The organism is Pseudomonas sp. SA233 (assembly GCF_054792385.1).
The window spans coordinates 4400446-4457500 of the sequence record NZ_CP096449.1 but is presented as its reverse complement, the minus strand read 5'-3'; the positions used below and the strand labels follow the sequence as shown (position 1 = coordinate 4457500).

Sequence of the window (57055 nt, the reverse complement as noted above, 5' to 3'; positions counted from 1 at the left end):
TCTTAATAGGGCGTTTAGTCGCTGGGTATAGACCCGAAACCGGGCGATCTATCCATGGGCAGGTTGAAGGTTAGGTAACACTGACTGGAGGACCGAACCGACTACCGTTGAAAAGTTAGCGGATGACCTGTGGATCGGAGTGAAAGGCTAATCAAGCTCGGAGATAGCTGGTTCTCCTCGAAAGCTATTTAGGTAGCGCCTCATGTATCACTCCAGGGGGTAGAGCACTGTTTCGGCTAGGGGGTCATCCCGACTTACCAAACCGATGCAAACTCCGAATACCTGGAAGTGCCGAGCATGGGAGACACACGGCGGGTGCTAACGTCCGTCGTGAAAAGGGAAACAACCCAGACCGTCAGCTAAGGTCCCAAAGTCATGGTTAAGTGGGAAACGATGTGGGAAGGCTTAGACAGCTAGGAGGTTGGCTTAGAAGCAGCCACCCTTTAAAGAAAGCGTAATAGCTCACTAGTCGAGTCGGCCTGCGCGGAAGATGTAACGGGGCTCAAACCATGCACCGAAGCTACGGGTGTCATCTTTGATGACGCGGTAGAGGAGCGTTCTGTAAGCCTGTGAAGGTGAGTTGAGAAGCTTGCTGGAGGTATCAGAAGTGCGAATGCTGACATGAGTAACGACAATGCGAGTGAAAAACTCGCACGCCGAAAGACCAAGGTTTCCTGCGCAACGTTAATCGACGCAGGGTTAGTCGGTCCCTAAGGCGAGGCTGAAAAGCGTAGTCGATGGAAAACAGGTTAATATTCCTGTACTTCCAGTTATTGCGATGGAGGGACGGAGAAGGTTAGGCCAGCCTGGCGTTGGTTGTCCAGGTTTAAGGTGGTAGGCTGAAATCTTAGGCAAATCCGGGATTTCAAGGCCGAGAGCTGATGACGAGTTGCCTCTAGGCGACGAAGTGGTTGATACCATGCTTCCAAGAAAAGCTCCTAAGCTTCAGATAACTGGGAACCGTACCCCAAACCGACACAGGTGGTTAGGTAGAGAATACCAAGGCGCTTGAGAGAACTCGGGTGAAGGAACTAGGCAAAATGGCACCGTAACTTCGGGAGAAGGTGCGCCGGCGAGGGTGAAGGACTTGCTCCGTAAGCCCATGCCGGTCGAAGATACCAGGCCGCTGCGACTGTTTATTAAAAACACAGCACTCTGCAAACACGAAAGTGGACGTATAGGGTGTGACGCCTGCCCGGTGCCGGAAGGTTAATTGATGGGGTTAGCGCAAGCGAAGCTCTTGATCGAAGCCCCGGTAAACGGCGGCCGTAACTATAACGGTCCTAAGGTAGCGAAATTCCTTGTCGGGTAAGTTCCGACCTGCACGAATGGCGTAACGATGGCGGCGCTGTCTCCACCCGAGACTCAGTGAAATTGAAATCGCTGTGAAGATGCAGTGTATCCGCGGCTAGACGGAAAGACCCCGTGAACCTTTACTATAGCTTTGCACTGGACTTTGAATTTGCTTGTGTAGGATAGGTGGGAGGCTTTGAAGTGGGGACGCCAGTTCTCATGGAGCCATCCTTGAAATACCACCCTGGCAACTTTGAGGTTCTAACTCAGGTCCGTTATCCGGATCGAGGACAGTGTATGGTGGGTAGTTTGACTGGGGCGGTCTCCTCCCAAAGAGTAACGGAGGAGTACGAAGGTGCGCTCAGACCGGTCGGAAATCGGTCGTAGAGTATAAAGGCAAAAGCGCGCTTGACTGCGAGACAAACACGTCGAGCAGGTACGAAAGTAGGTCTTAGTGATCCGGTGGTTCTGTATGGAAGGGCCATCGCTCAACGGATAAAAGGTACTCCGGGGATAACAGGCTGATACCGCCCAAGAGTTCATATCGACGGCGGTGTTTGGCACCTCGATGTCGGCTCATCACATCCTGGGGCTGAAGCCGGTCCCAAGGGTATGGCTGTTCGCCATTTAAAGTGGTACGCGAGCTGGGTTTAGAACGTCGTGAGACAGTTCGGTCCCTATCTGCCGTGGACGTTTGAGATTTGAGAGGGGCTGCTCCTAGTACGAGAGGACCGGAGTGGACGAACCTCTGGTGTTCCGGTTGTCACGCCAGTGGCATTGCCGGGTAGCTATGTTCGGAAGAGATAACCGCTGAAAGCATCTAAGCGGGAAACTTGCCTCAAGATGAGATCTCACTGGGATCTTGAATCCCCTGAAGGGCCGTCGAAGACTACGACGTTGATAGGTTGGGTGTGTAAGCGCTGTGAGGCGTTGAGCTAACCAATACTAATTGCCCGTGAGGCTTGACCATATAACACCCAAGCAATTTGCTAGCGCAGATTGCGGTGGTGAAGACGAAACAACCGAAAGTTCGCAACATCACAAATATCGCATATCCGAATTCGCTGGGCTGTCCATCTGGACATTCTGGCAACAGAATTTCTTGACGACCATAGAGCATTGGAACCACCTGATCCCATCCCGAACTCAGCAGTGAAACGATGCATCGCCGATGGTAGTGTGGGGTTTCCCCATGTGAGAGTAGGTCATCGTCAAGATTCATTTCGCAAAACCCCTATCTGCACATGCAGGTAGGGGTTTTGTCTTTGTGGCGCAAAAATTCCCGGGCATACGCAGTCCCTGTGGGAGCGGGTTCACCCGCGAACACCGGCATAGCCGGTGCCATCCACCACGTCGCCCGCTTCGCAGCGGTTCGACGCCTCGACACGCCTGCTCCCACCCCGACCGCAAAATACCCAGGCTGCGAAAATATTCCCGTCACATTCACGTGACTTTCCCGCGTCCACCCTACGTCAAGACTTTGGTTCGGGGCACTCCTGGCCCCGGGCTGAGCGATGCCAGCGTACCGTGCTGCGCATTTCCGGACTTCCACCGTCCCATCACTTGAGGTAGCAAGCAAGATGGCCAAGGCCGCCGATGTCGTTGTGCAATGCCTGGAAAACGAAGGTGTCGAGTATGTATTCGGTATTCCCGGTGAAGAAAACCTCGATCTGCTGGAATCCCTGCGCAAGTCGAAGATCAAGCTGGTACTGACTCGCCACGAGCAGTCCGCAGGCTTCATGGCTGCCACCTATGGTCGCCTGACCGGCAAGACCGGCGTCAGCCTGTCGACCCTCGGCCCTGGCGCTACCAACCTGGTAACCGCCAGTGCCTACGCCTACCTGGGCGGCATGCCGATGATGATGATCACCGGCCAGAAGCCGATCAAGAAGTCCAAGCAGGGCCGCTTCCAGATCATCGACGTGTGCGGCATGATGGACCCCATCACCAAGTACACCCACCAGTTCGCCTCCGCCGACAACATCCCGGCCCGTATGCGCGAAGCCTTCCGCCTGGCCGAAGAAGAGAAGCCGGGTGCCGTGCACCTGGAGCTTCCGGAAGACATCGCCGCCGAGCAGACCGAAAGCCTGCCGATTCCGCCTAGCCTGAGCCGCCGCCCGCTGGCCGAGCACAAGGCCATCGAAGCCGCCGTGGAAAAACTGCAGAAAGCCCGCAACCCGATCCTGGTGATCGGCGCCGGCGCCAACCGCAAGATGACCGCCAAGGTCCTCAAGCAACTGATCGACAAGACCGGTATCCCGTTCATCACCACCCAGATGGGCAAAGGTGTGGTCGACGAGCGTCACCCGCGCTTCCTGGGCAACGCCGCACTGTCGTCGGGTGACTTCGTGCACCGCGCCGTCGAAGCCGCCGACCTGATCGTCAACATCGGCCACGACGTGATCGAGAAGCCACCGTTCTTCATGGTTCGTGGCGGCACCGAAGTCATTCACATCAACTTCCGCTCCGCCGAAGTCGATGCCGTGTACTTCCCGCAGGTTGAAGTGATCGGCGATATCGCCAATGCCGTATGGCAGATCAGCGAAGCGCTGACCGACACCACACATTGGGACTTCACCCGCCTGATGGCGATCCGTGAAGCCAACGAAGCGCAGATCGCCGAAGGTGCCGACGACAACCGCTTCCCGGTCTACCCGCAGCGCATGGTCGCCGACATCCGTCGCGTGCTGCCGTCCGAAGGCATCGTTGCCCTGGACAACGGCATCTACAAGATCTGGTTCGCCCGCAACTACAAGGCGCACAAGCCGAACACCGTGCTGCTGGACAACGCCCTGGCGACCATGGGTGCCGGCCTGCCATCGGCCATGGCCGCGCACCTGGTGCACCCGGACCGCCCGGTGATCTCGGTTTGCGGCGACGGCGGCTTCATGATGAACAGCCAGGAGCTGGAGACTGCGGTACGCCTGGGCATGCACATCACCGTGGTGATCCTGCGTGACGACGGCTACGGCATGATCCGCTGGAAGCAGGCGAACATGGGCTTCACCGATTTCGGCCTGGACTACGGCAACCCGGACTTCGTCAAGTACGCCGAAGCCTACGGTGCCAACGGCCACCGCGTGGAAAGCGCCGAAGGCCTGCTGCCGCTGCTGGAGCACTGCATCAAGACCCCGGGCGTGCACGTGATCGACTGCCCGGTCGATTACAGCGAGAACGACCGCATCCTCAATAGCGAGCTGCGTGAGCGCGCGCTGGCGGTGTAAGGTGTAACGGCTTTATTGACATCAACCCGGCCACCACAGATATCTCCCGATCCTGTGGTGGCCAGTTGGTGATAATTAACAACCTCCTCACGCATCTCTTGATTGATCATTCTCATGTTCCCAACTCATTGAGAACACGAGACCATGACCATCGGCTCAACACACAACCACCCTGCTGATCTGGCTATCGAGCCATCCCTGTCCGTAATGCCATGGGCTGCGCGTTACCCTAACCCTCCTGATCTTTGCTTTGATTATCGCCGTCTACTCGAACAAGAGGGCGGAGTTGCATACGCCACTCAGCCGGATCACCGGATCTGTATTGTCGGTGCTGGTGTTACCGGGCTGACTGCAGCCCGGGAATTGCTTCGTTGCGGCTATACCCGTATCACCTTGATCGAGCAGTCCCGACGTGTGGGTGGGCGTCACCTCACGCTGGTGAATAACGCAGGAAATCACAAACAGCCTGTAACCCCTTTTGAAATGGGGGCCATGCGCATGCCGTTCTTCAACAGGACTGGTGAGCCCCCAAAAGATGGGCGTTCGCTTATGGCTTATTACGCCAAGCTGTTCGAGCTACGAATTTCCAATTTTCCAAATCCAGGGACACCTTGGGTGAATGCCACTGGAATATATCTTCGTGACGGGCAATTAGAGGGTGAGAGAGACCCTGAGCTGTTGGTCTGGCGCAATCCCGAAGGAACGACACCACCCCCTTCTGCAATGCTTCAGCAGGTCTACGATAAATGGCGCCATTTTGCGGAGCAGTTCGCCGAGCGTATTGCTGCGGTTTATGGCACTTATGGTTGGGAGTCGATGTGGTCGGCGATCGTCAAGCGCTATCATCGAATATCGTTTAGAGATCTGGTGCGTTTACCCGCTCTTACTGCTTGGGACCCCGCAACCCCTGGTGATTTTGGCGGGCTAGGCATGAGTGGCGACGAGTCGGCCATCTTCTATGCAATCGGTATTGGAGATGGTAGCTGGGGAGCGTTTTATGACGTCTGCTGCCTTTACCCGCTGCGTACAGCAATATTTGGCTTCAGCAGTCACTTGCAGTTGGTGCATGGGCGTGTTGACCAGGACGGTGTGCCTTACGCTGCGCCCCATCTTGAAGCCAGCAGCGTCCCTGACAGTAAAGGATTGATGTTTCAGGGGCCAGCCTATATCGGGCTTGCGGCGATGGACGAAAGCCTCATGTTTCTGGACGTCGGGATGGGCGGTTCCTCGCTGTATGACCACCTGCTGCAACGAGATGATGGGTTACTGACTGACACTTCGGTCTGTTCCCTGAAAAAGCTGGAGGATGGTCGCGTACGGGTCGGATACCGTTGGCATTGCAGTGATCCGGTGCAGGGGAACGTCCAATACGAAGACTTCGACAGCGTGATCTTGACCATTCCTTCCTGGCTGATCGAAACCAACATCCGCCTCGACGGTTTCAGCCGTCAGATATTGCCGCAGACGATCATGGATGCCTGGAAGCATGCTCATTGGGAGACGAGTTGCAAGGTCTATGCCCCGCTGAATAAGAGCTTCCTGGATCGCAACCCAGCTTTTCCGCAAATCCTGGTCACTGACAGTTTCGTTCACGATGTCTATGCCTACCGCTACAACGACCATTACGCTGATGACTGCATCCTGCTCAGTTACACCTGGGAAGACGATGCAACGAAACTGGCCGCGTTCTCAGATGAAGAACTGGGCGACAAGTGCGTGAAGGAACTCGATCGGATCCTCCTTAGCTGCAGCAACGTGGCTGAACCCATATCGCCTTATATCGATACCCGAAACATTCGCATACAGCGTTGGATGACCGATCGAAACGCGCTTGGCTGCGCAAAGTTGTATCGGGCTGGGACCTATTACGATGCAGTGAGCCTGATGAAGTACAACCGTGATCTGAGTGCCAGTTCAGGGTTGTATCTGGCTGGAGAGTCCTTCTCTGTTGACGCCGGCTGGACCGAGCCGTGTTTACGCACGGCGCTTGATGTGGTCATCAACCTGTGCAACAGAACATCGGCATCGTTCAATGGTGGCTTTACCCTGAACCACTACCCACATTATCAAGTTGGGAAATAGCTGCATCCGGGCGTTTTTGTAGGGAGTTTCCTACTGGAACACCTCTCTTGTCCTTCGATCCCATAGGAACTCCCCGACTGTCACTCCCCCGCCCAACCCCGCTTTACTGGCGCCCTTCCAAAACAACCATAAAAGGAAGCCGCCATGTCTGAACACTGCACGCCCGTCAGCCCCGTACGTATCGCTGTCATCCAGTACGACCCTCAGGTCGGGCTGGAGCATTGTGATGGCAACCTGAGCAAGGGCCTGGCATTGGCCCGGTGCGCGGCGCGTGAAGGCGCCAACCTGATCGTGCTACCCGAGCTGGCCAACACCGGCTACACCTTCCACACGCGTGCAGAGGCCTATGCCCACGCCGAAACGCTGGAGGAGGGGCGCAGCCTGAAAGCCTGGGCGGATTTCGCCAAGGAGTACCAGGTATATCTGGCTGCGGGTTTTGCCGAACGCGAGGGACTGAAACTTTTCGACAGTGCCGTTCTGTTCGGTCCGCAAGGCTTGCTCGGGCATTACCGCAAGGCCCATCTGTGGAACCAGGAAAAGCTCTGGTTCACCCCTGGCGACCTGGGCTTCCCAGTGTTCGAGACACCGATCGGCCGTATCGGCCTGCTGATCTGCTGGGATATCTGGTTCCCGGAAGTGCCGCGGCTGATGGCTGCGCAAGGCGCCGACATCATCTGCAGCCTGAACAACTGGGTATGGACGCCGCCACCGCTGTTCGATGAATCAGGGCGCTGCATGGCGTCCTACCTGACCATGACGGCGGCACACGCCAACAACGTTTACATCGCTGCCGCCAATCGCATAGGTAGCGAGCGGGGCGGTCGCTTCCTGGGCTGTTCACTGATTGCCGGTACCAATGGCTGGCCCATCGGCGAGGTGGCCAGTGCAGAGGAGGAGGGCATTCTCTACGCCGATGTCGACCTCAGCAGCGCCCGCTCGGCGCCGATCTGGAACAGCCTCAACGACTTGCCGCGGGACAGGCGCACCGATCTTTACGATGCGACGCTTGGCTATCGCCTTCATGCACCTATGCCCCGCTGAGGAGTTGCACATGAAAACGCTACTCTTCCCCAACCGGCAGCGTTCGTCGGTGTTGATCCTTGCCTGCCTGCTGGTGCTGCTGGCAGCCAGCCTTGTACAGGGCCAATGGCCGGACTACATGCAACTGGCCGCGACGCTCGATCAGCCGCTAAGCCGCCTGCGCTGGATAGTTGGTGATATCAGCGAAGTGGCCTTCTATAAGCACGAGTTGCCCGCCCTGGGCTTGCTACTGGGAGCTTGCCTGGCGCATTGGGCCCATGTGCATGGGTATCGCTGGCACGGCTTTGCCATCTGCTACGGCAGCGGACTATGGCCGTGGGTGTTCACCAGTTCGCTGCTGGGCTTGTTGCTCAGTCACGCGTTGTGGGGATGGACCTTGGCCAGTGGCACCTGGCAACCAACCTTCGTTGCTTTCGTATCCTTGCCAGCAGCCATGGTGCTGTTGTTTGGTGCGGGTTGGCAGGTGACCATCACCGGCGCACTGCTGGGAGCGCTGTTGGTAACACCAGCCAGCCTGTTGATGGTCAACTACCTGTGCTATCCCCTGCAGTTGCCGGTGGTAGTCGGTAACGTAGGTGGCATGGCGCTGGCAAGCGTGATTGCGTTCATGCTGTGCTGGCGCTTTCCATCATGGGTACGGCCCAGCCACCCGACCGCCGCACCTGAATCCGATGCGGCCCAGCCCGACTACGGTGTGGCCTGGACCTTGCGGCGTGTACTGGCCGATTTCAGCGAAGCGCCATTCTTTGGTAATGAACTGGCCAGCCTCGGGCTGCTGTTGGGGGTGTTCCTGGCATACATGCTGGCCCCCGCTGCGCCAGTCTACGGTTCGCTGCTGCTGATACCGCTGGTTGCCGGGCAGGCGCTGGCATCACTGGTGGGAGTCGTGTTCTGGCGTCGCCAATGGCAGGCCCGAGGCTGGTACCCCACTTACATTCCCATCGTCTCTATCGTACCTGCCGCTGTGCTCACCCACGGTGGAGACTGGCAAGTGGTCGTAGCCAGTGCAGTGCTGGGCGCGCTGGTAGCGCCACCGTTGGCAGTGGCCATCAGTCAGCGCTTGCCGGCCTACATGCATGGTTACATCGGCAATGTAGTGTCGATGGCCATCAGCACACTGGCGATCGTTCCGCTGGTCGGGCTGCTTGCTGGAGGTGGCGTATGAAAGCGCATGCAAACCTGCCCAAGTTGTCGATTGCCAGCCTTGGAGGGACGGTGAGCATGCGGGCAAGTGCGAGCGAATGCGGGGTGATGCCCAAGCTTGACTGCGATGAACAACTGGCCGAGTTGCCGCAACTGCGTGAGATGGCCCAGCTTGAAGCTGCCACTTTGGGTCTGCTCCCCAGTGCCTCGCTGGGCTTTGCGGCGATGCTCGAGGTGCTGGCCTGGGCCCGGGGCGAGGTGGCTCGCGGAGCACAGGCGGTGATACTGACCCAAGGTACCGACAGCCTCGAGGAAACGGCGTATTTCCTCGATCTGCTCTGGCCGTTCGATGCGCCATTGGTAATGACCGGTGCCATGCGCGCGGCCAGCCAGCCGGGCAACGACGGCCCGGCCAACCTGCTGGCTGCGGCGCAGGTTGCACTGGCGCCGGGCAGCCGTGGGCGCGGCGTTCTGGTACTGATGAATGATCAGGTCCACTGTGCTGCAAGGGTTCGCAAGACGGCAAGCCTCGCGATGGCTGCATTCGAATCGCCTGGGTGCGGAGCGCTGGGCGATGTTGTGGAAGGTGCTGTGGTATATCGTCAGCCATCTGGCCCGCGAGAGGTGCTGCCGTTACCGCATCGCACCGGGCACCGGGTTGCAATGCTGGAAGCGTGCCTGGACGCAGATACGGCGTTGTTGAAGGCTACAGCGGCACTGGGCTACGAGGGGCTGGTCATCGCCGGTTTTGGTGCCGGCCACGTTTCCGGTAGCTGGTCCGAAGTGCTTGGCCATCTCGCGCCGACCTTGCCAGTGATTGTTGCTACCCGCACAGGCAGTGGCCCAACAGCCACGGCCTCTTACGGTTTTGCCGGTGCCGAGATCGATCTGCAGAGCAAGGGGGTACATATGGCGGGGCAGTTGTGTCCGCGCAAGTGTCGCATTCTGCTATGGCTGTTGATCGGAACTGGCAGGCAGCAGCTGCTGCATGGCTGGTTGCCACGTTAAGCAATCTGCCCGCAAAGCTGTAAGCGCGGGCAGCCCTTCTGGCGTTGCTGTGCTAGGGTGCACACACTTTTGCTTCCCAGGATGTTCACCCATGCTCCCCGCACTCAGCGAAAAAGAACTCGACCGCCTCGAAGACCTGTTGATCACCTACGGCAATGACTACTCGGTACTCAACCTGGCCGAGCTCAATGGCTTTTTCACTGCACTGGCCAGCTCACCGACCACTGTCACCCCGGAACAGTGGCTGCCCGCGGTGGCTGGCGGCAAGGTGCCGAAATTCAAGAAGCCGGCGCATGAAGAGGCGTATACGGCATTGATGCTGCGCTATGCCAGCCAGGTGGCGGAGGAGTTGGGGGACGACGTCGATCACTTCGAGCCGCTGTTCGAGGAAAGTGAAGGCGAGGCAGGCACGGTGGTCGTGATGGAGGAATGGTGCTTCGGCTATATGCGCGGCACCCAGGTCGCTGGCTGGGCCGAGCTGCCGCCGGAGCAGGACCAACTGCTCAAGGCCATTTCGCTGCATGGGCTGGAGGACAACTTCGAGCTGCTGGACCAGATGAGCGAAGAGGACATCCAGGCCTGTGTGCCGCAGGTGATCGAGGCTGCGCGTGGGTTGTTCCGGTATTTCAACAAGCTGCACTGATCTTGCACCTGCCTTGATAATACCGGCCAATATCGGTTTGTAGGAGCGGCCTTGTGTCGCGATAGGACCGCTCCTACACAGGGCATACGCGGATCTGGATACTTCCATTATTCCGCTCCGCGAAATTATGGTTTCCCCGCCACACGGATTCTGCTGCCAGCCGAACCGGTGCAGCATGTGCTCCACCAGCCCACCCCGGTGCTGATCAGGAGCCAAGCCCATGTCGAACCCGATCAAGCTATACAACTTCCCCAAGTCCGGCCACGCCCATCGCATCGAGCTGATGCTTTCGCTGCTGAACCTGCCCACCGAGCTGGTGTTCGTCGACCTGGCCAAAGGCGCGCACAAGCAGCCGGACTTCCTGGCCCTCAACCCGTTCGGCCAGGTCCCGGTCATCGACGACAACGGCACGGTGATCGCTGACTCCAATGCCATCCTGGTGTACCTGGCCAAGAAGTACGACAACGGCACCTGGCTCCCTGAGGAACCCGCTGCCGCCGCCCGCGTCCAGCGCTGGCTGTCGGTCGCTGCCGGTCCGTTGGCCTTCGGCCCTGCTGCCGCGCGTCTGGTCACGGTGTTCGGAGCCTCGTTCAACACCGACGAAGTGATTACCCGCGCCCATACCCTGCTGAAGGTGATCGACGCCGAGCTGGCCAAAACGCCCTTCCTGGCCGGTAGCACACCCACCATCGCCGATATCGCCAACTACTCCTACATCGCCCACGCACCGGAGGGCAATGTGTCGCTGGAGCCCTATGCCAACGTACGCAGCTGGCTGGCGCGGATCGAGGCGCTGCCGCGCTTCGTGCCCATGCCACGCACCGTGATCGGCCTGCAGACCAGCGCCTGATATCCCGCCACTGCGAGGAACGCCGCCATGCAACAGAACCCGGACCACCACTCCTCGCCCTGGCATGCGGGGGAGAAGACCCTGCAGGAAAAAGCCGGTGTCGCGGAGCGCATGGAGGCGTTCGGGCAGAAGGTCATTCGTGACTACATGCCCGACCAGCATCGTATTTTCTATCACCAGTTGCCGTTCATGGTCGCCGCCAGCGTGGACACACTGGGGCGGCCCTGGGCAACGCTGCTGGAAGGGCCGGAAGGTTTCGTCAGCTCGCCGGACCCGCGCCAGCTGACGATCGACACTCAACTGCCAGCAGACGATCCCGCCACCCCGGGGCTTGCTGCCGGGCAGGCGGTCGGCCTGCTGGGGATCGAATTGCACACCCGCCGGCGCAACCGCATCAACGGCCAGATCCACCAGGCCGGCGACGGGCAACTGCAGGTGACTGTGGAGCAGTCGTTCGGCAACTGCCCGCAGTATATCCAGCTGCGTGACTACACCCGTGTCGCGGAACCCGCCCAGGGGCGTGTCGATGCGACGACACTCGATGCCTCGGCTGTCAGCATGATCCAGGCAGCCGACACCTTCTTTGTCGCCAGCTATGTCGAGCATGTCGACGGCCAGCGTTCGGTGGATGTCTCCCACCGTGGCGGGCGGCCCGGGTTCATCAAGGTCGAAGGCAACCGCCTGACCATCCCCGACTATGCTGGCAACCTGCACTTCAACACCTTGGGCAACCTGCTGGTGAACCCGCAAGCAGGGTTGCTATTCATCGATTTCAGCAACGGCAACGTGTTGCAGCTATACGGGCATGCCGAGTTGCTGCTGGACAGCCCCGCCATCCAGGCGTTCGAAGGCGCCGAGCGCTTGTGGACGCTGGAGGTCGTGCAGGTGGTGCGGCGCCCGGCTGCCGTTTCCCTGCGTTGGGCCTTCAAGGAGTACGCCCCGACCAGCCTGATGACCGGCACCTGGGCCGAGGCCGACATACGCCTGCAGCAACGCCAGCGGCAGCGCCAATGGCAGGCCTGGCGTGTGCTGCGGGTGGAGCAGGAAAGCCGTGATATCCGCTCGTTCTACCTTGAGCCTCCTGCTGGCAGTGCGATGGCCTTTGCGCCCGGGCAGCATGTTCCGGTGCAAGTCCAGCTCGACGGTGAGGCGGCGCTGATCCGCACCTACAGCCTGTCCAGCGCGCCTTCCGACGGTTACCTGCGCATCAGCGTCAAAGCCCAGGGTCGGGCCTCGCGGCACCTGCATGAGCACGTCGTGGCAGGCGATGTGCTGAACGTGCGCTCGCCGATGGGCAGCTTCACGCTGGACCAGCAGAGTACGCGGCCGCTGGTGCTGATCGGCGCGGGTGTGGGTATCACGCCGTTACTGGCCATGCTGCGCGAGCAGTTGAGCAAGGGGCAGGCACGGCGCATTCATCTGTTCCATGGTGCGCGCAGCCTGGCCGACCTGCCGTTCCGTGAGGAGCTGGCAAGTTTGCGGCAACAGGCCGGCGGCCTGCTGCACGTGTACCGCGCCCTGAGCCAGCCGGAAGAGCATGCGCTGGCGGGGCGTGATTACGAGTTTGCCGGTCGGCTGGGTATCGAGCAGGTCAAGGCGATGCTGGCGCTGGACGACTACGATTTCTACCTGTGCGGCCCAGGCAGTTTTACCCAGGACCTGTATGAAGGGCTGCGCGGGCTGCATGTGCCGGATGCGCGGATTCATGCCGAAGCCTTTGGCCCGTCGACGCTCCGGCGGCACACCGACGATGACCAGCCCACCCTGCAACAGCCGCCCGCGGCCAGTGAGCCGGTGCCGGTGTACTTTGCGGCTTCGGCGACAGAGGCGCGCTGGGCGCCCGGTAGCGGGACGCTGCTGGAGCTGGCCGAGGCTCGCGGATTGTCGCCGGAGTTCAGTTGCCGAGGTGGGTCGTGTGGTACCTGCAAGACCCGGTTGGTCAGTGGCCAGGTGCATTACCCGAATCCGCCGGCCGAGCTGCCGGAGGCGGGGTCGGTGTTGATCTGCTGTGCCGTGCCGGCCCGGTCGGAGGAGGGGGCGCAGGCGTTGGTGCTGGATCTGTAAGGTAGCTTGTCCCGGCCCTTTCGCGGGCTCGCCCGCTCCCACAAGTACTTCACTGCCCTCAGAGATGGTGAATAACCTGTGGGAGCGGGCAAGCCCGCGAAAAGGCCGGCACAGGCAACACAAAACGCTCAGATGAAAGATAATCCCGGCACCTCATAGAGCTCAGGAACCCGCATGGACCAGATCCACCTGATGAAGGTGTTCGTCGCCGTAGGCGAGCTGGAAAGCTTCGCCGCCGCTGCCCGCCGCCTGGACATCTCCCCAGCTGCGGTCACCCGTGCCGTCAGCGCCCTGGAGGATCAGCTGGGGGTCAAACTGCTGCTGCGCACCACCCGCAGCGTACGCCTGACCGAAGCCGGTGGCCGCTACCTGGAAGACACCCGGCATATCCTCGCCAGCATCAACGAGGCCAACGAAGCCGCCGCCGGCATCAACGCCACGCCCAAGGGCGACCTGGCCGTCACCGCGCCCATCCTGTTCGGCAAGAAGTTCGTCATGCCGTGCATCGTCCACTACCTGCAGCAGTACCCCGAGGTTGACGTTTCCGCCTACTTCCTCGACCGCATCGTCAACATGGTCGAAGAGGGCATGGATGTGGCCGTTCGTATCGGCCCCTTGCCCGACTCCGGGCTCAAAGCACTGCGGGTGGGCAGGGTCCGGCGCATGCTGTGCGCCTCTCCCGAGTACCTGGCGCGCCACGGCGTGCCGAAGCACCCGTCCGACCTGGCGGAGCATGCGGTGATCGGTACCACCAACCTGTCGCCGCGAGCCGGCTGGCGTTTCGGGGTGACCGATGAGCCGACTCTGGTGCGCATGAAGCCTCGCTTGATGGTGACCAGCAATGACGGGGCAATCGCTGCCGCCAGCGGCGGGTTGGGCATTGCCCGCCTGCTGTCGTATCAGGTCGCGGATGAGGTGGCCAGTGGGCAGTTGCAGGTGATCCTTGCCGAATACGAAGAGGCGCCGTGGCCTATCCATATACTACACCGGGAGAGCAAGTACGGTTCGGCCAAGGTCCGCGCCTTCATTGACATGCTGGCGCAGGCGCTGAGGGCTCGGCAGCTGGACTGATTCAACCGAGCAGGGTGAATGTAAAGCAACCTGGGCACTGCTGTTCCAGCCACTCCTTGGCGCGTTCGCTCAGGAAATACCCACGATAGACATCCCCTTTGAATAAATCGGCTTGCTCGTCGGCCTTGAGCACCTTGAGATACTGGCCGAGGTCGGCAGGGTCATGCTGCGGGTCCTTGAGCAGGTTGAGCTTGCCCACCACGAATGCCTGCCAGTACTCCGGCATACGTGCGGCAAGCTCAGGGTCATGGGGCAGGGAATCGATGATCCAGGTCGGCTCGCCTTCCAGATCGAGGTATTCGGTAATGGGTTTGCTGGTATCCCAGTGCAGCCAGTCGATGTGCACGATATGGGTCTTCTCCAGGTGCTCGTAACGCCCGACCCCCTTCAGCCCGCTTTTTTCCAGGGCTTCCTTGACCGGCTGGGTGAGCACCAGAGAACCCGAACGTATGTAGGCGGCCGGGGTATACGGGCCGGCCCGCTTGATGCTGTCTACATCGGTATCTTCGTCCCAGGCGATCATGCCCTGGACCAGTGCCGCGCCCCAGTCTCCCCAGGGCGCTGGCGCGTTGTCTAAATGGTAGATATTCATACCAGGCCCCCGATATCTTGCCATTCGTGCCGTAGCTATGTTCATGGGTGGGCCTTGATCCTGGCTGGTCATTCAGGCGAACTGAATGAAGAAGAAACCGGCGTCGTCGCCTTGCTTGCCACGGCGTGCCTGCATGTCCACGAACAGATAGCCGATACCTTCGCCGAACAGCCCCGCATGCTGAGGGCTGGCTTCGGCCACGTCAGCATCTATCAGTTGCATCATGAACATGTAGCGCATTGGTTCGTAGATCGTGTCCTGCATCCAGCAGGGCCTACCGCTGGGTTTGCTCAGGCCGATCCCGCTGTCCTCATCCTGATGTTCCTCGTCATGCTCTTCGTCAGTCATTTCTTCGAAATCGATGAACGCTCGCTCCAGCAGCAAGGGGGGATTGGCGGGTTCCAGCGGCTGGCTGGCGAGTTCGTGCAGGATGACCCGGGTAAATTCGCTACTGAGGACGTTCAGCAGTTCGATTTGTTGATTGACCGTATAGCGACGTTGGAGAGGGCGGCTGAAACTGCCATCCTGATGTTGCTCGACGGCGAGGAAAACCGTGATGGCCATGCCTGGTGGGACGAACATGGCCGGTTGGAAGTGCTCGCTCAGGGTCAGGATGGGCGTCAGCAACATGCCGGTTTCAGGGTTTCTCGGCCACAAGGAGAGGTCCTTGAGCAAAGCCGCGCCACCGATCTGGCCGAAGCCGCGATCTTGTTGGGACAAGAGGATTTTCTTCATGGCTGGTAACACCCTTTGCGCTTGCGGACGACCTGGCGTAGCGACGGCTAGTCAGCGATTTCGGTTACCACCCGAACAGCCCTACGAAGTTTTTCTGGTCCACAGGGCCGCTTGAGCAACTGGCGCCACGTGCCAGGATGGAAGGCTCGAGGCGGTTGCCCACCTGGCGAACAGCCTGGTACTGGCTATCGCAACCTCCGGGCAGCGACGGGGCTGGCTGCACATGGCTGACAATGATGATCTGCACACCATTGAACTGTTCCACGCGAGGCTTGCCTCCATCCCTATCCGGGCTGAATTGGCAGGGCCAGGGCATGTCCAACTCTAGCAGTGATGCATCGGAGCTGCGCAGTGCGCAACGACCTTCGTGGTTCACAAGTGCAAGCTTGTGCCCGGCAAGGATAACTTCAGGCCCCGCATTCGATGACGGGGCGGGCGCCTGCGCGCATGCATTCAGGGCGATTGCAGCCAGCAGCGTCGGCAGGGCTTTGGACACACGCTTCATTTCAGTTCCCCAGAACCGGCCTGCGGGAACAGCGCTGAAAGCAACGGCGATTCATTCACCAGAATTCGATCTCCTATCGGCCCTGGGGAGGGCGTGTGCCTGTGCGGAGTTGTTAATATGCACAGGTGCGAAACTTACATAAAGTGCCAAAGTGATATCGCGCTGGCAGGCACTTCGAAGTCGGGTTTTATGGTTTATTCATTCGCAATTGTCAAGGTAAGCTAGCCGCGCTCTACGGTTTTCAAGGACGACAGTGCTCACTCATATGAATGGATCGAAGTTTCAAAAGCGTCAGGAACTGCAAAGATTTCTTTCCCGCTATTTCGGCGTTTTCATCGCCGAGTTCCTGCTGTCCTGCTTCGCCATTGGCGGCAGTGTTTCACTGGTGTTCTCCACCTGGCTGCGCAGCCCGGACCGGTCGCTGTCGGTGCTGGCACTGGCGCTGGCAGGGGCGCTGAGCGCCGCTTCGCATATCGCCATGGTGCGGGGCTATGCATGGGGCGTGCGCGGGCTGGTCGGCCTGAACGGGCTGGCCGTGTTGGCCGCGCTACCGAGCTACGCTTACCGGCCGCACATGGGCGGCTACGTCTCGGTTTTGCTGTTCGGGCTGCTGGCCTTGCTGGTCATCAATACCCAGCGCTACCGGGAAATGCGCGTGCGCCTGGTCGGCTACCGGGACATTCGCAGGGCCAACCGGCAGGCGGCGAAAGCTGCCAAGTAACATTTTTGCTGGTGTAGCGAGGCTTCTGTATGAATGTGCGCCGCGCGGTGTATGGCACCGGCTGCGCCGGTGTTCGCGGCCACGGCCGCTCCCACAGGTACAGCGTGAACCCTAAGCCAGCGCAGTACCTATGGGAGCGGGCAAGCCCGCGAAGCAGGCGACGCAGTGGATGGCACCGGCTGCGCCGGTGTTCGCGGCCACGGCCGCTCCCACAGGTACAGCGTGAACCCGAAGCCAACGTAGTACCTGTGGGAGCGGGCAAGCCCGCGAAGCAGGCGCCTCGGTGGATGGCACCGGCTGCGCCGGTGTTCGCGGCTAAAGCCGCTCCCACAGGTACAGCGTGATCCCGAAGCCAGCGCCGTACCTGTGGGAGCGGGTTCACCCGCGAAGAGGCCCGCCCCGGCAAACCTGCCGCTTAAACCCCATGCAACCGCAACGCCCGCTGCGCACACTCCCGCCAACTCAACTTCGGCTTCTCTACCGGCGGCAGCTGTTGCACTTCCCCAGCCAGCACCACCGGCATATCCCGCATCCTCACCCAAGGCTCACTCTGCCAATACAACAACGTCGCGCTCCGCCCCCCAGGCCAGCACATCTGCCCCAGTCGCGGGACATCCTCCACGCCGTCCGCCTGCCGATCACGCAGCACCGCCACCACCTCATGCGTCAGCCACCAGCGCAAATGCCGGTTCTCCGGTACATGGTGATGCGCCAACAAGGTATAGGCCCCGGATTCGCTGACCATCGTGGTTTCCTGGTACTTGCCATAGCGCAGCAACTGCACGGAGCGGTACTGATCCGGGTCGAGCTTGCGCATGCAGTGTTCGTCATAGAAGTGACCACTCAGCCGGCCAAGTTCGTGTGCGCAGAACCAGGCTTGGGATTCGAGCCAGAGGGTGTGGAGGGGGCGGTTGCGGCGGGTGAATAGGGTAGGTGTATTGAAACTGTTCATCTTGGCCATCCTGATTTGGAGAGCCGCTGCTAACGGGAACGGAATACCGCTGCGTGAGCGTTCTTAAGCGCCGACAGACGTTATCGCGACGATACAAAAGTCACAATGAGAACCTTGTAGGAAGCTTCCTCTTCGGCTTTTTTCCTGCCAATAAAAAAGGCTGCCAATCGGCAGCCTTCTCTATGCTTCGCTCGGATTATCAATCCCAGCTCAACGCCCCACCAGTTTGATACTCGATCACGCGGGTCTCGAAGAAGTTCTTCTCTTTCTTCAAGTCCATGATCTCGCTCATCCACGGGAATGGGTTGGTAGTCCCTGGGTACTCTTCCTTCAGACCAATCTGGGTCAGGCGACGGTTGGCGATGAACTTGAGGTAGTCTTCCATCATCGCTGCGTTCATGCCCAGCACGCCGCGTGGCATGGTGTCACGGGCGTATTCGATCTCCAGCTGGGTCCCTTGCAGGATCATCTGGGTCGCTTCTTCCTTCATCGCCGCGTCCCACAGGTGCGGGTTCTCGATCTTGATCTGGTTGATCACGTCGATACCGAAGTTCAGGTGCATCGACTCGTCACGCAGGATGTACTGGAACTGCTCGGCCACGCCGGTCATCTTGTTGCGGCGGCCCATGGACAGGATCTGGGTGAAGCCGCAGTAGAAGAAGATGCCTTCCAGCACGCAGTAGTAGGCGATCAGGTTGCGCAGCAGCTCTTTGTCGGTTTCGACGGTGCCGGTGTTGAATTCCGGATCGGAGATGGCGCGGGTGTACTTCAGGCCCCAGGCGGCTTTCTTCGCTACCGACGGGATCTCGTGGTACATGTTGAAGATCTCGCCTTCATCCATGCCCAGCGACTCGATGCAGTACTGGTAGGCGTGGGTGTGGATCGCCTCTTCGAAGGCCTGGCGCAGGATGTACTGGCGGCACTCCGGGTTGGTGATCAGGCGATACACGGCCAGGGCCAGGTTGTTGGCTACCAGCGAGTCGGCAGTGGAGAAGAAGCCAAGGTTGCGCATGACGATGCGACGCTCGTCTTCGGTCAGGCCGTCCATGCTCTTCCACAGGGCGATGTCGGCGGTCATGTTGACCTCTTGCGGCATCCAGTGGTTGGCGCAGCCGTCCAGGTACTTCTGCCAGGCCCAGTCGTACTTGAACGGTACCAGCTGGTTGAGGTCGGCGCGGCAGTTGATCATGCGCTTTTCGTCAACACGCACGCGGGCGCCGGAGCCTTCCAGCTCGGCCAGGCCTTCGGCGATGTCGAGGTCGTTCAGGGCAGCCTTGGCGCGCTTGACAGCGTCGGAGTCGTCGGCGGTGGCGGCGCGGGCTTCCAGGGCGGCGGCACCACCGGCGCTGTCGAGCTTGTCGAGGGTGGCGGCGGCAGCGGCCTGCGCAGGGGTGTTGCCTTTGGCGGCTACTTCGCCGTCTTCTTTATCGAATTCGTCCCAACTCAGCATGGTGAGATTCTCCTGCTTGAGGGCCATCTATCAAGTATGGCCGGTGGATCTTGGTTGCGGTGCGGTGCACGCAAATCTGAGGTGCCCGAAAAGGGCTGGCCGCGGCTTTGTAGCCACGGCTTGTTGTGTCTGGCTGTGGAGAGGCGGCGGGAGAGCCGGCCTCATCGCGGGTGAACCCGCTCCCACAGGGTCCGCAGTGGTGCGGAAAACGCGTTGAGGCTTCCCGCAGGAAGCCTCGGCCTGGCCTTACTGGCAGGCTTCGCAGTCAGGCTCGTCGATCGCGCAGGCCTTCGGCACTGGCGCAGGGCCGGCTGCCTGGACCGGGGCGCTGTCGCCACCGCTGGAAACGGCGTTGAGCTTGCCGGTGTTGATGGTCGACTTCTCGGTGCTGGTCGCGGCCAGTGCACGGAGGTAGTAGGTGGTTTTCAGACCACGGTACCAGGCCATGCGGTAGGTCACGTCCAGCTTCTTGCCCGAGGCGCCGGCGATGTACAGGTTCAGCGACTGGGCCTGGTCGATCCACTTCTGGCGACGCGAGGCGGCATCGACGATCCACTTGGTCTCGACTTCGAACGCGGTGGCGTACAGGTCCTTCAGCTCTTGCGGGATACGCTCGATCTGCTGCACCGAACCGTCGTAGTACTTCAGGTCGTTGATCATCACCGAGTCCCACAGGCCACGGGCCTTCAGGTCGCGGACCAGGTACGGGTTGATCACGGTGAACTCGCCCGACAGGTTCGATTTCACGTACAGGTTCTGGTAGGTCGGCTCGATGGACTGCGACACGCCGGTGATGTTGGCGATGGTCGCGGTCGGCGCGATGGCCATGATGTTCGAGTTACGAATACCTTTTTTGACGCGCTCGCGCACCGGGGCCCAGTCCAGAGACTCTTCCAGGTTGACGTCGATGTACTTGGCGCCACGGGCCTCGATCAGGATCTGTTGCGAATCCAGCGGCAGGATGCCCTTGGACCACAGCGAACCCTGGAAGGTCTCGTACGCACCGCGCTCGTCGGCCAGGTCGCAGGACGCCTGGATGGCGTAGAAGCTGACCGCTTCCATCGACTTGTCGGCGAACTCGACGGCAGCATCGGAGCCGTACGGAATGTGCTGCAGGTACAGCGCATCCTGGAAGCCCATGATGCCCAGGCCGACCGGGCGGTGCTTGAAGTTCGAGTTACGCGCTTGCGGCACCGAGTAGTAGTTGATGTCGATCACGTTGTCGAGCATGCGCACGGCGGTGTTCACGGTGCGTTGCAGCTTGGCGGTATCCAGCTTGCCGTCGACGATGTGGTTCGGCAGGTTGATCGAGCCCAGGTTGCAGACCGCGATCTCGTCCTTGTTGGTGTTCAGGGTGATCTCGGTGCACAGGTTCGAGCTGTGGACCACGCCCACGTGCTGCTGCGGCGAACGCAGGTTGCACGGGTCCTTGAAGGTCAGCCACGGGTGGCCGGTCTCGAACAGCATCGACAGCATCTTGCGCCACAGGTCTTTGGCCTGGATGGTCTTGAACACCTTGATCTTGTTGTACTCGGTCAGGGCTTCGTAGTACTCGTAGCGCTCTTCGAAGGCCTTGCCGGTCAGGTCGTGCAGGTCTGGTACTTCCGAAGGCGAGAACAGGGTCCACTTGCCGTCATCGAAGACACGCTTCATGAACAGGTCAGGGATCCAGTTGGCGGTGTTCATGTCGTGGGTACGACGACGGTCATCACCGGTGTTCTTGCGCAGCTCGATGAATTCTTCGATGTCCAGGTGCCAGGTTTCCAGGTAGGCACACACGGCGCCCTTGCGCTTGCCACCCTGGTTGACGGCAACGGCGGTGTCGTTGACCACTTTCAGGAACGGAACCACGCCCTGGGATTTGCCGTTGGTGCCCTTGATGTAGGAGCCCAGTGCACGCACAGGGGTCCAGTCGTTGCCCAGGCCACCGGCGAATTTCGACAGCATGGCGTTGTCGTGGATCGCGTGGTAGATGCCCGACAGGTCGTCCGGCACGGTGGTCAGGTAGCAGCTGGACAGCTGCGGGCGCAGGGTGCCGGCGTTGAACAGGGTCGGGGTCGAGGCCATGTAGTCGAAGGACGACAACAGGTTGTAGAACTCGATGGCACGGGCTTCTTTGTCTTTCTCTTCCAGCGCCAGGCCCATGGCCACACGCATGAAGAACACCTGTGGCAGCTCGAAGCGCACGCCATCCTTGTGGATGAAGTAGCGGTCGTACAGAGTCTGCAGGCCCAGGTAGGTGAATTGCTGGTCACGCTCGTGGTCGATGGCCTTGCCCAGGCGCTCCAGGTCGTAGCCTTTCAGGGCCGGGTCCAGCAGCTCGAACTCGACGCCTTTCTCGACATAGGCCGGCAGGGCCTTGGCGTACAGGTCGGCCATTTCGTGGTGGGTGGCGCTCTCGGCCACGTTCAGGAAGCCCAGGCCTTCGGCACGCAGGGTGTCCATCAGCAGGCGGGCGGTCACGAACGAGTAGTTCGGCTCGCGCTCCACCAGGGTACGGGCGGTCATCACCAGGGCAGTGTTGACGTCCTTGATGGCCACGCCGTCGTACAGGTTCTTCAGGGTATCGCGCTGGATCAGGTCGCCATCGACTTCGGCCAGGCCTTCGCAGGCTTCGCTGATGATGGTGTTCAGGCGGGCCATGTCGAGCGGCGCCAGGCTGCCGTCGGCCAGGGTGATGCGAATGCTCGGGTGCGGCTCGACCACGGACTCGGTGTTGACGCGGGTGGCACGCTCCTTGGCGCGCTGCTCACGGTAGATCACGTAGTCACGGGCGACCTTCTGCTCGCCGGCGCGCATCAGGGCCAGTTCGACCTGGTCCTGGATTTCTTCGATGTGGATGGTGCCACCCGATGGCATGCGACGCTTGAACGTGGCGGTGACCTGCTCGGTCAGGCGCGCGACGGTGTCGTGGATGCGCGACGAAGCGGCGGCGGTGCCGCCTTCAACTGCGAGGAACGCCTTGGTGATGGCCACGGTGATCTTGTCGTCGGTGTAGGGGACGACAGTGCCGTTACGCTTGATCACGCGCAGTTGGCCGGGAGCGGTGGCGGCCAGATCCTGGTTGGAATCGGCGGCCTGCGGCACCTTGGCCTGCGGGTTCTCGCGAGTTGTGTCGGTTTGCATGGGTGGGTGTCTCCACAGTTTCTATATTGTTCAGGCGCCTTTTGGGCGCCCACCGTTCCGTCCACTTGCTCGATGGCCTGGCGGGGATGGGCAATGCATGCGCATCCGCCCGCGCGGGCGTACCAACTTCGGGACAGACTCAGGAATAAGGGGCAATGGCTCGCCGCTCCCTGGCCGAAGTCAAAGGTTCTGGGCCGGGCCCAAAAACTGTTGCTGATGGATGTCAGGCCTGGCCTGCAACACCCATACCCGAACAAGGCCCCGGAGGGGCTTGCCTCGGTCGCCCTCCGCAGGAGCGGTTTGGCTGCTGGAATCACTTGAAGTTCACCCGAAAAATCGCCTGATTTTGCGGGTTGACTTTTGTGTGTGATTTTGCACGAAACCCTATATCTAGTGGTTCGCTGCGATCGGGATACAAGATAATGCGGTATCGGGGGCTTTGCAAGGCGAGCGCCTGTGGATAACTTGTGCGTACTTTGTGAGTGAATGGTGGGTATTCGCTGTAGGCCTTGTGCCAAGTGGTTTGCAGTATTTTTCTGCGTCTTGCTGCCCCGGGGCAGAATTTTTCGGGCGCGAACCCTATCACAAAAAACGGTTCAGTCGAGGGGCTGCTGGAAGGTTGGCAGTGCCCGGGGGCGGGACGTAGTATCCGAAGCAGATGTTGCCTTTTGGTTAAAGGGTTATGTTGCCTGCACCGGCCCCTTCGCAGCACAAGGCTGCTCCTACCGGGGAGCGCCATACCTTGTAGGAGCAGCCTTGTGCTGCGAAGGGGCCGGTGCAGGCAACAGAAGAACAACAAGATAAGGCACAAGCCATGGACCACCCCGCACCCCGCATTCTCATTGTCGAAGACGACCAGCGCCTGGCCGAGCTCACCGCCGAGTATCTGCAGGCCAACGGCTACGAAATCAGCGTCGAGGGCGATGGCGCTCGCGCCGCGCGGCGCATCGTCGACAGCCAGCCTGACCTGGTCATTCTCGACCTGATGCTGCCCGGCGAGGACGGTCTGAGCATCTGTCGTCGGGTGCGCAGCCAGTATCCCGGCCCGATCCTCATGCTGACCGCCCGCAGCGATGAACTCGACCAGGTCCAGGGCCTGGACCTTGGGGCCGATGACTATGTCTGCAAACCCGTACGCCCACGGCTCCTCCTGGCGCGTATCCAGGCACTGCTGCGCCGCAGCGAAGCACCGGACAGCAAGCGCCAGGACCTGGCCTTCGGCGCGCTGCGCATCGACAATCGCCTGCGCGAGGCGCGCCTGGGCGAACAGCTGATAGAGCTGACCGGCGCCGAATTCGACCTGCTCTGGCTGCTGGCCAGCAACGCCGGCCGGGTGCTGACGCGCGAGCAGATCTTCACCGCGCTACGTGGGGTCGGCTACGACGGGCAGGACCGCTCCATCGACATACGCATTTCCAAGATCCGCCCAAAGATCGGCGACGACCCGCTCCAGCCAAGGCTGATCAAGACCCTTCGCAGCAAGGGCTACCTGTTCGTCGGCGAGGCCCCATGAACAATTCGATCTTCCTGCGTATCTATGGCGGCATGCTGGCCGTGCTGGTGCTGGTGGCCCTGCTCGGTGTACTCAGCCTGCACTTGGTCAACGAAGTGCGTGCCGCCCAGCACCGAGAAGGCCTGGCCCAGGGCACCTTCAGCCTGATGGCCGACAACCTGGCGCTGCAGAACGATACCGAGCGCAAACGCTCGCTGCTGATCTGGGAGCGCCTGCTCGGCGTGCCACTGGCGCTGCAGCCCATGACCGCGCGCACACTCGATGGCGGCCAGCGGGCGCGCCTGTACCGCGGCCTGGTGGTGGTCGAGAAGACTGGCCCGCATGCGGCCGAGGTGCTACGCAAGGTCGGCCAGGAAGACCTGATGCTTGTGGCGCAGATCAAACAGATCAGCGAGCAACTGGCGCGGGCCACCCTCTATCTGCTGGCCGACGAACTGGTGCGCTACCCGGTGACCGAACAGCAGCAGCGCCTGGCACAGATCAAGAAAGAAAAGGGCTTCGGCTTTGGCGTGGCCCTGCAGCGCATCGAGCGGGTGAGCCTGGACGATGACCAGCGGCGCCGGGTCGAGGAGGGCGATACGGTCATGGCCCTGGGCAAGGATGGCGACTCGATCCGTGTGTTCGCCGGGCTGGCGGGTTCGCCCTGGGTGCTGGAAATCGGCCCGCTGTACCAGCTCAACCCCTATCCGCCGCAGTTGCTGATCCTGATAACCTTTCTTGGTCTGTGCCTGATCGGCCTGGTGGTCTACCTGCTGGTACGCCAACTGGAGCGGCGCGTGTCGGGCCTGGAGATTGCCGCCACGCGCATCGCCCAAGGCAGCCTGGACACCCGCGTGCCGGCCGGCGGCGCCGACTCGGTGGGGCGTCTGGCCGCGGCCTTCAACGGCATGGCCGAGCACCTGCAGCGCTCGCTGACCATGCAGCGCGAACTGGTGCGGGCGGTTTCCCACGAGCTGCGCACGCCAGTGGCACGTCTGCGCTTTGGCCTGGAGATGATCGAAAGTGCCACCACCGAGCAGGCCCGGGCCAAGCACCTGGCGGGTATGGACGGCGATATCCAGGACCTCGACAAGTTGGTCGACGAGATGCTCACCTACGCCCGCCTGGAGCAGGGCGCACCGGCGCTGAAGTTCGAGCGGGTAGACCTGGATGCCTTGCTCGACCGGGTGATCGAAGAACTCGCGCCGTTGCGTGCCGAGGTAAGGGTGGTGCGCGGTGAGTGCCAGGGTGCCGATGGCGGAGGCGCCTGGGTCGAAGCCGAACCGCGCTACCTGCACCGGGCGCTGCAGAACCTGGTGGGCAACGCCATGCGCCACGCCGAGGCCGAGGTGCGCCTGAGCTACCAGTTGGGGCAGCAACGCTGTCGCATCGATGTGGAGGATGACGGCCCGGGGATCCCCGAGGGCGTCTGGGACCGTATCTTCACACCGTTCACCCGCCTCGACGACAGCCGTACCCGCGCTTCGGGCGGGCATGGCCTGGGCTTGTCGATCGTGCGGCGGATCATCTACTGGCACGCGGGCCGGGCCACAGTGGGGCGCAGCGTCGCGCTGGGTGGCGCCTGCTTCAGCCTGAACTGGCCACGGCAGCAGGCACCGCTGTGACGGTCAGACGCTGACCAGGCTGAGCAGGTGGCCGTCCTGCAGGCAGAACTGGCCCTGCAGTTCGGCGCCATGCCGCCACTGCGGCGACAGGTCGGTGAGCAGGCGCAGGTGGGCCAGGCCTTCGGCGGACCAGTCCAGTACTTCGGCATGCTCGAAGTAGAAGCGCTGGCGGGTCAGCGGGTAGAGCGTCTTGAACAGGCTTTCCTTCAGCGAGAAGGTCAGGGTGACGGCAAGGCCGAGCTGGCTGCGGTCGAGGCGTTCGAGCTCGGGCGGGGTGAGGATTTCGCCCATCAGCCGCTCGGCACGCTGGTCATCCAGCAACGCTTCCTGATCCAGGCCCAGGCCCCGGCAACTGCCCTCGGCAGCAACCACGGCAGCAGCCCAGCCTTTACCGTGGGTGATCGAGCCGTGGATGCCGGCGGGCCAGATGGGTGAGCGGTCCTCGTGGGTGCCGGGCACGTAGTCACGGCCGTCCAGGCGCTGCAGAGCGGCGCGGGCACATACCCGGCCGGCCAGGTACTCGGCCTGGCGCTTGGCCACCGAGCGTTGCAGGCTGTCGCCTGGCACGACACCGGCGCGCTGGAAGTCATCGGGTGCCAGGCGGGCGGGGTCGAAAGCGCAACTGACCAGCACCGCGCCGGGTAGGGGGCGGGGCAGGGGCCAGTGGTGCTGGAGCGGGGCGCAGCAGGCGGGGAGTGTGTTCATGGGGGGTATTGTGCCAGCCGCAGCGGTGGTGTGGGAGGTGAAATAGCTGGGGCTGCTTTGCAGCCCATCGCATCGCGACACAAGGCCGCTCCTACACAAAGCGACGCGGTACCTGTAGGAGCGGCCTTGTGTCGCGATGGGCCGCAAAGCGGCCCCGGCAATCCTTACTTGAACACCTTCTTGAAGAACGCCTGCATATCCGCCCAGGAGCTCTCGTCCGCCGCCTTGTTGTAGGCAATATCCGGCCCACCATGTTCGCCGTGCCCCATGCGGTCCGAATCCGGGTTGCTGAACCCGTGCTTGGCCCCGGGAATACTGACGAACTGGTAGTTGACCTTGGCTGCATCCATCTCCGCCTTGAACGCTTCCACCTGCTGCTCGGTCACCAGCGTGTCCGCCGCACCATGCTCCACCAGGATATCGGCCCGCACCACGCCCGGCCTGGCCGGTGTCTGCGTACCCAGCGGGGCGTGGAAGCTCACCACGCCATCGAGCTTTTCCCCTCGCCGCGCGGCATCCAGCGCCACCTTGCCGCCAAAGCAGTAACCCACTGCCCCCAACTGGTGCTTGTTGGTGTTCGGCTGCAGTTTCAGTAGTTCGAGGCCGGCATCGAAGCGCCGCTCCGCGGCCTTGGGGTCTTTCATCGCTGCTGTCATGAATGCCTTGGCGTCGGCAGGGTGCTCGGTTTGCTTGCCGTCGCCATACATGTCGATGGCCAGGGCGTTGTAGCCCAGTGCTGCCAAGTCGCGGGCGCGGCGCTTGGCATAGTCGTTCAGCCCCCACCATTCATGCACCACGACAATGCCGGGGCGCTTGCCTTCGATGGCGTCGTCATAGGCGTAGTAGCCGACCAGGCGATTGCCGTCGGCGTCCTGGTAGGGGATCTCGCGGGTTTGTACCGCCGCTTGGGCGAGGGCGGCGCTGCACATCAGGGTCAAGGCCAGCAGGGCGCGCATGGTCACTACTCCTTGTTCTTCAAACGGTTCGTTCAGCCGGGGTTCAGCCAGGGTTCAGTCGCGGTTCAGGGTGCCCTGCTTACTCTAGCTTCCAGACCGAAACAGCGCACTCAACTGGAGTATCCAGCCATGAAAACCTTCAACACCCTGCTTGCCGCCATGGCCGTCTGCGCCGCTGGCATCACCACCGCACAGGCCGCTGACGACAACTTCGCCAGCCTGACCTACGGCCAGACCAGCGACAAGGTTCGCAAGTCCGGCCTGCTGCAGCGCAACACCGACCACCTCAACGCCGACGGCATCATCGGCAAGGACGACACCTGGGGTTTGCGCGTGGGCAAGATCAATGACCAGGGCCGCTACTACATGACTTACGACAATGTCTCGGGCGACCACAGCGGCCTGAAGCTGCGCCAGGAAAACCTGCTGGGCAGCTACGACCTGTTCCTGCCGGTGGGCGATACCACCAAGCTGTTCGGCGGCGGCAGCCTGGGCGTGACCAAGCTGACCCAGGACTCGCCGGGGGCCAGCCGGGATACCGACTACGGTTACGCCTATGGCCTGCAGGCCGGCGTGATCCAGGACATCACCGACAAGGCTTCTGTGGAACTGGGCTACCGTTACCTGCGTACCAATGCCGCCACCGAAGTGGGTGCGCACGGCGGGCCGAAGGACGGCACCCTGCGCCTGACCAGCAGCGCGCAGACCTACCTGGCTGCAAGCTACAAGTTCTGACGGGCGAGCCGGGTTATCCTGTACCGGCCTCTTCGCGGGTAAACCCGCTCCCACAGGGATCGCGCAGTTCTTCAAACCTGTGCAGTACCTGTGGGAGCGGGTTTACCCGCGAAAGGGCCGGTACAGGCAATACATATCAAGGAGCTGCACATGAAACTGCTGGTGGTCGAGGACGAAGCCCTGCTTCGCCATCACCTCTACACCCGCCTGGGCGAAGGCGGCCATGTGGTCGAGGCGGTCGCCGATGCCGAGGAGGCGCTTTACCAGGCCGGGCAATACCACTTCGACCTGGCCATCATCGACCTGGGCCTGCCCGGCATCAGCGGGCTGGAACTGATCACGCGCCTGCGCAGCCAGGACAAGACCTTCCCCATTCTCATCCTCACCGCCCGCGGCAACTGGCAGGACAAGGTCGAGGGCCTGGCCGCCGGTGCCGACGACTACCTGGTCAAGCCGTTCCAGTTCGAAGAACTCGAGGCACGCCTGAACGCCCTGCTGCGCCGCTCCAGCGGCTTCACCCAGTCGACCATTGCCGCCGGCCCGCTGGTGCTCGACCTCAACCGCAAGCAGGCGACGTTGGACGAGCAGCCCCTGGCCCTGACCGCCTACGAATACCGCATCCTCGAATACCTCATGCGCCATCACCAGCAGGTGGTGGCCAAGGACCGCCTGATGGAGCAGCTGTACCCGGGTGACGAGGAACGCGACCCCAATGTCATCGAAGTGCTGGTCGGCCGCTTGCGGCGCAAGCTTGAGGGCGAGCACGGCTTCAAACCGATCGACACCGTGCGTGGCCTGGGCTACCTGTTCACCGAGCGCTGCCGATGATCCGTTCGCTGCGGGTGCGCCTGATGCTGGCGGCCGCGGTGCTGGCGCTGCTGTTCATGCTGGCGTTGCTGCCGGCCTTGCAGAAGGCCTTCAGCCTGGCCCTGCAGGAGTCGATCGAACAACGCCTGGCCTCGGATGTGACCACGCTGATTTCCGCAGCGCGTATCGAACACGGCCAACTGCAGATGCCGACGCTGCTGCCGGACGAGCGCTACAACCTGCCGTACACCGGCTTGCTCGGCTATATCTTCGACCGCGACGGCAAGCTGGTCTGGCAGTCGCGGGCAACCGCCGCGCAGAACATCAACTACCGCCCGCGCTACGACGGCCGCGGAAACGAATTCGCCCGCATTCACCAGGCCGATGGCGAAGAGTTTTTTGTATACGATGTCGAGATCAAGCTGCTGGGTGGCCAGAGCGCCGCCTACAGCATCGTTGCCTTGCAACCTGTGCGCGAGTACCAGCACACCCTTGATGGCCTGCGCGAAAAGCTCTACCTGGGCTTTGGCGCGGCCTTGCTGGCGCTGCTGGTGCTGCTGTGGGCCGGCCTGACCTGGGGCCTGCGTTCGTTGCGCCGGCTCAGCCGCGAGCTGGACGACGTGGAGTCGGGGGCGCGGGATGGCCTGAGCCGCGAACACCCGCGTGAGCTGCTGCGCCTGACCGGCTCGCTGAACCGCCTGTTGCGCAGCGAGCGCGAGCAGCGCCAACGCTACCGCGATTCGCTCGATGACCTGGCGCACAGCCTGAAGACGCCGCTGGCGGTGTTGCAGGGGGTGGGCGAAAGCCTGCAGCAGCGTAGCGGCGAGCGCGAGCAGGCGCGCGTGCTGCAGAGCCAGATCGAGCGCATGAGCCAGCAGATCGACTACCAGCTGCAACGCGCCAGCCTGCGCAAGAGTGGCCTAGTGCGCCACAGCGTGTTGCTGCGACCGTTGCTCGACAGCCTGTGCAGTACCTTGGCCAAGGTGTACCGGGACAAGCGGGTGAACGTGACGCTGCAACTGCCCGATGCGGCGCAGGTGCCGATGGAGCAGGGCGCGTTGCTGGAGCTGCTGGGCAACCTGCTGGAGAACGCCTACCGCCTGAGCCTGGGCCAGGTGCGCGTGAGCCTGGAGCAGGCGCCTGGGCGGTTGACCTTGTGCATCGAGGACGACGGGCCGGGGGTGCCGGCGGACCAGCGTGAGCGGATTCTGGAGCGTGGGGAGCGGCTGGACAGCCAGCACCCGGGGCAGGGGATCGGGCTGGCAGTGGTCAAGGATATCGTCGACAGCTATGACGCCGAGCTGAGCCTGGGGGATTCTCCTCTGGGGGGCGCGGCGTTCAGGATCACCTTCAACCTCGAGTGATTTGCTGGCTTGGCCGGCCTCTTCGCGGGTAAACCCGCTCCCACAGGGGTGCACTGCACTCGAGACCTGTGCGGTTCCTGTGGGAGCGGGTTTACCCGCGAAGAGGCCGGCACAGGCAAACCACAATGGGCGGATTCCCGCCAATGCCCCTGTACAAATCCCGCCAACGGGCGGAAATCCGCCAGCCTTCCTCAGGAAATTCGCCCCGTCGTTGGGCGTTTATCCCTCGCAAATACGGCACTTGCACCCTTCGTGGGCATTTTGGCACCACCCTTGCTATTGATCCTCGCAGAGGCCTGCCCAGGCAGCTCGAACACAACGACAAATCCCTCCGGGTGCAGGAGGGTTAGCGATTCAGGTGCCCCATCGCCCTGGGAAGGGTGAACCGGCACACTTGAGGAAAATTAGCCATGACGACACGTCAGCCGCTGTACAAATCCCTGTATGTCCAGGTGTTGGTCGCCATCACCATCGGTATCCTGCTCGGCCACTACTATCCGGAGACGGGCGTCGCCCTCAAACCCTTGGGGGACGGCTTCGTCAAACTGATCAAGATGGTCATCGCCCCGATCATCTTCTGCACCGTGGTCAGCGGCATCGCCGGCATGCAGAGCATGAAGTCGGTCGGCAAGACTGGCGGCTACGCGCTGCTGTACTTCGAAATCGTCTCCACGGTCGCCCTGATCATCGGCCTCGTCGTTGTCAACGTGGTCAAGCCGGGCGCTGGCATGCACATCGATGTCAGCACCCTGAACGCCAGCAGCGTGGCTGCCTACGCCGCCGCCGGCGCTCAGCAGACCACCGTCGGCTTCCTGCTCAACGTCATCCCGAACACCGTGGTCGGCGCCTTCGCCAACGGCGACATCCTGCAAGTGCTGATGTTCTCCGTGCTGTTCGGCTTCGCCCTGCACCGCCTGGGCAGCTATGGCAAGCCGGTGCTGGACATGATCGACCGCTTCGCCCATGTCATGTTCAACATCATCAACATGATCATGAAACTGGCCCCGGTCGGTGCCTTCGGTGCAATGGCCTTCACCATCGGCCAGTACGGCGTTGGCTCGCTGGTGCAACTGGGCTACCTGATGGCCTGCTTCTACATCACCTGCCTGCTGTTCGTGCTGGTGGTGCTGGGCGGTATCTGCCGCGCCCACGGCTTCAGTGTCCTCAAGCTGATCCGCTACATCCGTGAAGAACTGCTGATCGTGCTGGGCACTTCGTCCTCGGAGTCGGCCCTGCCACGCATGCTGGCCAAGATGGAGCGCCTGGGTGCGAAGAAGTCGGTGGTTGGCCTGGTGATCCCGACCGGTTACTCGTTCAACCTCGATGGCACCTCGATCTACCTGACCATGGCTGCGGTGTTCATCGCCCAGGCCACTGACACTACCATGGACATCACTCACCAGATCACCTTGCTGCTGGTGCTGTTGGTGGCTTCCAAAGGTGCTGCCGGTGTTACCGGTTCGGGCTTCATCGTCCTGGCCGCCACCCTGTCGGCCGTTGGCCACCTGCCGGTTGCCGGCCTGGCGCTGATCCTCGGCATTGACCGCTTCATGTCCGAAGCCCGCGCGCTGACCAACCTGGTTGGCAACGCCGTTGCCACCGTGGTCGTGGCCAAGTGGGTGAAGGAAATGGACAACGACAAGCTGGCATCGGAGCTGGCCTCCGGTGGTGCGCCGCTGGTCGATACCCGTCCGACCGACGACCTGGGCGTGGCTGAAGGCCCGGCTCGCTGATCGCGGGATGGTGAAAAGAAAAAGGCGACCTCAGGGTTAATGCCAGTCAGTTAAGACTGACGCTTTGAGCTTTAGCCCGTAGGCCGCAAAATCCGATGCTTGGAAACGAGCATCGGATTTTTTATGCGCCTGTCACAAGCCCTCTCCCTCACTCACGAAATGGCATCGCGGCCACATGCCCTCGAGGGGCTGGGGGCGTTGCTCGATCCTGATCTTGTGCAACAAGCTTTTGAGACGGCAGGTGTCGCGACCATTCGCAAGCGACGCCTCCCGCTTGAGAGCCTGGTGTGGTGCATCATCGGCATGGCGCTGTTCCGCCGTATGTCGGCTTGGGATGTCGTAAACCACATGGACATCATGCTGCCGGGCAAGAGGCCTCTGGTGGCCCCCAGTGCTGTTGTACAAGGGCGGCAGCGACTGGGCAGTGAAGCTGTACGTGAAGTTTTCACGCTCACTCAGCAGCGGTGGCACGAAGAAACCAAGCACCCGCACTGGTTGGGCTTGACGCTGCTTGGTGTGGACGGTGTTGTCTGGAGTACGCCTGACACAGCTGAAAACCGTGCGTTTTACGGGGGCGCTACCAATCAGCATGGGGATGGCGGTTTTCCTCAGGTTAGGATGGTCTGCCAGATGGAGCTGACCAGCCACTTACTGATAAACAGCACTTTCGAGAGCTACCACAGTAGTGAAATGAAGCTGGCAGAGCAGCTGATCGCGACCACGCCGAACCACTCGCTGACCCTGTTCGATAAAGGTTTCTATTCGTTGGGCTTGCTGCACCACTGGCAGTCACAAGGTGAGCATCGACACTGGCTGATCCCTGTGAAAAAGGGCACTCAGTACGAGGTGGAACACACGCTAGGACGCAACGATGCCGTGGTCGTCCTGCGCACATCGCCCCAGGCCCGCAAGCAATGGCCAGGCTTGCCGCTGGAAATGCGGGCACGACTGCTGAGCAAAACAATCAAAGGAAAGGTTGTGAGTGTCTTGACCTCAATGACCGATGCGCAGCGCTTCCCTGGCGATGAGATCGTTGATCTTTACAGTCAGCGCTGGGAAATCGAGCTGGGTTATCGGGAGATCAAACAAGGACTTCTGGGGGGCGAATACACCCTGAGAAGCAAGACGCCGGAGATGATTGCGCAAGAGCTGTGGGGCGTGCTGTTGGGCTACAACCTATTGCGTTATCAGATGGTGCAGATGTCGAGACAGTGCCCAGGCGTGTACCCATGCGAGATGAGCTTTACCGCTTGTAGCTGGGCGATTCTGGGCTTGCTGCATGGCACGTCATTAAACCATCCCGGCAACTTGCCAGGTTTTTTGGCAGATCTGCAGGCGTCAGCGGCTCAGTATGTCCTACCCCATCGGCGACCCGATCGATGGTTCCCCAGAGTGGTGAAGCAGCGCCCTGCAAAATATCCGACCCGAAAATGAAAATGCCAGTCAGCTTAACTGACTGGCATTAACCTCAGGGTCGCCTTTTTCATGTGCCTTCATACCTGTGCGCGGTCCTCTGTAGGAGCGGCCTTGTGTCGCGAAAGGGCTGCGTAGCAGCCCCGGCAACCTTGCAGGATGGCCGAGATCCTGGGGCCGCTACGCGCCCCTTTCGCGACACAAGGCCGCTCCTACAAGGGACCGCGTACAGGCGCGAAGACCGCGTACAGTCCAGAGGTCAGGCCAGCACCACCTCCAGCACCCGGATCACGTCCGGCTGCGGGTAATGCCACCTTACCTGCACATCCCAGAACTTCACCCCATACACCCGCTCGGCCGGCGGCATCTGGTAGGCCGGCCGTGGGTCCTGCGCAAGGCACTGCTCGATCAGCTCCACCAGCGGTTCACCCAGGCGCAGTGCATGTTCGCGGGCCTGGGGCAGGGCGTTGTCGCCCCACTGCACGGCGATCGCGGCAGGCGCTTGGCTGGCCATCTGGTTGCTGGCGCCAGCGATGCTATCGGCGTAAGGCACATACGGTTTGATATCCAGCACCGGCGTACCGTCGAGCAGGTCGATACCAGACAGCAGCAGGCGCCCTGGCTCCACGCCTTCCAGGCGCACCACCGACTGGCCGATGCCATTGGGCCGGTGAGTGGCGCGGGTGGCGAACACACCCATGCTCTTGTTGCCACCCAGGCGCGGTGGCCGCACCTTCAGGCGGGGTTTGTCTTCCAGCGCCTGGTGGAACAGGAACAGCAGCCAGACATGGCTGACCTGTTCCAGCCCCTCGACCGCATCGCCCTGGTCGAACGGCGGCAGCAGCTCGAGTACACCGCGTGCGGCGGGCGCCAGTTGCGGCTGGCGCGGGATGGCGAACTTTTCCTTGAAACAGGAGCGGATGATGCCGACCGGGGTAACCGTATGCTGCATGGCCAATCAGCCGCGCACGCGCAGGGTCAGGCCCTTGAGGAAGTTGCGCAGCAGCTGGTCGCCGCACGGGCGGTAGTTGTCATGGCCGGCCTTGCGGAACAGCGCGCTGAGCTCGGGTTTGCTGACCGGGAAGTTGACCGACTTGAGGATCGCATGCAGGTCATCTTCCTTGAGCTCGAAGGCCACCCGCAGCTTCTTGAGGATGAGGTTGTTGGTCACCGGCAGCTCGATCGGCTGCGGCGGGCGGCTGTCATCCTTGCCGCGGCGGTGGATCACCAGGCCGTCGAGAAAGTGCGCCATGACCCGTTCCGGGCAACGCACGAAGCCTTCCTCGTCTTCCTTCTTCAGGTAGGTGGCCAGCACCAGGGGATGCACGTCGAGGCCGGATAGCCCGATGATTTCGGCCATCTTGGCGTCATTCACCTTGAGCATGTAGCGCAGGCTGCGCAGGACGTCGTTGTGGTTCATTGTTGCAGAATCCTGTTCAGGTGCCGCACCTGTGGCGCGGCGTATTGCTTAGAAACGTTCGGTAGTGGCCAGGTAGCGCCACTGGCCCAGGGGCAACTTGCCCATCGATACGCCACCCAGGCGAATGCGGCGCATGCCTACCAGCTCCAGGCGCAGGTAGGCGCACAGCTCGGCGATCTGCCCTGGCTGCGGGTTTTTCAGGGCCATGCGCAGGTGGGTTTCGTTCTGCCAGCTGGCCTTGGCTTTAGGCAGCTCGCGGTCATTGCGGGTGGCGCCGCGCGCCAGGCGTTCCAGCGCCTGGGGCGTGGTCTCGCCGCGCACTTCAACGATGAATTCCTGTTCCAGGCGGCGCAGGTCGGCGTCGATCTTGCGGGTTACCCGCCAGTCCTGGGTGAATACCTGCAGGCCGCTGGCACCGCGCTCCAGCGGCGCCACGCAGGCCTGCCGGGCAAAATGCCCGTGCAGTGCGCGCACGCCTTCGCGGTGGGCTTCGCTGAGGTTGCTCATGTTCATGCTGGCGCGGGCGGTTTCGCTGTCCACGCTGGCCGGCTGGTTCAGCAGCAGGGTTACCGGTTCCAGCGTTTCGGCACGGGCACCCGGCAGCAGTTCGACGCGCTGCTGCTCGACCTTGAACTGCGGTTGCTCGACCACCACGCCATCGACCGTGACCCAGCCGCCCTCGATATACAGCTCGGCCTCGCGGCGGGAGCAGCCAAGCTGCTCGATAAGGCGTTTGGACAGGCGGACGGGTTCGGACATGACGGCAATTCGCAAAGGCAGGGAAAGACCTGCATTGTACCTGCCCGCGCGGCAGAGGGGCTGGGAATCTGTGTCATTTACGCCGTTTTGCGCAGGCGCATGTGCAGCAGTGGGTAGGGTTGCCCCAGGCCGTCGGTTTCCGAACGGCCGATCACCTCGAAGCCCTCATGCAGGTAGAAACCCAGGGCTTGCGGGTTCTGTTCATTGACGTCCAGGCGCTCGGCATTCAGTTCGTCGATCGCATAGTGCAGCAGGCGCTTGCCAACCCCTTTGCCACGGTAGTCCGGTGCGACGAACAGCATGTCCACGCGCCCGTTGGCGACCCCGGCGAAGCCGCAGATGCGCTGGCGGTCCTTGCAGCAGATCAGCATCACTGCATCTAGGTAGCGACGCAGCACCTGGTCGCGCAGCAAGACGATGTAGCAATCCGGCAGGAAGTCGTGGGTGGCGCGTACCGAGTCCTCCCACACCTGTACCAGTTCGCCGTAGTCACTCAAGCGCGGGGTTTGCAGCGTCAGTACCGAATGCATGCCGGTGTTCCTCCATGACGATAAGGCAAACATAGCAGGCCAACCACCGGTCGGCTTCTCCGTGCGCTGCTTGAATCTCGGGGGGTGGCGGTCTATTAATTTCCTGTGGGAAAAATTCCCACAAAATGAAAAGCAAGAACCTGACACAGGATTCCCGGCTTGATTTGGCGTTTCTCACGGCGACGACCTGGAGACGAAATATGCAAATCCATGTGCTGTTCAAAAAAGCGATATTGGCGGCTGCCGTTGCTGGCGTGCTGTCGACTTCCATCGTTCTGGTCCCTGACTCGATTTCCAATGGCTCCAGCGCCTACGCCAAGGATGGTGGTGGTGGAGGCGGTCACGGAGGTGGCGGCGGTGGCCATGGTGGGGGTGGTGGTGGCCATGGCGGCGGCGGTGGTCACGGTGGCGGCGGTGGCGGCGGTGGAGGCCATGGTGGTGGCGGCGGTGGCCACGGTGGTGGCGGTGGAGGCCATGGTGGTGGCGGTGGTGGCGGTGGTGGCCACGGTGGTGGCGGTGGTGGTCACGGCGGTGGTGGTGGCGGCCATGGCGGTGAGGGCGGCGGCCACGGCGCTGGTGGGGATGGAGATGGCCATGCCGGCAACAGTGGGCGCGGCCATGACGGTTCCTCGAACTCTGGGCGCAGCGGCAACCACGCTGAAGCGGGTGACGATCATGGCAATCACGTTGGCGGTGAGCCTGGGGACGATCACGGCAATCACGTTGGCGGTGAGCCCGGTGACGATCATGGCAATCACGTTGGCGGTGAGCCCGGGGACGATCATGGCAATCATGTTGGCGGTGAGCCTGGCGATGACCACGGCAATCACGTTGGTGGTGAACCTGGTGATGATCGTGGCGACCATCTGGGTGGCGAACCGGGTGATGACAACAGCAGGAGCTGACTGGCTCTGAACGGTCTCATGCAGCGCCCACGGGGCGGGCCTGTATGAGGCCAGGTTCGGATACACGGCAGCCCCACTCAACGCGAATGCAATGAGCGCCGACGACTATCCCTCATCTCGTCAGGGATATGGTCACAGTTGGTGTGGGATCTTTTCCCGCGTCGTATACTGGGTTCATCTGTCAAGGAATGCGCTCAATGCAATCGCCTACCATCCCCCCTTCGATGTTAAGCGCACTGCGGCGTGTCATGCGTCCTCTGGTGCGCCTGATGCTGCGCAAAGGGGTCACCTACACGATGTTCGCCGACCTGCTCAAGGAAGTGTTCGTCGATGTAGCGCATCGCGAGTTTCGCCTGGACGGTACAGTGCCGACCGACAGCCGCATCAGCCTGCTCACGGGCGTGCATCGCAAGGATGTCCGGCGTTTGCGTAGCGAGGGGGGGGCGTCGCTCGCCGCGCTGCCGGAAAACATTACATTAGGTGCACAGTTGGTCAATATGTGGACCACTGGCAAGCCGTTCTGCTCGGAGCCTGGCCAGGCGCTGCCGTTGCCGCGTCTGGCGAGCGTTGGCGGCGATCGTTCCTTCGATGCGCTGGTGGCGAAGATCAGCACCGACATCCGCGGGCGGGTGGTGCTGGATGAGTGGTTGCGCCTGGGTATCGTCCGGCTCGACGACCAGGACTGTGTCCACCTGGAAGCCCAGGCATTCGTGCCGCAGAAGGGCTTCGACGAAAAGGCCGCGTACTTTGGGCACAACCTGCATGACCATGCCTGCGCAGCAGTGCACAACCTGAGTGGGGACGGCCAGCCGTTCTTTGAACGCAGTGTGCACTACGACGCCTTGAGCCCGGCCAGCGTCGACCATTTGCGTGCAGCGGTGGACAAGGACGGCATGCAGATGCTGCTTGCCTTCAGCCGGCTTGCATCAGACCTGGAAGATGCCGATGTGCCCAGCGCCGAGCAACGTCAGCGCATCACGGTAGGGCTTTATTTCTACACTGAAACTACCGACCCCGATTTGTCGAAGACACCCGACCCATGACTTCCCTCGCGCGCTGCCTCAGTGTGGTCACACTGGTCCTGGGTTTCGGGCTGAACCTGGTGGCGCCTGCCGAGGTGGCCGCAGCACCGGTATGTGTCAGCCGTGACGAAGTGGGTATGGCGGGGGCGGCGGGCTTGCAGTTTCCCGGCGGTATTGGTGGTACCGGGGCCAGGACGGGCGGTGTCGGTGGTACCGGTGTACGCAGCGAAAACGGCGGAGTGGGTGGCACCGGTGCGCCGCTGCCGCAGCGTCCCGGCGGCACGGGGGGGACCGGTGCGGTGGCCGACGGTGTGGACGGCACCTTCATCGATCACGGCGGGGCAGGCGGTACCGGCGCACCGATCCTGCGCCCGGGCGGTACCGGTGGCACGGGCATCGTCGGCACCATTACCGGGTTCGCCTCGATCTGCGTCAATGGCCTGGAAGTGCACTTTGGCAAGGACGTACCGGTGAGTGAAAACGGTGCGCCTGCCAGTAGCGCTCACCTGGCAATCGGCCAGGTTGTCGCGGTTGAGGCATTTGCCGGCAAACGCGGCCTGCAAGCAGGGCGCATCTCGATCCTCAACGTTTACGAAGGGCCGCTGACGGCACTGCCCAATGCATCGGCCCCCCTGCGGGTCATGGGCCAACCCGTGCGGCTTGCTGCAGGGGCGCGGGTGGCTGAAGGGTTGCGCCCGGGCGAGCCGGTCAGGGTCAGTGGCCTGCGCGATGCCAAGGGTGAAGTGGTAGCCAGCCGTATCGAGCGGGCGCTGGGGCTCAGGGAAGCCAGTGCCATCGGTGCGGTAGACCGTGCCGGCAGCCTCCAGGGGCTGAAGCTGGGAACCCGTGTGGCACCTGCGAGGGAAGTGCTGGTACGTGGGCAGTGGACCGGACGCCAGCTGGAAGTGGCGCAAACCCGCCCAGACCCGAGCCTGCCTTTTGCTGGCCGTGTGCAGACGGCGGTGATCGAGGGGCTGGTACAGCGCAGCCACGCTCAACAACTGGTGGTGGCAGGCATCAAGGTGACGCTGGGGCAGGGTACCGTGATCGTCGGCAAGCAGCCCGGGGCATTGGCGCTCGATCAACGTGTGCGGGTGAGCGGGGTGTTCAATGGCAAGCACGAGCTGCGGGCAACCCGTGTGGAGTTCGATGACAGCCGTGCCGACAACCCGGACCGAGGGCATTCGGGGCGTGGCAGCGGGCACGGCACCCGTGACGCTGACGGTTCCAGCAATAGCGGGCATGGCGGACGCGATGCGACCAGTGATCGCATTGAAAGCAGTGATGACCACAACGGGCACGGCGGTGTTGACGATTCCAGTGGTCGGGACGGTACTGAGCGCGTGGACAAGTCCGGAAAGTCGGAACATGTCGACACCTTGGAGCAACCCGAGAGCAGCAATAGCGGAAGCTCTGACCGGGTAGAGAAGGTCGAGCTCGAAAAGGTGGAAAAAATTGAATAAGCAGAGAAGGTAGAAAAAGTAGAGAAGATCGAGAAAGCCGAGAAGCCCGAAAAGGTCGAGAAGATCGAAAAGCCTGAAAAAGTCGAGAAGGTCGAGAAGGTCGAGAAGGTCGAGAAGGTCGAGAAGATCGAGAAGCCTGAGAAAGTCGAGAAGGTAGAAAAAGTTGAGAAGGTCGAGAAAGTAGAGAAGGTCGAAAGACCCGAGACAGTAGAGAAAGCCGAAAAAGTGGAGCATCCAGAGCGATCCGGGCATTAGGCAACTAGGCTGGGTAGGTGCGATCACCTTTCCAGTTCGGGATACCGAGGTGCAGATGAGACCCACGCTCCCTCTTTTCGCCTGCTTGCTGTCATGCGCCAGCGCGTCGGTCCTGGGCGATACCTTCAGCGCCGCCATAGGCATGGACTATTCAAGTGGCGATTATGGCACGGGTACAACCTCGGAAATCTGGTACATCCCCGTGGTCGGCAAGTATGAAACCGGCCCAATGACCTACAAGGTCACTGTGCCCTGGCTGCGCATCACCAACCCTGAAGTGGGCCCGAATGGTGACCCCTTGCCCGGTGGCTGCCGGGATGTGGAAAGCGGGCTGGGAGACACGGTTGCCAGCGCCGGTTACGCCCTGCTCGACGGCAGTGACGGTGGCCTGATGCTGGACCTGATCGGCAAGGTCAAATTCCCCACTGCCGATGAAGACCAGTGCCTGGGCACCGGTGAATACGACTACACCGGCCAGGTCGACATCGCCAAGGCCTTTGGCCCGGTGACCGGCTTCGCGACCCTGGGCTGGAAGAAGTTCGGCGACCCGCCGGACAGTGATTTCGACGACCCGATATTTGCCAGCCTCGGCTTCGCCATGCCCGTGGCTGCAGGCACTTCGGCGGGTGCCTCCTACGACTGGCGGCAGAAGGTCGTTTCGACGGGTGCGCAGATCAAGGAACTTACCCTGTTCCTGACACACAAGCTCAACCAGCAGTGGAAAGTGCAACTCTATGCAGTCAAAGGCTTCTCGGATGCCAGCCCGGATGCAGAGGGCGGCCTGATGCTTTTTCACGCGTTCTGACGAAAAAGCCCCTGGCCCGGGAGTTCCTTGTGGGGAATGGCGGGGCAGGGGCTTTTCAGTTTGCTGCTGCGTTAGATGGGTTCAGCCCACATGTCGTATTCGTCGGCATCCACCACGCGGCAACGTACCTTGTCACCCGGCTTGAAGCCGTGGTCGCCATCGATGAACACGCTGCCGTCGATTTCCGGGGCATCGAAGAAGCTGCGGCCAACCGAACCTTGCTCCTCCACTTCATCGATCAGCACGTCGATTTCCTTGCCGATGCGCAGTTGCAGGCGGGCGGCGCTGATGGCCTGCTGGTGGGCCATGAAGCGGTCCCAGCGGTCCTGCTTGACGTCGTCCGGCACTTCTTCCAGGCCCAGGTCGTTGGCCGGGGCGCCTTCTACCGGCGAGTACTGGAAGCAGCCCACGCGGTCCAGCTGGGCTTCGGTCAGCCAGTCCAGCAGGTACTGGAAGTCTTCCTCGGTCTCGCCCGGGAAGCCGACGATGAAGGTGGAGCGAATCACCAGCTCCGGGCACTGCTCGCGCCAGTTCTTGATACGTGCCAGGGTGCGGTCTTCGAAGGCCGGGCGCTTCATGGCCTTGAGCACTTTCGGGCTGGCGTGCTGGAACGGGATATCCAGGTACGGCAGGATCTTGCCGGCGGCCATCAGCGGGATCACGTCGTCGACGTTCGGGTACGGGTACACGTAGTGCAGACGTACCCAGGCACCCAGGCTGCTCAGGGCTTCGCACAGCTCGAGCATGCGGGTCTTGACCGGGCGGCCGTTCCAGAAGTCGGTCTTGTACTTGACGTCGACGCCGTAGGCGCTGGTGTCCTGGGAAATCACCAGGATCTCCTTGACCCCGGCCTTGACCAGGCGCTCGGCCTCGCTCAGCACTTCGCCGACCGGGCGGCTGACCAGTTTGCCGCGCATCGACGGGATGATGCAGAAACTGCAGCTGTGGTTGCAGCCTTCGGAAATCTTCAGATACGCATAATGGCGCGGGGTCAGCTTGACGCCCTGCGGCGGCACCAGGTCGATCAGCGGGTTGTGGTCCTGGCGTGGTGGCACCACTTCGTGCACGGCGTTGACCACCTGCTCGTACTGCTGCGGGCCGGTGACCGACAGCACGCTCGGGTGCACGTCACGGATGCTGCCTTCCTCGACACCCATGCAACCGGTGACGATGACCTTGCCGTTTTCCTTGATCGCTTCGCCGATCACTTCCAACGACTCGGCCTTGGCGCTGTCGATGAAGCCGCAGGTGTTGACCACCACTACGTCGGCGTCCTCGTAGGTGGGCACGACTTCATAGCCTTCCATGCGCAGCTGGGTCAGGATGCGCTCGGAATCGACCAGGGCTTTTGGGCAACCCAGGCTTACGAAACCTACCTTGGGGGTGGCGGGCGTGGTGGACATGACTAACCTCGGTATTGAATGCAGGTCGCCCGGCCGGAATCGGGGGCGATCTTGACGGGCGCTTTTGGCGCCTCTGATCAAAAAGTGCGCAATTCTAGCGAGCGCAGGGTCGCTTGACCAGCAGAAATGCGACGAACGCTGCGCTATGCTTCGCGCCATTGCGCCGGGGGTATCAGTATCACCTGGCGCATCGGGAATTTTACTGGCCTTGCAAGGCCGTCTGCGGGAGTGGTCGATGGTTCAGGCAAGCAGTCACGCCGAGGGCGGGCACGAGGGGAAGCAGGGTGCGACGCGGTCGTTGAGCCTGCTCGTGGCGGCGGTCGGGGTGGTTTATGGCGATATCGGCACCAGCCCGTTGTATACCCTCAAGGAGGTCTTCAGCGGCGGGTACGGAGTGCCGGTCAACCATGACGGCGTGCTGGGGATCCTGTCGCTGATCCTGTGGTCGCTGCTATGGGTAGTGTCGTTCAAGTACGTGATGTTCATCCTGCGCGCCGACAACCAGGGCGAGGGCGGCACCATGGCGCTGACCGCGCTGGCGCGGCGGGCCACGGCGGCCTACCCGAGGTTGCGTACGTTGATGGTGGTGTGCGGGTTGATCGGCGCTTCGCTGTTCTATGGCGACAGCATGATCACGCCGGCGGTGTCGGTGCTGTCGGCGGTGGAAGGCATGGGCCTGGCGTTTGATGGTATCGATCACTGGGTTGTACCGATTTCGCTGGTGATCCTGGTGGCGCTGTTCCTGGTGCAGAAGCACGGCACCGAGAAGATCGGCAAGCTGTTCGGCCCGATCATGGTCACCTGGTTCCTGGCGCTGGGCTCGCTGGGCGTGTACGGCATATCGCAGAGCCCGGAAGTGCTCAAGGCTTTCAACCCGGCCTGGGCGGTCAACTTCTTCGTGGTTCACCCCGGCATGGGCGTTGCCATTCTCGGCGCGGTGGTCCTGGCGCTGACCGGTGCCGAGGCGCTGTACGCCGACATGGGCCACTTTGGCCGCAAGCCGATCGCTCGGGCCTGGTTTGCCCTGGTGCTGCCGGCGCTGGTGCTCAACTACTTTGGCCAGGGCGCGTTGCTGCTGCAGGACCCGGATGCAGCACGTAACCCGTTCTACCTGCTGGCGCCGGGCTGGGCACTGCTGCCGATGGTCGGCCTGGCTACCATGGCCACGGTGATCGCTTCGCAGGCGGTGATCTCGGGGGCGTTCTCCCTGACCCGCCAGGCCATTCAGCTGGGCTACATCCCACGCATGCAGATCCAGCACACTTCCAGCGATGAACAAGGGCAGATCTATATTGGTGCGATCAACTGGACACTGATGGTCGGCGTGGTACTGCTGGTGCTCGGTTTCGAGTCATCCGGTGCCCTGGCGGCGGCATACGGGGTGGCTGTGACCGGTACCATGCTGATGACCACCATCCTGGTTTCGGCGGTGATGCTGCTGCTATGGAAGTGGCCAACGGTGCTGGCGGTGCCGATCCTGATGGGTTTCCTGTTGGTGGATGGGCTGTTCTTTGCCGCCAACGTGCCGAAGATCATCCAGGGCGGGGCCTTCCCGGTCTTGGCCGGCGCTGTGCTGTTCCTGTTGATGAGCACCTGGAAGCGTGGCAAGCAGATCCTGATGGAGCGCATCGACGAAGGCGCGCTGCCGCTGCAGCTGTTCATCAGCAGTATCCGCATTCAGCCTCCGCACCGGGTCGAAGGCACGGCGGTGTTCCTCACGGCACGCTCCGATGCGGTGCCCCATGCGCTGTTGCACAACATGCTGCATAACCAGGTGCTGCACAGCCAGGTGGTGCTGTTGACGGTGGTCAGCGAGGACCGGCCACGCGTGCCGGAACAGGAGCGCTTTGAAGTGGAGGCCTATGGCGATGGGTTCTTCCGCGTGTTGCTGCACTTCGGCTTCATGGACGAACCGGACGTGCCGGCGGCGTTGAAGCTGTGCCACCTGGAAGACCTGGACTTCAGCCCGATGCGCACCACCTTCTTCCTCAGCCGCGAGACCGTGATCGCCTCACGGCTGGAGGGGATGTCGCGCTGGCGGGGCAACCTGTTCGCGTTCCTGCTGAAGAATGCCAACGGCAACTTGCGCTTCTTCAACCTGCCGCTGAACCGGGTGATCGAGCTGGGGACCCAGGTCGAGATCTGAGGGGCAACACAGATTTCAAGGCAGTACCCGCTCCCACAGGGAGCGCATAGCTTTCAAAGCTTGCGCTGTACCTGTGGGGGCGGGTTTACCCGCGAATGGGCCGCAAGCCTTATCAGTTCTGCTCAGCCACACTCGACTTGCCCTGGCGCGTCTCGATCTCACCGATCAGGCGCTTGGCCAGTGCCGGGTAGTTTTCGTCGAAGTGGTGCCCCCCCGGCAGCTTCAGGCGTTCACCCACCGCAGTCTTGTCGGTGCAACCGCTCTCGTCGGTTTCTTCCACGCCATACACACACACCACCTTGGACGCCGGCAGTTTGGCCATTTCCGGCCCGGTTGGCGCTTCCTGGCCTTCCTTGCCCAGCCAGCCCTCGACTTCGATCTCGAAGCTGCCGCTGCGGGCAAAGGCCAGCAGCATCACCGCGTCGATACGCTGCTGGTCCTCGGCCGGCAGGCGGTTGTAGATCGCCGGCAGGACGTCGGCACCGAACGAATAGCCGGTCAGCACGAAGCGCTTGGTGCCCCACTTCTGTCTGTAGTGCTGCATCAGCTCGGACAGGTCGGCGGCGCTTTGTTCCGGGGTCTTGTGTTGCCAGTAGTAGCGCAGCGTGTCGATGCCGACCACCGGGTAACCAAGCTTGGCCATTTCCCCGGCCACGTCGCGGTCCAGGTCTCGCCAGCCGCCATCACCGGAAAGGAACAGGGTGACCGTGTCGGTGGTCTGCCCGGCTGGCACCTCGACTACCGGAATGGCCAGGGCGTTGCCGTCGTGGCCGACCAGGGCCTGGGTCAGTTGGGCCTTGAGCACTTGTGGCAGGTGGATGTCGTAGTCACTGATGCTGGTTTCGGCATTGGCCTGGTCGCGCACGAAGGCGGCGCTGGCGTCATCCGGGTTATCGTTCCAGGCGACGTTCCAGTGGCCGTGGGCGGCCGACTTCGGCAGCGCTGTCTGGCAGCCCGGCTGTTCCAGGCTGAAGCCCACGGAAATCGCCCGCGCCTTGTCGTTGTTCTGGCTGGCCAGCCAGCGCCAGGCCTGGGCGGCGCCAGGGCCGATACCGGCAACCAGGGTCGGCTTCTCCGGTAACTGGCCCAAGGCCTGGTCCAGGGCCTGTTGTTGTTTGCTGCAGTCATTGGGCGGCAGGATCACCTGCACCAGTTGCGCTTCGCCAGCCTGGGCCAGGTCCAGCAGCTGCCTGTCGGTCAGCGCCTGGTCCTGGGGTACGCCGATGGCCACCCGGGCCTTGGGGTGCACGGCTGGGGTCACACGGGTGATGCGGGTGTCATTGATGCTCAGTTGTTCCAGGCGTGCCTCGGGAGCCGGGCGCGTCCATAGCCAGAACGCCAGCGCGCCTCCCAGGGCAGCCAACAGCAGGGGAACCAGCAGGTACAGCCAAAAGCGTCGGGTCATCAACGTTTCACCAATCCAGTCAGGCCGCCTGCGATCAGGGCGGCGGTGTCAGCCAGTGCCACCAGCGGGTCGAGCCCGGCCGGCACGGCCATGTAACGGGGTTCCCAGTCCGGTTGGAACTTGTCCTTGAAGCGTCGAAGCCCCTGGAAGTTGTACAACTGCTCGCCACGGCGGAACACCATCGAGCCCAGGCGCTGGGTCAAGGGCGCCCCACGCCGTGGCTGCAGGCCGGAAAGCGGCACCATGCCCAGGCTGAAGCGGGCGTAGTCATGGCTTTTGTAGTGCAAGATCAGGCCGATCATCATGAATTCCATGGTCAGCTTCGGGGCCTCGGGGTGCGCACGCATAAGGTCGAGGCTGGCCAGTTCCTTGCCATGGGTTTCCAGCAGGTTGGCGAAAGCCACCGGGCGGCCTTGGAAGCGGATCAGGGCAATGCGAAAATGCTGCAGGTATTCAGGGCTGAAGCGCCCCAGCGAGAAGCCTTTCTCGCGCACGTTCTTGCCGCCAAGCCAGGCGTCGGAAATTTCCTTCAGCTCTGCCAGCGGGGCATGCCCGGGTTCGTGGATTTCCAGACTCAGGCCGTCACGGCCGCCGCGGTTCCAGGTGTAGCGCAGGTCCTTCATTTCCTTGCCCTTGGCTTCGAGATCGAAACGGCGCAAGTCGACCCGGGCTTCTTCACCCAGCTTCAGCGCAGTCAGGCCGATGTCCATGTAGAACGGCAGGTTCTCGGCGCGCACCTGATAGAACACCGGGCGGGCATGGTGCAGGTCGCACAGGTCACGGAACTGCCAGATCATCTCGGCGCGCTCCTGGGCCGGGCCGATCGGGTCGTACAGGGCTACCAAGCTGCGACCGCGACGGGCGTACATAAGGAAGGCGTTGTTGCCAGGGTGGAACAGCAGCGCCTTGTCACCGGTCAGCGCCAGGCCGCCATCTGGCTGGTCGGATGCCAGCAGAATGCGGTTGGCACGCAGCAGCTCTTCTTCGTCAGGCAAGTGGATCACCGGTGGTGCGGTACGCAGCAGCCAGGTCAGGGCCACGGCCGCCAGCAGCAAGGCGCTGCCCATGGCGGCGCGCAGACCACGCGGGGCATCAGCATCGAGGGTGAACTGCCACCACAGCTGATGGCTGTAGGGAACATCCTGGTAGGCGAACAGCAACAACCAAACCGATGCGCCGACCACACAGGCGCTGGCTACCAGAAACACCGGCGAGAACGGCAACTCGAGCAAACGACTGGGGCGGTAGAAGGAACGGCGGAACAGAGCGAGCAGGGCGGCAGTGAGGGTCAGCAAGCAGGCCTCTTCCCAATCGAAGCCCTTGAGCAGCGACAGCAGGGCACCGACCAGCAACAGCACGGTGGTCAGCAGCCAGGCGGCGGACAGGCGCCGGCGCAGGCCTTGGGCCAGCAGCAGGCACAGCACGCCGATCAGGCTGGCGCCAAAATGCGAAGCATCGATCAGGCGGTGCGGAACCAGGAAACCCATGTGCTCCAGGCGGGTGTCGATTTCGGGCGTGGCACCGGAGAACAGCAGCACCACCCCGGACAGGAATACCAGGATCGAAAGGATCGGTGCAGCCAGCCCGGAAGCGGCCTTGATAGCCTGTTGCGCGAACAGCAAGCGCCGGGCCTCGTTGGCCAGCAGCAGCGCGCAGGCCAGCAGCAGCGGCAGCACCACGTAGATCAGCCGATACAGCAGCAGTGCCGCTGCCAGCGGCGCCGCGCCAAGTTGGTCGGCAAAAGCCGCCAGTAGTATGGCTTCGAATACCCCGACGCCGCCCGGTACGTGGCTGAGCACACCTGCGGCCAAGGCCAGCAGGTACACCAGGACAAAGGCACCGAACGGCGGTGCTTCGGGCAGCAGCAGATACAGCACGGTGGCGGCAGCGGCGACATCCAGTGCGGTGATCAGCAATTGCAGGGCCGCCAGGCGTGCGCCCGGCAGGCGCAGCGTGCGGCGGCCCAGTTGTACCAGCAGGTTGTTGGCCAGTGGCTGTTCAGCCAGGCGTCGGCGGTACAGGCCGAACACCAGCACGCTGCACACCAGCAACACCGCTATGGCGATACCCGCCAGCAAGCCTGGCGCCAAACCCAGTGCGGCCGAGGCCGCCGGCAGGTCGCTCAAGGTCGCCAAGGCGGCCAGGGGCGGTAGCGCGCAGCCCAGTGACAGGCTGGCAAAAACGGTCATCCGTGCAACTTCACCTGCGCCAACCCCTTGGCGCGCATACAGGCGATAGCGCACCGAACCGCCCGAAAGCATCGACAGGCCGATGGCGTTGCCTATGGCAAAAGCGCTGAAGCCGCCCAGCACCAGGCTGCTCGCGGGCAGTTTCACGCCGGCATAGCGGCTGGCCGACCACTCGTAACCGAGCAGAATCACGAAACCGAGCACAGTTGCCAGCAAGGCGCCAAGTAACGACTGGGTAGGCACGCTGAGCATGGCATCGTGCAAGGCATAGATGTCCAGCTCGCTCAACAGGTGGCGACAGGCGACCAAGGCCATGGTGAACAACACCAGGGTAACTACCAGGCCGATGGGCTGGCGGTAACGGCTCAGACGCTCCAGCAAGGGCAAACGTTGCGCGGCGCCAGGCAGCGTTGTGGCAAGCGGCACCGGGGATTCGGGATTGTGCGAAGTCATGGATTGCCCCGGGCATGCAGCGCGAGGTGAGGGAAAGGTGTGGCCAAGTGAAAGTCCCTTAGGAAAAACGTATCCAATGTTACTCCGGCCTCGAGCGCTTTCAGCGGCCTGGCAGGGTTAAAGATAGTTCATCCTGGGCATGACCTCTCAAGCCTGCGGGTTGGCTGGAGGACGGGAGAATCGGGGGCGACGAAAAGCAGGAGGGGAGAAACAACAAACCCCGCGCTGCTGTTACACAGGCGGGGTTTGTTCTGACGAATATGGTTGCGGGAGCCGGATTTGAACCGACGACCTTCGGGTTATGAGCCCGACGAGCTACCAGGCTGCTCCATCCCGCGTCAGTGGGGCGAATTCTACAGTTTTCAGAATGGGTGTCAAGCGCTAGTCGTTGATTTTTTTGAAATTTCTATCAGCGCATTATTTGACGCAAAGAAAAAGGCCACTGCGTGAACAGTGGCCTTTTCTCGAATCTGGTTGCGGGAGCCGGATTTGAACCGACGACCTTCGGGTTATGAGCCCGACGAGCTACCAGGCTGCTCCATCCCGCGCCTGTGAGATCGAATTCTACGGATTTACCCGCGGGTGTCAAGCTTTTTTCTGAAAAAACCTTTCCTGTTCAAACTCTTAGCGTCTGTATATGGCTCGCAGCTCAGGCGCGACGGGGCTTTCAGGCCGATTATCGAGCAATGTCGCGCACAGGCTGCATACCCGAGGGCGCATGCGATACTATCTGTATGAATTTACAGTGCTGACGGTCATCCATGTCCTTGCGCAAGATCATCCACGTCGACTGCGATTGCTTCTATGCCGCGATCGAAATGCGTGACGACCCGCGCCTGGCCGGGCGGCCCATGGCGGTGGGGGGCTCGGCCGACCGCCGTGGGGTGATCGCCACCTGCAACTATGAAGCGCGTGCCTACGGCGTGCGTTCGGCCATGTCGTCGCGGCACGCGCTGAAGCTGTGCCCGGACCTGCTGATCGTCAAGCCGCGCTTCGAGGCCTACCGTGAAGCCTCGCGGGAAATCCACACGATCTTCCGTGACTACACCGAGCTGATCGAGCCGCTATCGCTGGACGAGGCCTACCTGGATGTAAGTGACAGCCAGTGGTACTCGGGCAGCGCCACGCGCATTGCCGAGGATATCCGCCGCCGTGTCGCCCGCACCCTGCATATCACTGTCTCGGCCGGTGTGGCGCCAAACAAGTTCCTGGCCAAGATCGCCAGTGACTGGCGCAAGCCCAATGGCCTGTTCGTGATTACCCCGGGCGAAGTGGAGGCATTCGTCGCCGCCCTGCCGGTGGCCAGGTTGCACGGGGTGGGCAAGGTAACGGCAGACAAGCTCGCGCGGTTGGGTATCGAAACCTGCCTGGAGCTGCGCGAATGGTCGCGTCTGGCACTGGTGCGCGAGTTCGGCAGCTTTGGCGAGCGTTTGTGGGGGCTGGCACGGGGTGTCGATGAGCGTGCCGTGCATAATGACAGCCGTCGGCAGTCGGTCAGCGTGGAAAACACCTACGACACCGACCTGCCGGACCTGGCCAGTTGCCTGGCACGGCTGCCCGAACTTCTGGAGAGCCTGAACGAGCGTATCGCCCGCATGGACAGCAGTTACCGGCCGGAAAAACCTTTCGTCAAGGTCAAGTTCCATGACTTCAGCCAGACCACCATGGAGCAGGCGGGGGCGGGCAGGGACCTGGAGAGTTATCGCCAATTGCTGGGGCAGGCGTTTGCCCGTGGTGGCAAGCCGGTGCGCTTGCTGGGGGTAGGCGTGAGGTTGCGCGACTTGCGCGGGGCGCATGAGCAGTTGGAGCTGTTCCCGCCGAAATGAAGGGGCTGCATGGCAGCCCCAACGTGTTACTGCGCGCCCGGGTCGGCCACCAACCGGCCAGTGGCCTTGGTCAGCGACTGCAGAAACTCCTGCTGCAACTCCGGATCGTTGCGGGTCAGTTCGATCAGGCTCTGTTCCATTTCACTGGCTTCTTCTTCCAGGCCGAGTTCGGACAAGCGCTTGACCCGGTGAACCCATTGGCCGACATCGTCATCTTCGAGGTCATCGAAGATCAGTTCATGGGCCTCGAGCAGTTTGTTGCGCAGGGTGGCGCTGACCAGCAGGCTGGCATCGCCACGTACCGCGTTGTCCTCGTCCAGCACCTGCAGGTGCAGGGTACCGATGTGGTTGAGGTTCTGCTCGGAGAACGGGCTGTCGAGCAGGTTCAGGCGTAGCACGCCGTTCCTGTCGGTGGTCAGCTCGTGGGTCATCTTGCCGGCCTTGACCTCGACCAGGCGTTCGCTCCAGGGCACGCTGGTAGATTCCTCGCGCTTGCCTTTCTGCACTTCGCTGATCCCGGCCAGGTTCTGCTGGGCACGGCCGTTGGACGGCACGTTCATGAACGGGTTGAGCCCGTCCACGCCGTAGCTGAGCCAGTCGTGGGTCATGCTTTCCGGGAGGTTGCCCAGGGCGAAGACATTGACCACGTTGGCACCCACGCCTGCCACCACGGCCACCGCACCCAGCGGGATCTCGTAGATCTCCCGCCAGGGCTGGTAAGGCGTATAGCGGTCATAGCTGCGGGTGACTTCGAATTCGGTGACTTCGAAGCGCTTCTGCTCATGCACGCGCACACGTCGTTGCGGAAGCTCCATCACCTTCGGCTCGCCGACATCGATCTGCAGGGTGTGCTCGAGCAGTTTGCGCTCGACGCGCTCCTCGTGGTCGCTGCGCTGGGACATCTGGTTGGCGCAGCCGCTGACGAGCAGGGCGCCGCACAGTGCGGCGCCCCCCAGGGGAAAGGTACTTCGCTTGAACATGATCACTCGTGCATTGGTTATCAGCGGCGAACGCGGGCCTGCAAGAAGGTCAGCACTTCATCGAGCGGCAACGACTGGGCGTCTTGCTCGGTGCGGTGCTTGTACTCCAGGTTGCCTTCGGCCAGGCCGCGATCGCTGACGACGATGCGGTGCGGGATGCCGATCAGCTCCATGTCGGCAAACTTGATGCCTGGGCTGGTCTTCTTGTCACGGTCGTCCAGCAGCACTTCGTAGCCGGCAGCGGTCAGCTCGGCATACAGCTTGTCGGTCGCCTCGCGAACCACCTCGGTTTCGTAGCGCAGCGGTACCAGAGCGATCTGGAACGGGGCCAGGGCGTCGTTCCAGATGATGCCCTTGTCGTCGTAGCTCTGCTCGATGGCGGCTGCGACCACGCGGGACACACCGATGCCGTAGCAGCCCATGGACAGGGTTACCGGCTTGCCGTTCTCGCCCAGCACCTGGCACTTCAGCGCCTCGCTGTACTTGGTGCCGAGCTGGAAGATGTGGCCCACTTCGATGCCGCGCTTGATCACCAGGGTACCCTGGCCGTCCGGGCTCGGGTCGCCTTCGACCACGTTACGCAGGTCGGCGACCTGTGGAACCGGCAGGTCACGCTCCCAGTTCACGCCGAAGTAGTGCTTGTCGTCGATGTTGGCGCCAATGCCGAAGTCGCTCATCAGGGCAACCGAGCGGTCAATGACGATTTCCAGCGGCAGGTTCAGCGGGCCGAGCGAGCCGGCGCCGGCACCGATGGCCTCGCGCAGTTCGGCGTCGGTGGCCATGACCAGCGGGTCGGCAACCTGTTCCAGCTTGGCCGCCTTGATTTCGTTGAGTTCATGGTCGCCACGCACGATCAGTGCTACCAGCTTGCCTTCTTCGGCGCCGCGCACGATCAGGGTCTTGACGGTCTTCTCGATCGGCAGGCCGAAGTTTTCCACCAGCTGGGCGATGGTCTTGGCGTTCGGCGTGTCGACCAGGCGCAGTTCCTCGGTAGGAGCTGGGCGCACGGTTTCACGCGGGATGGCCTCGGCCTTCTCGATGTTGGCGGCGTAGTCGGAGCTGTCGCTGAAGATCACGTCGTCTTCGCCGGACTCGGCCAGTACGTGGAACTCGTGCGAATAGCTGCCACCGATGGAGCCGGTATCGGCCTGCACCGGGCGGAAGTCCAGGCCCAGGCGGGTGAACACGTTGCTATACGCCTGGTGCATGCGGTCGTAGGTTTCCTGCAGGGAAGCCTGGTCGGCATGGAACGAGTAGGCGTCCTTCATGATGAACTCGCGACCGCGCATCAGGCCGAAGCGCGGGCGGATCTCGTCACGGAACTTGGTCTGGATCTGGTACATGTTGAGCGGCAGCTGTTTATAGCTGGACAGCTCGTTGCGGGCCAGGTCGGTGATCACTTCCTCGTGGGTCGGGCCGACGCAGAAGTCGCGCTGGTGGCGGTCCTTCAGGCGCAGCAGCTCGGGGCCATACTGTTCCCAGCGGCCGGATTCCTGCCACAGTTCGGCGGGCTGGATGCTGGGCATCAGCACTTCCAGGGCGCCGGCGGCGTTCATTTCCTCACGCACCACGGCCTCGACCTTGCGCATCACCCGCAAGCCCATCGGCAGCCAGGTGTACAGGCCAGAGGCCAGTTTGCGGATCATGCCGGCACGCAGCATGAGCTGATGGCTGATGACCACTGCGTCGGCAGGGGTTTCTTTCTGGGTGGCGAGCAAATATTGACTGGTGCGCATGGTGAGCCGTGTCGATTGCCTAAGACATTGAAATGACCCCGCATTGTACGGGGGCGAAACGAAGGCGTACAGGATGCCCCAGGGCGTGACGCTTGTCAGCCAAGAAAAAGCCCGGCGTGATCGCCGGGCTTTTTCAGGTGCGGGGCACTGCAAGCCAGGCTTACAGGATGCTCAGCGGGTACTCCACGATCAGGCGCAGTTCGTCGATCGATGGGGAATCGTAGTAGACGCCATCGGAAGAGCGATAGGTGGCTTGACGCACGCGGAAGCTCAGGTCTTTTGCCGGGCCGCTCTGCAGCACGTACTTGATGTCGACGTCGCGTTCCCATTCCTTGCCGTTGCTGGTGCCGGCGACGTTGGCGTCGGTACCGCGTACATAACGGGTCATGAAGGTCAGGCCCGGGATGCCGTATTCGGCGAAGTTCAGGTCGTAGCGAGCCTGCCAGGACTTCTCGTCTTCGGCGTTGAAGTCGGAACGGGCCACGGAGTTGGCCAGGAAGATGGTACCGCCGCCGTCGATGCCATAGCCATAGTCGCCGTCGCCGGTGACTTTCTGGTAGGCCAGGGTGAAGGTGTGAGCGCCGATGTTGTAGGCGCCCGACAGGCTGAACGCGCGGTTGTCCAGCTTGTCGCCATCGAATGCGCGGTACTCGGCCGAGCCTTCGCTCTTGGTGTCATAGATGTTGAAGTCGAACACCAGGCCTTGTTTGTCCGAGATTGGCAGTGCCCAGTTGACGTTGGCGTAGTATTTGCGCCAGTAGTCTTCAACCTTCGAGTAGTACAGGCTGGTGCTGAGGTTGTCGGTGAAGGCGTAGGTACCACCTACCACGTTGGCTTCCTTCAGGCCGAAGCTGTCGCGGTTGGTCTGCTCCTGGGCGGTCAGGCTGGTGAAATGACCAGCGTGCAGGGTCAGGCCCTCGATCTCGTTGCTGGTGATCAGGGTGCCTTGGGCAATTTCCGGCAGCAGGCGGCTGTCGTCGGTGGCGAAGACCGGCAGAGCGGTGAACTGGTCACCCACTTTCAGCACGGTGTCGGAGATGCGGAATTTAACCGCGCCGCCGGCTTTGGAGTAGTCATCCTGCGAACGGCCGTCAGAGCCGGTAGGGAACAGGCCGGTACCGGCGCGGCCCTTGCCGCTGTCCAGTTTCAGGCCGAGCATGCCGATGGCATCGACACCCACACCCACGGTGCCCTGGGTGAAGCCGGACTCGAAGGTGCCGAGGAAGCCCAGGCCGGTTTCTTCACGACGGCTCTGGGTGCCGGCTGGGTTGTTACGGAAGTCACGGCTGAAGTACAGCATGCGGGTCTTGACGTTCAGCTTGCTGTCTTCGATGAAACCTTTGGACTCGTCCTGGGAAGAGGCCAATGCCAACTGCGAGGTCCCTGCCGCAACGGCCAGGGCGATCATGCTCCACTTCATCACGCGCATCGTGATTTGCTCCTTTGGTTTTTAGGAAGAGTACCGCTGCGTCCAAGTGTTCTAGTTATATGGGGCAGCTCTTTCTTGTTATGTCGGCGAAAATGTATAGCACGCTGACTGTTCTTGGCGATATGGGTATAAGCATCCTTTTCGGAACTTTTTCACCATGTCGCTTCTAGGTAGTTCCATGTCGCAAATCACGCCCCGGTTTAAGGGCCGTCAACACCAGCGCTGCTTCTTTCACCGTAAAGAACCTGTAACTACCGATTCCGGTTGGGAAACTCCCTGGTAACCACTGTCGCTGTTGTTATTTGTCGCGTTCACCCGCCGATGCAGATGTCGTGCCGACTTGGCGTGAAAGGAATGCAACAAGCGTGCTCAAAATTCACAACGCTTCATGAAATTTTCACAAAACCTGCTACCGGGGGTCGGAAAGTGCCGTAAACACGGGGCGCGAGCCGCCTGATGCAGTAGTACAGTCAAGAATCATTAAATTTTGAAAAGCTGTCATGAAAGTCAATGTGTTACCGCAACTTGTTCATGCAGCGTCACCCGTGGGGTGACAAGTGTGGGGCGAGGGGTATCGGTAGCCTCATTTTGGTGCGAAAAGTAGCGCTGTGTTACCGGGAACGTGCAGGGTATCCTTGCAGGCCTGTTTTCCGCGTGAAGCGGGTTGGTTCTGCCAGAAGGAGATTTGCCGTGTTCGTCCTCGATTCGCGTTTGCAGCAGGATTCGCTGGTGCTGGGGGAGTTTGCGCTGTGCCAGTTGCTGCTGAGCAAGGATGCCAACTATCCATGGTTCATCCTGGTGCCCAAGCGCGCTGGCATCAGCGAAGTGTTCGAGCTCGATGCTGCAGAGCAGCAGCAGTTGTGGCAGGAAACCACCGGTCTGGCCGAAGCGCTGAAAGCCAGCTACAGCGCCGACAAGATGAACGTGGCTACGTTGGGTAATGTGGTCAGTCAGTTGCACATGCACGTGATCGTGCGCATGCGCGACGACGCGGCCTGGCCGGCACCGGTGTGGGGCAAGTGCCCGGCGACGGCGTACACTGACGACCAGGTGCAAGCCATCCGCCAGCGCCTGCGCGGGCTGCAGCTCGCCGGTTACCAGGAGGCCTGACATGTCGCTTGAATCACGAGTGGTCGAACTGGAAACCCGCCTGGCGTTTCAGGATGACACCATCCAGGCGCTGAATGACGTGGTGGTCGAGCAGGGGCGGGTGATCGAGCGGCTGCAATTGCAGATGGCGGAGCTGATCAAGCGTTACGAAGAGATGGTTGGCCAGTACGGCAGCGAAGGGGACGAGGCGCCACCGCCTCATTATTGATACCTGAACCCCTGCGGGAACGGGCATGCCCGCTCCCGCAGGGGATGGTTTCTGCAAACAAGATCAGCGGCGGGTTACCGCAACCACATCCTCGGCCTGCAGGCCCTTGTCGCGGTGCATCACGGAAAACTCCACGCGCTGGCCTTCCACCAGGATGCGGTGGCCTTCGCCACGAATGGCGCGAAAGTGCACGAAGATATCATCGCCCGAGTCGCGGGAGATGAAGCCGAAGCCTTTGGACGTGTTGAACCATTTCACGGTGCCGGTATCACGATTGCCGGCATCCTGCGCGGTATGCTGGCTGGCGCGTGCCTTACGTGCGCTGCGGGCAAAGCCTACGGCCAGGTGCACGGCCACGGCCAGCGCTGCGCAGACCAGTGCGGCCAGGTTGCCCATTTCCGGGCGGGCCAACAGTGTCAGGGTCTGCAGCACCACAGCCACCACCAGCAGGGCGCAGGCCAGATACTGCAGTTGTTGCCGCGCGCCACGGTAGTACAGTGGCACGACGGGGGCCAGTACGAGGTTGAGCAGGCCGAGCAGGGCGAGGTAGACCGCGTCGGGTTGTTGCAGGAAGGGTAACGCATCGGTTTTCAGGCTGGGCATGAGCGATAGCAGCAAGGCTGCCACGCCCGTCACCAGATGGACGATCTTGAACATGGGGTTGGCTCACAGTTGATAAGGCCGATCACAGGAAGAGCTGGCAGCACGGTGCGCATGAGGTGTAGAGCGCGAACACGTGACAGGCCAGCCTATGCACCCGGCAATGACAATCCGCACGGGTGGCACCATGCCTATTTAACAGTAAAGCCTCAGGCTACTCAAACCGCTGTCCCCGAGGGGCGATGTGTTGCGCCATGTCACATGCGGTGCAGACCAAGTGTTGCTACAGTGGTCGGCACCCGCTTGGGTCTCAAGCCTTATGGAAAGGGGAACTTCATGGCAATCGATATCGGTATCAGTGAAGAAGATCGCAAGTCCATCGTCGATGGGCTGTCCCGCCTGTTGTCGGATACCTACGTGCTGTATCTGAAAACCCATAACTTCCACTGGAACGTCACCGGTCCGTCGTTCCGCACCCTGCACCTGATGTTCGAAGAGCAGTACAACGAACTGGCGCTGGCGGTCGACTCGATCGCCGAGCGCATTCGCGCCCTGGGCTTCCCGGCACCGGGGTCTTATGCATTTTATGCGCGACACTCCTCGATCAAGGAGGAGGAAGGGGTGCCGCATGCCGACGAGATGATCCGCCAGCTGGTGCAGGGCCAGGAAGCCGTGGTGCGTACCGCGCGCAGCATCTTCCCGGTGGTGGACAAGGTCAGTGACGAGCCTACCGCCGACTTGCTGACCCAGCGCATGCAGGTGCACGAGAAGACCGCCTGGATGCTGCGGGTGCTGCTCGACGGCAAGTAGATACCCAACGCTGTATCGGCCCTTGTAGGAGCGGCCTTGTGTCGCGATGGGCTGCGATGCAGCCCCAGCAATTTGTGCAATTGCACTCAAACCCCGGGGCTGCTTCGCAGCCCATCGCGACACAAGGCCGCTCCTACAGGCCCTGCGCAATTTGTGCAGGAAGATTTTGCCGCTGCTTTAAGCTCGCCCATCAGCGCTTCATAGGCCACCTGGTACCTGTGACGAGGAAGTGTGGCGCATGATGCAAGCAAGCAAACGTGTGGCTGGCCAG

General features: G+C 61.9%; 45 protein-coding genes, 2 tRNA genes, 2 rRNA genes and 1 pseudogene (2 of these 50 running past the window's edge). 29 read left to right on the top strand and 21 right to left on the bottom strand.

Annotated elements, in window-relative coordinates; translation table 11 throughout:
- The 11 genes from M1D87_RS20470 to M1D87_RS20420 all read left to right on the top strand — a co-directional run.
- A 23S ribosomal RNA gene (locus tag M1D87_RS20470) occupies window positions 1-2263 on the top strand; it begins 629 nt to the left of the window's first position.
- A 131-nt stretch (window positions 2264-2394) separates the two neighbouring features.
- Window positions 2395-2510, top strand: a 5S ribosomal RNA gene (gene rrf, locus M1D87_RS20465).
- A 363-nt stretch (window positions 2511-2873) separates the two neighbouring features.
- Window positions 2874-4517, top strand: a complete 1644-nt coding sequence (locus M1D87_RS20460; protein ID WP_039613940.1) for an acetolactate synthase large subunit — start codon at window positions 2874-2876, stop codon at window positions 4515-4517.
- Between the two features lie 144 nt (window positions 4518-4661).
- On the top strand, window positions 4662-6599 hold the full coding sequence (locus M1D87_RS20455; RefSeq protein WP_123084636.1) for a flavin monoamine oxidase family protein: 1938 nt from the start codon (window positions 4662-4664) through the stop codon (window positions 6597-6599).
- A 144-nt stretch (window positions 6600-6743) separates the two neighbouring features.
- Window positions 6744-7640 carry a nitrilase family protein gene (locus M1D87_RS20450; protein ID WP_024087631.1) on the top strand — a complete coding sequence of 299 codons (897 nt, stop codon included), beginning with the start codon at window positions 6744-6746 and terminating at the stop codon, window positions 7638-7640.
- Between the two features lie 10 nt (window positions 7641-7650).
- Window positions 7651-8805 (top strand): hypothetical protein, encoded by a 1155-nt coding sequence (locus M1D87_RS20445; RefSeq protein WP_061551535.1) that lies wholly within the window; start codon window positions 7651-7653, stop codon window positions 8803-8805.
- Entirely contained in the window at window positions 8802-9791 is a 990-nt protein-coding gene (locus tag M1D87_RS20440) for an asparaginase (RefSeq protein ID WP_123084637.1), read from the top strand. Before M1D87_RS20445 ends, M1D87_RS20440 begins: the two co-directional genes overlap by 4 nt.
- Window positions 9792-9882: 91 nt before the next feature.
- A complete protein-coding gene (locus tag M1D87_RS20435; protein WP_039613944.1) occupies window positions 9883-10434 on the top strand; it encodes a UPF0149 family protein in 552 nt (183 codons plus the stop codon).
- A gap of 220 nt (window positions 10435-10654) precedes the next feature.
- Entirely contained in the window at window positions 10655-11284 is a 630-nt protein-coding gene (locus tag M1D87_RS20430) for a glutathione S-transferase family protein (RefSeq protein WP_015271508.1), read from the top strand.
- A 27-nt stretch (window positions 11285-11311) separates the two neighbouring features.
- Window positions 11312-13348, top strand: a complete 2037-nt coding sequence (locus tag M1D87_RS20425) for a pyridoxamine 5'-phosphate oxidase family protein (RefSeq protein WP_123084638.1) — start codon at window positions 11312-11314, stop codon at window positions 13346-13348.
- Window positions 13349-13522: 174 nt separating this feature from the next.
- Window positions 13523-14419: a LysR family transcriptional regulator gene (locus M1D87_RS20420; RefSeq protein WP_013973893.1), complete on the top strand. Its 897-nt coding sequence runs from the start codon at window positions 13523-13525 to the stop codon at window positions 14417-14419.
- A gap of 1 nt (window position 14420) precedes the next feature.
- On the opposite strand, the gene M1D87_RS20415 is transcribed toward M1D87_RS20420, so the two are convergent.
- The 3 genes from M1D87_RS20415 to M1D87_RS20405 all read right to left on the bottom strand — a co-directional run bounded on the left by M1D87_RS20415 (window position 14421) and on the right by M1D87_RS20405 (window position 16011).
- Complete coding sequence (locus tag M1D87_RS20415; protein WP_177342390.1) at window positions 14421-15011, bottom strand: hypothetical protein; 591 nt, start codon at window positions 15009-15011, stop codon at window positions 14421-14423.
- Between the two features lie 72 nt (window positions 15012-15083).
- Complete coding sequence (locus tag M1D87_RS20410; RefSeq protein ID WP_003259729.1) at window positions 15084-15746, bottom strand: hypothetical protein; 663 nt, start codon at window positions 15744-15746, stop codon at window positions 15084-15086.
- 64 nt (window positions 15747-15810) lie between these two features.
- Window positions 15811-16011, bottom strand: coding sequence for a hypothetical protein (locus M1D87_RS20405; RefSeq protein WP_061551561.1), 201 nt, complete (start codon window positions 16009-16011; stop codon window positions 15811-15813).
- 505 nt (window positions 16012-16516) lie between these two features.
- Between M1D87_RS20405 and M1D87_RS20400 the strand changes: the two genes are divergently transcribed.
- Complete coding sequence (locus M1D87_RS20400; RefSeq protein ID WP_123084639.1) at window positions 16517-16972, top strand: hypothetical protein; 456 nt, start codon at window positions 16517-16519, stop codon at window positions 16970-16972.
- A gap of 415 nt (window positions 16973-17387) precedes the next feature.
- On the opposite strand, the gene M1D87_RS20395 is transcribed toward M1D87_RS20400, so the two are convergent.
- The 3 genes from M1D87_RS20395 to M1D87_RS20385 form a co-directional block, all read right to left on the bottom strand.
- Complete coding sequence (locus M1D87_RS20395; RefSeq protein WP_123084641.1) at window positions 17388-17924, bottom strand: BRO-N domain-containing protein; 537 nt, start codon at window positions 17922-17924, stop codon at window positions 17388-17390.
- Window positions 17925-18123: 199 nt separating this feature from the next.
- Window positions 18124-19374: a ribonucleotide-diphosphate reductase subunit beta gene (locus M1D87_RS20390; protein WP_024087598.1), complete on the bottom strand. Its 1251-nt coding sequence runs from the start codon at window positions 19372-19374 to the stop codon at window positions 18124-18126.
- 246 nt (window positions 19375-19620) lie between these two features.
- Window positions 19621-22500, bottom strand: a complete 2880-nt coding sequence (locus tag M1D87_RS20385) for a ribonucleoside-diphosphate reductase subunit alpha (protein ID WP_013973842.1) — start codon at window positions 22498-22500, stop codon at window positions 19621-19623.
- 814 nt (window positions 22501-23314) lie between these two features.
- Between M1D87_RS20385 and M1D87_RS20380 the strand changes: the two genes are divergently transcribed.
- Complete coding sequence (locus tag M1D87_RS20380) at window positions 23315-24013, top strand: response regulator (RefSeq protein ID WP_015271498.1); 699 nt, start codon at window positions 23315-23317, stop codon at window positions 24011-24013.
- On the top strand, window positions 24010-25617 hold the full coding sequence (locus M1D87_RS20375) for an ATP-binding protein (RefSeq protein WP_039613952.1): 1608 nt from the start codon (window positions 24010-24012) through the stop codon (window positions 25615-25617). The genes M1D87_RS20380 and M1D87_RS20375 overlap by 4 nt, the downstream gene beginning before the upstream one ends.
- A gap of 3 nt (window positions 25618-25620) precedes the next feature.
- Here M1D87_RS20375 and M1D87_RS20370 read toward each other — a convergent pair whose 3' ends face one another.
- Both M1D87_RS20370 and M1D87_RS20365 read right to left on the bottom strand, forming a co-directional pair.
- Window positions 25621-26322 carry a 4'-phosphopantetheinyl transferase family protein gene (locus M1D87_RS20370; protein WP_039613953.1) on the bottom strand — a complete coding sequence of 234 codons (702 nt, stop codon included), beginning with the start codon at window positions 26320-26322 and terminating at the stop codon, window positions 25621-25623.
- 164 nt (window positions 26323-26486) lie between these two features.
- Window positions 26487-27278 (bottom strand): dienelactone hydrolase family protein, encoded by a 792-nt coding sequence (locus M1D87_RS20365; RefSeq protein WP_031324533.1) that lies wholly within the window; start codon window positions 27276-27278, stop codon window positions 26487-26489.
- A gap of 129 nt (window positions 27279-27407) precedes the next feature.
- On the opposite strand from M1D87_RS20365, the gene M1D87_RS20360 reads away from it, so the two are divergent.
- The 5 genes from M1D87_RS20360 (at window position 27408) to M1D87_RS20340 (ending at window position 33351) form a co-directional block, all read left to right on the top strand.
- Window positions 27408-28013, top strand: coding sequence for an outer membrane beta-barrel protein (locus M1D87_RS20360; RefSeq protein WP_061304892.1), 606 nt, complete (start codon window positions 27408-27410; stop codon window positions 28011-28013).
- Window positions 28014-28163: 150 nt separating this feature from the next.
- Window positions 28164-28841 (top strand): response regulator, encoded by a 678-nt coding sequence (locus M1D87_RS20355; protein WP_004375868.1) that lies wholly within the window; start codon window positions 28164-28166, stop codon window positions 28839-28841.
- Window positions 28838-30184, top strand: a complete 1347-nt coding sequence (locus tag M1D87_RS20350; RefSeq protein ID WP_123084650.1) for an ATP-binding protein — start codon at window positions 28838-28840, stop codon at window positions 30182-30184. Before M1D87_RS20355 ends, M1D87_RS20350 begins: the two co-directional genes overlap by 4 nt.
- Window positions 30185-30594: 410 nt before the next feature.
- Window positions 30595-31917 carry a dicarboxylate/amino acid:cation symporter gene (locus tag M1D87_RS20345; protein WP_013973834.1) on the top strand — a complete coding sequence of 441 codons (1323 nt, stop codon included), beginning with the start codon at window positions 30595-30597 and terminating at the stop codon, window positions 31915-31917.
- 123 nt (window positions 31918-32040) lie between these two features.
- Window positions 32041-33351 (top strand): IS4 family transposase, encoded by a 1311-nt coding sequence (locus tag M1D87_RS20340; protein WP_024086280.1) that lies wholly within the window; start codon window positions 32041-32043, stop codon window positions 33349-33351.
- A gap of 238 nt (window positions 33352-33589) precedes the next feature.
- Here M1D87_RS20340 and tsaA read toward each other — a convergent pair whose 3' ends face one another.
- The 4 genes from tsaA to M1D87_RS20320 form a co-directional block, all read right to left on the bottom strand.
- The gene (gene tsaA / locus M1D87_RS20335; RefSeq protein ID WP_123085914.1) at window positions 33590-34282 is read right to left on the bottom strand and encodes a tRNA (N6-threonylcarbamoyladenosine(37)-N6)-methyltransferase TrmO; all 693 of its coding nucleotides are present in this window, start codon (window positions 34280-34282) and stop codon (window positions 33590-33592) included.
- A gap of 6 nt (window positions 34283-34288) precedes the next feature.
- Window positions 34289-34750 (bottom strand): YehS family protein, encoded by a 462-nt coding sequence (locus tag M1D87_RS20330; protein ID WP_013973832.1) that lies wholly within the window; start codon window positions 34748-34750, stop codon window positions 34289-34291.
- A 48-nt stretch (window positions 34751-34798) separates the two neighbouring features.
- Window positions 34799-35509 (bottom strand): rRNA pseudouridine synthase, encoded by a 711-nt coding sequence (locus M1D87_RS20325; protein ID WP_013973831.1) that lies wholly within the window; start codon window positions 35507-35509, stop codon window positions 34799-34801.
- Between the two features lie 77 nt (window positions 35510-35586).
- Window positions 35587-36039, bottom strand: coding sequence for a GNAT family N-acetyltransferase (locus M1D87_RS20320; protein ID WP_039613957.1), 453 nt, complete (start codon window positions 36037-36039; stop codon window positions 35587-35589).
- 200 nt (window positions 36040-36239) lie between these two features.
- Here M1D87_RS20320 and M1D87_RS20315 point away from each other — a divergent pair, with 200 nt between their 5' ends.
- The 4 genes and pseudogenes from M1D87_RS20315 to M1D87_RS20300 all read left to right on the top strand — a co-directional run bounded on the left by M1D87_RS20315 (window position 36240) and on the right by M1D87_RS20300 (window position 40489).
- Window positions 36240-36944: a hypothetical protein gene (locus tag M1D87_RS20315; RefSeq protein ID WP_236693269.1), complete on the top strand. Its 705-nt coding sequence runs from the start codon at window positions 36240-36242 to the stop codon at window positions 36942-36944.
- A 197-nt stretch (window positions 36945-37141) separates the two neighbouring features.
- On the top strand, window positions 37142-37987 hold the full coding sequence (locus tag M1D87_RS20310) for a DUF6502 family protein (protein WP_123085780.1): 846 nt from the start codon (window positions 37142-37144) through the stop codon (window positions 37985-37987).
- Window positions 37984-39684 (top strand): annotated as a pseudogene (locus tag M1D87_RS20305) (DUF5666 domain-containing protein). The gene M1D87_RS20310 and the pseudogene M1D87_RS20305 overlap by 4 nt, the downstream one beginning before the upstream one ends.
- Before the next feature lie 55 nt (window positions 39685-39739).
- Window positions 39740-40489, top strand: a complete 750-nt coding sequence (locus M1D87_RS20300) for a hypothetical protein (protein ID WP_039613960.1) — start codon at window positions 39740-39742, stop codon at window positions 40487-40489.
- A gap of 71 nt (window positions 40490-40560) precedes the next feature.
- Here the strand turns inward: M1D87_RS20300 and rimO are convergent, their stop codons facing one another.
- On the bottom strand, window positions 40561-41892 hold the full coding sequence (rimO, locus tag M1D87_RS20295) for a 30S ribosomal protein S12 methylthiotransferase RimO (RefSeq protein WP_013973825.1): 1332 nt from the start codon (window positions 41890-41892) through the stop codon (window positions 40561-40563).
- 235 nt (window positions 41893-42127) lie between these two features.
- Between rimO and M1D87_RS20290 the strand changes: the two genes are divergently transcribed.
- Window positions 42128-44038, top strand: coding sequence for a potassium transporter Kup (locus tag M1D87_RS20290; RefSeq protein ID WP_123085783.1), 1911 nt, complete (start codon window positions 42128-42130; stop codon window positions 44036-44038).
- Between the two features lie 112 nt (window positions 44039-44150).
- Here the strand turns inward: M1D87_RS20290 and M1D87_RS20285 are convergent, their stop codons facing one another.
- The 4 genes from M1D87_RS20285 to M1D87_RS20270 all read right to left on the bottom strand — a co-directional run bounded on the left by M1D87_RS20285 (window position 44151) and on the right by M1D87_RS20270 (window position 48633).
- Window positions 44151-45443, bottom strand: coding sequence for a virulence factor family protein (locus M1D87_RS20285; RefSeq protein WP_015271483.1), 1293 nt, complete (start codon window positions 45441-45443; stop codon window positions 44151-44153).
- Complete coding sequence (gene mprF / locus M1D87_RS20280; protein WP_039613961.1) at window positions 45443-48085, bottom strand: bifunctional lysylphosphatidylglycerol flippase/synthetase MprF; 2643 nt, start codon at window positions 48083-48085, stop codon at window positions 45443-45445. The genes M1D87_RS20285 and mprF overlap by 1 nt, the downstream gene beginning before the upstream one ends.
- Before the next feature lie 261 nt (window positions 48086-48346).
- Window positions 48347-48423, bottom strand: a tRNA-Met gene (locus M1D87_RS20275).
- A gap of 133 nt (window positions 48424-48556) precedes the next feature.
- Window positions 48557-48633: transfer RNA gene (locus M1D87_RS20270), tRNA-Met, on the bottom strand.
- Window positions 48634-48852: 219 nt separating this feature from the next.
- Between M1D87_RS20270 and dinB the strand changes: the two genes are divergently transcribed.
- Window positions 48853-49911: a DNA polymerase IV gene (dinB, locus tag M1D87_RS20265; protein ID WP_161795744.1), complete on the top strand. Its 1059-nt coding sequence runs from the start codon at window positions 48853-48855 to the stop codon at window positions 49909-49911.
- 26 nt (window positions 49912-49937) lie between these two features.
- Here the strand turns inward: dinB and M1D87_RS20260 are convergent, their stop codons facing one another.
- The 3 genes from M1D87_RS20260 to M1D87_RS20250 form a co-directional block, all read right to left on the bottom strand.
- Complete coding sequence (locus tag M1D87_RS20260; RefSeq protein WP_123085784.1) at window positions 49938-50891, bottom strand: hypothetical protein; 954 nt, start codon at window positions 50889-50891, stop codon at window positions 49938-49940.
- A gap of 20 nt (window positions 50892-50911) precedes the next feature.
- Window positions 50912-52627 carry a proline--tRNA ligase gene (locus tag M1D87_RS20255; protein WP_003257369.1) on the bottom strand — a complete coding sequence of 572 codons (1716 nt, stop codon included), beginning with the start codon at window positions 52625-52627 and terminating at the stop codon, window positions 50912-50914.
- A gap of 160 nt (window positions 52628-52787) precedes the next feature.
- Window positions 52788-54056: an OprD family porin gene (locus tag M1D87_RS20250; protein ID WP_013973818.1), complete on the bottom strand. Its 1269-nt coding sequence runs from the start codon at window positions 54054-54056 to the stop codon at window positions 52788-52790.
- A 690-nt stretch (window positions 54057-54746) separates the two neighbouring features.
- Here M1D87_RS20250 and M1D87_RS20245 point away from each other — a divergent pair.
- Together M1D87_RS20245 and M1D87_RS20240 are read left to right on the top strand one after the other, a co-directional pair.
- Window positions 54747-55166, top strand: coding sequence for an HIT family protein (locus M1D87_RS20245; protein ID WP_039613962.1), 420 nt, complete (start codon window positions 54747-54749; stop codon window positions 55164-55166).
- Window position 55167: 1 nt separating this feature from the next.
- A complete protein-coding gene (locus M1D87_RS20240) occupies window positions 55168-55374 on the top strand; it encodes a SlyX family protein (protein WP_061551555.1) in 207 nt (68 codons plus the stop codon).
- Between the two features lie 63 nt (window positions 55375-55437).
- Here M1D87_RS20240 and M1D87_RS20235 read toward each other — a convergent pair whose 3' ends face one another.
- Window positions 55438-56031, bottom strand: a complete 594-nt coding sequence (locus M1D87_RS20235) for a cold shock domain-containing protein membrane protein (protein WP_421091760.1) — start codon at window positions 56029-56031, stop codon at window positions 55438-55440.
- A gap of 279 nt (window positions 56032-56310) precedes the next feature.
- Here M1D87_RS20235 and M1D87_RS20230 point away from each other — a divergent pair, with 279 nt between their 5' ends.
- Complete coding sequence (locus M1D87_RS20230) at window positions 56311-56784, top strand: Dps family protein (protein WP_013973814.1); 474 nt, start codon at window positions 56311-56313, stop codon at window positions 56782-56784.
- Between the two features lie 238 nt (window positions 56785-57022).
- Window positions 57023-57055, top strand: partial view of a ribbon-helix-helix domain-containing protein gene (locus tag M1D87_RS20225; RefSeq protein WP_024087590.1) — the 5' portion only. It continues 297 nt past the right edge of the window; the window shows 33 of its 330 coding nt (coding positions 1-33); it begins with the start codon at window positions 57023-57025; its stop codon lies off the right edge, out of view.

What these genes read in the sequence shown, in the direction of transcription:
- M1D87_RS20385 (WP_013973842.1), bottom strand. Translation starts at nt 22,500, where the DNA reads ATGCAAACCGACACAACTCGCGAGAACCCGCAGGCCAAGGTGCCGCAG.
- M1D87_RS20285 (WP_015271483.1), bottom strand. Translation starts at nt 45,443, where the DNA reads ATGACCCGACGCTTTTGGCTGTACCTGCTGGTTCCCCTGCTGTTGGCT.
- M1D87_RS20370 (WP_039613953.1), bottom strand. Translation starts at nt 26,322, where the DNA reads ATGAACACACTCCCCGCCTGCTGCGCCCCGCTCCAGCACCACTGGCCC.
- M1D87_RS20390 (WP_024087598.1), bottom strand. Translation starts at nt 19,374, where the DNA reads ATGCTGAGTTGGGACGAATTCGATAAAGAAGACGGCGAAGTAGCCGCC.
- M1D87_RS20415 (WP_177342390.1), bottom strand. Translation starts at nt 15,011, where the DNA reads ATGAATATCTACCATTTAGACAACGCGCCAGCGCCCTGGGGAGACTGG.
- tsaA (WP_123085914.1), bottom strand. Translation starts at nt 34,282, where the DNA reads ATGCAGCATACGGTTACCCCGGTCGGCATCATCCGCTCCTGTTTCAAG.
- M1D87_RS20230 (WP_013973814.1), top strand. Translation starts at nt 56,311, where the DNA reads ATGGCAATCGATATCGGTATCAGTGAAGAAGATCGCAAGTCCATCGTC.
- M1D87_RS20350 (WP_123084650.1), top strand. Translation starts at nt 28,838, where the DNA reads ATGATCCGTTCGCTGCGGGTGCGCCTGATGCTGGCGGCCGCGGTGCTG.
- M1D87_RS20260 (WP_123085784.1), bottom strand. Translation starts at nt 50,891, where the DNA reads ATGTTCAAGCGAAGTACCTTTCCCCTGGGGGGCGCCGCACTGTGCGGC.
- M1D87_RS20235 (WP_421091760.1), bottom strand. Translation starts at nt 56,031, where the DNA reads ATGTTCAAGATCGTCCATCTGGTGACGGGCGTGGCAGCCTTGCTGCTA.
- M1D87_RS20360 (WP_061304892.1), top strand. Translation starts at nt 27,408, where the DNA reads ATGAAAACCTTCAACACCCTGCTTGCCGCCATGGCCGTCTGCGCCGCT.
- M1D87_RS20365 (WP_031324533.1), bottom strand. Translation starts at nt 27,278, where the DNA reads ATGCGCGCCCTGCTGGCCTTGACCCTGATGTGCAGCGCCGCCCTCGCC.
- M1D87_RS20445 (WP_061551535.1), top strand. Translation starts at nt 7,651, where the DNA reads ATGAAAACGCTACTCTTCCCCAACCGGCAGCGTTCGTCGGTGTTGATC.
- M1D87_RS20400 (WP_123084639.1), top strand. Translation starts at nt 16,517, where the DNA reads ATGAATGGATCGAAGTTTCAAAAGCGTCAGGAACTGCAAAGATTTCTT.
- M1D87_RS20345 (WP_013973834.1), top strand. Translation starts at nt 30,595, where the DNA reads ATGACGACACGTCAGCCGCTGTACAAATCCCTGTATGTCCAGGTGTTG.
- M1D87_RS20375 (WP_039613952.1), top strand. Translation starts at nt 24,010, where the DNA reads ATGAACAATTCGATCTTCCTGCGTATCTATGGCGGCATGCTGGCCGTG.
- M1D87_RS20325 (WP_013973831.1), bottom strand. Translation starts at nt 35,509, where the DNA reads ATGTCCGAACCCGTCCGCCTGTCCAAACGCCTTATCGAGCAGCTTGGC.
- M1D87_RS20460 (WP_039613940.1), top strand. Translation starts at nt 2,874, where the DNA reads ATGGCCAAGGCCGCCGATGTCGTTGTGCAATGCCTGGAAAACGAAGGT.
- M1D87_RS20250 (WP_013973818.1), bottom strand. Translation starts at nt 54,056, where the DNA reads ATGCGCGTGATGAAGTGGAGCATGATCGCCCTGGCCGTTGCGGCAGGG.
- M1D87_RS20240 (WP_061551555.1), top strand. Translation starts at nt 55,168, where the DNA reads ATGTCGCTTGAATCACGAGTGGTCGAACTGGAAACCCGCCTGGCGTTT.
- M1D87_RS20380 (WP_015271498.1), top strand. Translation starts at nt 23,315, where the DNA reads ATGGACCACCCCGCACCCCGCATTCTCATTGTCGAAGACGACCAGCGC.
- M1D87_RS20420 (WP_013973893.1), top strand. Translation starts at nt 13,523, where the DNA reads ATGGACCAGATCCACCTGATGAAGGTGTTCGTCGCCGTAGGCGAGCTG.
- M1D87_RS20440 (WP_123084637.1), top strand. Translation starts at nt 8,802, where the DNA reads ATGAAAGCGCATGCAAACCTGCCCAAGTTGTCGATTGCCAGCCTTGGA.
- M1D87_RS20315 (WP_236693269.1), top strand. Translation starts at nt 36,240, where the DNA reads ATGCAAATCCATGTGCTGTTCAAAAAAGCGATATTGGCGGCTGCCGTT.
- M1D87_RS20395 (WP_123084641.1), bottom strand. Translation starts at nt 17,924, where the DNA reads ATGAACAGTTTCAATACACCTACCCTATTCACCCGCCGCAACCGCCCC.
- M1D87_RS20255 (WP_003257369.1), bottom strand. Translation starts at nt 52,627, where the DNA reads ATGCGCACCAGTCAATATTTGCTCGCCACCCAGAAAGAAACCCCTGCC.
- M1D87_RS20300 (WP_039613960.1), top strand. Translation starts at nt 39,740, where the DNA reads ATGAGACCCACGCTCCCTCTTTTCGCCTGCTTGCTGTCATGCGCCAGC.
- M1D87_RS20340 (WP_024086280.1), top strand. Translation starts at nt 32,041, where the DNA reads ATGCGCCTGTCACAAGCCCTCTCCCTCACTCACGAAATGGCATCGCGG.
- M1D87_RS20355 (WP_004375868.1), top strand. Translation starts at nt 28,164, where the DNA reads ATGAAACTGCTGGTGGTCGAGGACGAAGCCCTGCTTCGCCATCACCTC.
- M1D87_RS20410 (WP_003259729.1), bottom strand. Translation starts at nt 15,746, where the DNA reads ATGAAGAAAATCCTCTTGTCCCAACAAGATCGCGGCTTCGGCCAGATC.
- M1D87_RS20450 (WP_024087631.1), top strand. Translation starts at nt 6,744, where the DNA reads ATGTCTGAACACTGCACGCCCGTCAGCCCCGTACGTATCGCTGTCATC.
- rimO (WP_013973825.1), bottom strand. Translation starts at nt 41,892, where the DNA reads ATGTCCACCACGCCCGCCACCCCCAAGGTAGGTTTCGTAAGCCTGGGT.
- M1D87_RS20290 (WP_123085783.1), top strand. Translation starts at nt 42,128, where the DNA reads ATGGTTCAGGCAAGCAGTCACGCCGAGGGCGGGCACGAGGGGAAGCAG.
- M1D87_RS20455 (WP_123084636.1), top strand. Translation starts at nt 4,662, where the DNA reads ATGACCATCGGCTCAACACACAACCACCCTGCTGATCTGGCTATCGAG.
- M1D87_RS20320 (WP_039613957.1), bottom strand. Translation starts at nt 36,039, where the DNA reads ATGCATTCGGTACTGACGCTGCAAACCCCGCGCTTGAGTGACTACGGC.
- M1D87_RS20330 (WP_013973832.1), bottom strand. Translation starts at nt 34,750, where the DNA reads ATGAACCACAACGACGTCCTGCGCAGCCTGCGCTACATGCTCAAGGTG.
- mprF (WP_039613961.1), bottom strand. Translation starts at nt 48,085, where the DNA reads ATGACTTCGCACAATCCCGAATCCCCGGTGCCGCTTGCCACAACGCTG.
- M1D87_RS20435 (WP_039613944.1), top strand. Translation starts at nt 9,883, where the DNA reads ATGCTCCCCGCACTCAGCGAAAAAGAACTCGACCGCCTCGAAGACCTG.
- M1D87_RS20430 (WP_015271508.1), top strand. Translation starts at nt 10,655, where the DNA reads ATGTCGAACCCGATCAAGCTATACAACTTCCCCAAGTCCGGCCACGCC.
- M1D87_RS20310 (WP_123085780.1), top strand. Translation starts at nt 37,142, where the DNA reads ATGCAATCGCCTACCATCCCCCCTTCGATGTTAAGCGCACTGCGGCGT.
- M1D87_RS20425 (WP_123084638.1), top strand. Translation starts at nt 11,312, where the DNA reads ATGCAACAGAACCCGGACCACCACTCCTCGCCCTGGCATGCGGGGGAG.